At 72.8% G+C, this 51,496-nt stretch carries 56 protein-coding genes and 1 pseudogene (1 of these 57 only partly in view); 22 read left to right on the forward strand and 35 right to left on the reverse strand.

Features of this window, described 5'->3' with window-relative positions:
- The 5 genes from M3677_RS01595 to M3677_RS01615 form a co-directional block, all read left to right on the forward strand.
- On the forward strand, positions 1-699 hold the 3' portion of the coding sequence (locus M3677_RS01595) for a DUF2071 domain-containing protein (protein ID WP_251159614.1). The gene continues 90 nt to the left of window position 1, outside the view; the window shows 699 of its 789 coding nt (coding positions 91-789); its start codon lies beyond the left edge, outside the window; its stop codon occupies positions 697-699.
- Positions 696-1,127: a DUF1810 domain-containing protein gene (locus M3677_RS01600; RefSeq protein ID WP_066655400.1), complete on the forward strand. Its 432-nt coding sequence runs from the start codon at positions 696-698 to the stop codon at positions 1,125-1,127. The genes M3677_RS01595 and M3677_RS01600 overlap by 4 nt, the downstream gene beginning before the upstream one ends.
- Positions 1,128-1,234: 107 nt before the next feature.
- Positions 1,235-1,897, forward strand: a complete 663-nt coding sequence (locus M3677_RS01605) for a GntR family transcriptional regulator (RefSeq protein ID WP_081985319.1) — start codon at positions 1,235-1,237, stop codon at positions 1,895-1,897.
- A 166-nt stretch (positions 1,898-2,063) separates the two neighbouring features.
- Positions 2,064-2,525, forward strand: a complete 462-nt coding sequence (locus M3677_RS01610) for a MarR family winged helix-turn-helix transcriptional regulator (protein WP_251159615.1) — start codon at positions 2,064-2,066, stop codon at positions 2,523-2,525.
- Between the two features lie 295 nt (positions 2,526-2,820).
- Complete coding sequence (locus M3677_RS01615) at positions 2,821-3,702, forward strand: hypothetical protein (RefSeq protein WP_066655409.1); 882 nt, start codon at positions 2,821-2,823, stop codon at positions 3,700-3,702.
- Between the two features lie 127 nt (positions 3,703-3,829).
- On the opposite strand, the gene M3677_RS01620 is transcribed toward M3677_RS01615, so the two are convergent.
- From M3677_RS01620 to M3677_RS01630, 3 genes are read right to left on the reverse strand one after another with little or no spacing between them, the layout of a single operon-like run.
- Positions 3,830-4,138, reverse strand: a complete 309-nt coding sequence (locus M3677_RS01620; RefSeq protein WP_251159616.1) for a hypothetical protein — start codon at positions 4,136-4,138, stop codon at positions 3,830-3,832.
- A complete protein-coding gene (locus tag M3677_RS01625; RefSeq protein WP_251159617.1) occupies positions 4,135-4,809 on the reverse strand; it encodes an Asp23/Gls24 family envelope stress response protein in 675 nt (224 codons plus the stop codon). Before M3677_RS01625 ends, M3677_RS01620 begins: the two co-directional genes overlap by 4 nt.
- Entirely contained in the window at positions 4,800-5,354 is a 555-nt protein-coding gene (locus M3677_RS01630; protein ID WP_066655417.1) for an RNA polymerase sigma factor, read from the reverse strand. Before M3677_RS01630 ends, M3677_RS01625 begins: the two co-directional genes overlap by 10 nt.
- 98 nt (positions 5,355-5,452) lie before the next feature.
- Between M3677_RS01630 and M3677_RS01635 the strand changes: the two genes are divergently transcribed.
- A complete protein-coding gene (locus tag M3677_RS01635) occupies positions 5,453-6,088 on the forward strand; it encodes an MOSC domain-containing protein (RefSeq protein ID WP_251159618.1) in 636 nt (211 codons plus the stop codon).
- Here M3677_RS01635 and M3677_RS01640 read toward each other — a convergent pair.
- A complete protein-coding gene (locus M3677_RS01640) occupies positions 5,990-6,472 on the reverse strand; it encodes an MmcQ/YjbR family DNA-binding protein (RefSeq protein WP_251159619.1) in 483 nt (160 codons plus the stop codon). The two genes, M3677_RS01635 and M3677_RS01640, sit on opposite strands and share 99 nt — an antisense overlap.
- Positions 6,473-6,603: 131 nt before the next feature.
- Between M3677_RS01640 and M3677_RS01645 the strand changes: the two genes are divergently transcribed.
- Positions 6,604-6,903 (forward strand): excalibur calcium-binding domain-containing protein, encoded by a 300-nt coding sequence (locus tag M3677_RS01645; RefSeq protein WP_251159620.1) that lies wholly within the window; start codon positions 6,604-6,606, stop codon positions 6,901-6,903.
- A gap of 111 nt (positions 6,904-7,014) precedes the next feature.
- Here the strand turns inward: M3677_RS01645 and epsC are convergent, their stop codons facing one another.
- The 3 genes from epsC to M3677_RS01660 all read right to left on the reverse strand — a co-directional run bounded on the left by epsC (position 7,015) and on the right by M3677_RS01660 (position 9,741).
- Complete coding sequence (gene epsC / locus M3677_RS01650) at positions 7,015-7,599, reverse strand: serine O-acetyltransferase EpsC (protein ID WP_235426355.1); 585 nt, start codon at positions 7,597-7,599, stop codon at positions 7,015-7,017.
- Positions 7,596-8,534 (reverse strand): cysteine synthase A, encoded by a 939-nt coding sequence (gene cysK / locus M3677_RS01655; protein WP_209684990.1) that lies wholly within the window; start codon positions 8,532-8,534, stop codon positions 7,596-7,598. Before cysK ends, epsC begins: the two co-directional genes overlap by 4 nt.
- A gap of 172 nt (positions 8,535-8,706) precedes the next feature.
- The gene (locus M3677_RS01660; RefSeq protein WP_251159621.1) at positions 8,707-9,741 is read right to left on the reverse strand and encodes a dipeptidase; all 1,035 of its coding nucleotides are present in this window, start codon (positions 9,739-9,741) and stop codon (positions 8,707-8,709) included.
- A 45-nt stretch (positions 9,742-9,786) separates the two neighbouring features.
- On the opposite strand from M3677_RS01660, the gene M3677_RS01665 reads away from it, so the two are divergent.
- A complete protein-coding gene (locus tag M3677_RS01665) occupies positions 9,787-10,359 on the forward strand; it encodes a GNAT family N-acetyltransferase (protein ID WP_209684988.1) in 573 nt (190 codons plus the stop codon).
- Positions 10,356-10,850: an SRPBCC family protein gene (locus M3677_RS01670; protein ID WP_251159622.1), complete on the forward strand. Its 495-nt coding sequence runs from the start codon at positions 10,356-10,358 to the stop codon at positions 10,848-10,850. The genes M3677_RS01665 and M3677_RS01670 overlap by 4 nt, the downstream gene beginning before the upstream one ends.
- Here M3677_RS01670 and M3677_RS01675 read toward each other — a convergent pair.
- The 6 genes from M3677_RS01675 to M3677_RS01700 all read right to left on the reverse strand — a co-directional run bounded on the left by M3677_RS01675 (position 10,817) and on the right by M3677_RS01700 (position 18,042).
- On the reverse strand, positions 10,817-11,647 hold the full coding sequence (locus M3677_RS01675) for a MurR/RpiR family transcriptional regulator (protein WP_066655435.1): 831 nt from the start codon (positions 11,645-11,647) through the stop codon (positions 10,817-10,819). The two genes, M3677_RS01670 and M3677_RS01675, sit on opposite strands and share 34 nt — an antisense overlap.
- Positions 11,644-12,945, reverse strand: coding sequence for an allantoate amidohydrolase (locus M3677_RS01680; RefSeq protein WP_209684987.1), 1,302 nt, complete (start codon positions 12,943-12,945; stop codon positions 11,644-11,646). Before M3677_RS01680 ends, M3677_RS01675 begins: the two co-directional genes overlap by 4 nt.
- Positions 12,942-14,183: an alanine--glyoxylate aminotransferase family protein gene (locus M3677_RS01685; protein WP_245172185.1), complete on the reverse strand. Its 1,242-nt coding sequence runs from the start codon at positions 14,181-14,183 to the stop codon at positions 12,942-12,944. Before M3677_RS01685 ends, M3677_RS01680 begins: the two co-directional genes overlap by 4 nt.
- Entirely contained in the window at positions 14,180-15,586 is a 1,407-nt protein-coding gene (gene allB / locus M3677_RS01690) for an allantoinase AllB (protein WP_209684986.1), read from the reverse strand. Before allB ends, M3677_RS01685 begins: the two co-directional genes overlap by 4 nt.
- Positions 15,583-16,359 carry an aspartate/glutamate racemase family protein gene (locus M3677_RS01695; protein ID WP_209684985.1) on the reverse strand — a complete coding sequence of 259 codons (777 nt, stop codon included), beginning with the start codon at positions 16,357-16,359 and terminating at the stop codon, positions 15,583-15,585. The genes allB and M3677_RS01695 overlap by 4 nt, the downstream gene beginning before the upstream one ends.
- Positions 16,360-16,479: 120 nt before the next feature.
- Positions 16,480-18,042, reverse strand: coding sequence for an NCS1 family nucleobase:cation symporter-1 (locus M3677_RS01700; RefSeq protein ID WP_251159623.1), 1,563 nt, complete (start codon positions 18,040-18,042; stop codon positions 16,480-16,482).
- Positions 18,043-18,257: 215 nt separating this feature from the next.
- Between M3677_RS01700 and M3677_RS01705 the strand changes: the two genes are divergently transcribed.
- Entirely contained in the window at positions 18,258-18,812 is a 555-nt protein-coding gene (locus M3677_RS01705; RefSeq protein WP_209684983.1) for a VOC family protein, read from the forward strand.
- Positions 18,813-18,909: 97 nt separating this feature from the next.
- On the opposite strand, the gene M3677_RS01710 is transcribed toward M3677_RS01705, so the two are convergent.
- On the reverse strand, positions 18,910-19,485 hold the full coding sequence (locus M3677_RS01710) for a uridine kinase (protein ID WP_251159624.1): 576 nt from the start codon (positions 19,483-19,485) through the stop codon (positions 18,910-18,912).
- A 159-nt stretch (positions 19,486-19,644) separates the two neighbouring features.
- Positions 19,645-20,061, reverse strand: a complete 417-nt coding sequence (locus M3677_RS01715) for a hypothetical protein (RefSeq protein ID WP_251159625.1) — start codon at positions 20,059-20,061, stop codon at positions 19,645-19,647.
- Positions 20,062-20,275: 214 nt separating this feature from the next.
- On the opposite strand from M3677_RS01715, the gene M3677_RS01720 reads away from it, so the two are divergent.
- From M3677_RS01720 to M3677_RS01730, 3 genes are read left to right on the forward strand one after another with little or no spacing between them, the layout of a single operon-like run.
- The gene (locus M3677_RS01720; RefSeq protein ID WP_209684980.1) at positions 20,276-20,482 is read left to right on the forward strand and encodes a hypothetical protein; all 207 of its coding nucleotides are present in this window, start codon (positions 20,276-20,278) and stop codon (positions 20,480-20,482) included.
- A 10-nt stretch (positions 20,483-20,492) separates the two neighbouring features.
- The gene (locus tag M3677_RS01725) at positions 20,493-21,068 is read left to right on the forward strand and encodes a VanZ family protein (protein WP_251159626.1); all 576 of its coding nucleotides are present in this window, start codon (positions 20,493-20,495) and stop codon (positions 21,066-21,068) included.
- Between the two features lie 16 nt (positions 21,069-21,084).
- Positions 21,085-21,564 carry a hypothetical protein gene (locus M3677_RS01730; RefSeq protein ID WP_251159627.1) on the forward strand — a complete coding sequence of 160 codons (480 nt, stop codon included), beginning with the start codon at positions 21,085-21,087 and terminating at the stop codon, positions 21,562-21,564.
- A gap of 23 nt (positions 21,565-21,587) precedes the next feature.
- Here M3677_RS01730 and M3677_RS01735 read toward each other — a convergent pair whose 3' ends face one another.
- From M3677_RS01735 to M3677_RS01745, 3 genes are all read right to left on the reverse strand, one after another.
- On the reverse strand, positions 21,588-22,121 hold the full coding sequence (locus M3677_RS01735; protein WP_251159628.1) for a GNAT family N-acetyltransferase: 534 nt from the start codon (positions 22,119-22,121) through the stop codon (positions 21,588-21,590).
- Positions 22,122-22,141: 20 nt separating this feature from the next.
- Positions 22,142-22,732, reverse strand: a complete 591-nt coding sequence (locus M3677_RS01740) for a VOC family protein (protein ID WP_251159629.1) — start codon at positions 22,730-22,732, stop codon at positions 22,142-22,144.
- Positions 22,733-22,866: 134 nt separating this feature from the next.
- Positions 22,867-23,013: a hypothetical protein gene (locus M3677_RS01745; RefSeq protein WP_251159630.1), complete on the reverse strand. Its 147-nt coding sequence runs from the start codon at positions 23,011-23,013 to the stop codon at positions 22,867-22,869.
- Positions 23,014-23,153: 140 nt separating this feature from the next.
- Between M3677_RS01745 and M3677_RS01750 the strand changes: the two genes are divergently transcribed.
- Positions 23,154-23,609, forward strand: a complete 456-nt coding sequence (locus M3677_RS01750) for a VOC family protein (protein ID WP_251159631.1) — start codon at positions 23,154-23,156, stop codon at positions 23,607-23,609.
- Positions 23,610-23,708: 99 nt separating this feature from the next.
- Here the strand turns inward: M3677_RS01750 and M3677_RS01755 are convergent, their stop codons facing one another.
- The 3 genes from M3677_RS01755 to M3677_RS01765 form a co-directional block, all read right to left on the reverse strand.
- Positions 23,709-24,431: a VIT1/CCC1 transporter family protein gene (locus M3677_RS01755; RefSeq protein WP_209684975.1), complete on the reverse strand. Its 723-nt coding sequence runs from the start codon at positions 24,429-24,431 to the stop codon at positions 23,709-23,711.
- An 87-nt stretch (positions 24,432-24,518) separates the two neighbouring features.
- A complete protein-coding gene (locus M3677_RS01760) occupies positions 24,519-25,013 on the reverse strand; it encodes a GNAT family N-acetyltransferase (protein ID WP_251159632.1) in 495 nt (164 codons plus the stop codon).
- A 61-nt stretch (positions 25,014-25,074) separates the two neighbouring features.
- Positions 25,075-26,475 (reverse strand): LLM class flavin-dependent oxidoreductase, encoded by a 1,401-nt coding sequence (locus M3677_RS01765; protein ID WP_308201955.1) that lies wholly within the window; start codon positions 26,473-26,475, stop codon positions 25,075-25,077.
- A gap of 113 nt (positions 26,476-26,588) precedes the next feature.
- Here M3677_RS01765 and M3677_RS01770 point away from each other — a divergent pair, with 113 nt between their 5' ends.
- Positions 26,589-27,077 carry an SRPBCC family protein gene (locus tag M3677_RS01770; RefSeq protein WP_251159633.1) on the forward strand — a complete coding sequence of 163 codons (489 nt, stop codon included), beginning with the start codon at positions 26,589-26,591 and terminating at the stop codon, positions 27,075-27,077.
- A 10-nt stretch (positions 27,078-27,087) separates the two neighbouring features.
- Here the strand turns inward: M3677_RS01770 and sufU are convergent, their stop codons facing one another.
- The 9 genes from sufU to M3677_RS01820 all read right to left on the reverse strand — a co-directional run bounded on the left by sufU (position 27,088) and on the right by M3677_RS01820 (position 38,300).
- Positions 27,088-27,534, reverse strand: coding sequence for a Fe-S cluster assembly sulfur transfer protein SufU (gene sufU, locus M3677_RS01775; RefSeq protein ID WP_251159634.1), 447 nt, complete (start codon positions 27,532-27,534; stop codon positions 27,088-27,090).
- Positions 27,531-28,826, reverse strand: a complete 1,296-nt coding sequence (locus tag M3677_RS01780) for a SufS family cysteine desulfurase (protein ID WP_251159657.1) — start codon at positions 28,824-28,826, stop codon at positions 27,531-27,533. Before M3677_RS01780 ends, sufU begins: the two co-directional genes overlap by 4 nt.
- A 98-nt stretch (positions 28,827-28,924) precedes the next feature.
- Entirely contained in the window at positions 28,925-29,137 is a 213-nt protein-coding gene (locus M3677_RS01785) for an antitoxin (protein ID WP_066655469.1), read from the reverse strand.
- Positions 29,138-29,305: 168 nt separating this feature from the next.
- Positions 29,306-30,601 carry a chloride channel protein gene (locus M3677_RS01790; protein ID WP_251159635.1) on the reverse strand — a complete coding sequence of 432 codons (1,296 nt, stop codon included), beginning with the start codon at positions 30,599-30,601 and terminating at the stop codon, positions 29,306-29,308.
- A gap of 121 nt (positions 30,602-30,722) precedes the next feature.
- Positions 30,723-32,843 carry an alpha-galactosidase gene (locus M3677_RS01795; protein ID WP_251159636.1) on the reverse strand — a complete coding sequence of 707 codons (2,121 nt, stop codon included), beginning with the start codon at positions 32,841-32,843 and terminating at the stop codon, positions 30,723-30,725.
- A 136-nt stretch (positions 32,844-32,979) separates the two neighbouring features.
- Complete coding sequence (locus M3677_RS01800; RefSeq protein WP_066658536.1) at positions 32,980-33,963, reverse strand: magnesium and cobalt transport protein CorA; 984 nt, start codon at positions 33,961-33,963, stop codon at positions 32,980-32,982.
- A 1,087-nt stretch (positions 33,964-35,050) separates the two neighbouring features.
- Positions 35,051-36,151: an alanine dehydrogenase gene (gene ald / locus M3677_RS01810; RefSeq protein WP_251159637.1), complete on the reverse strand. Its 1,101-nt coding sequence runs from the start codon at positions 36,149-36,151 to the stop codon at positions 35,051-35,053.
- Between the two features lie 141 nt (positions 36,152-36,292).
- Complete coding sequence (locus M3677_RS01815) at positions 36,293-37,297, reverse strand: AraC family transcriptional regulator (RefSeq protein WP_209684969.1); 1,005 nt, start codon at positions 37,295-37,297, stop codon at positions 36,293-36,295.
- A 61-nt stretch (positions 37,298-37,358) separates the two neighbouring features.
- Positions 37,359-38,300 (reverse strand): sugar-binding transcriptional regulator, encoded by a 942-nt coding sequence (locus tag M3677_RS01820; protein ID WP_251154656.1) that lies wholly within the window; start codon positions 38,298-38,300, stop codon positions 37,359-37,361.
- Between the two features lie 229 nt (positions 38,301-38,529).
- On the opposite strand from M3677_RS01820, the gene M3677_RS01825 reads away from it, so the two are divergent.
- Positions 38,530-40,272: a glycerol-3-phosphate dehydrogenase/oxidase gene (locus M3677_RS01825; protein ID WP_251159638.1), complete on the forward strand. Its 1,743-nt coding sequence runs from the start codon at positions 38,530-38,532 to the stop codon at positions 40,270-40,272.
- A gap of 198 nt (positions 40,273-40,470) precedes the next feature.
- Here M3677_RS01825 and M3677_RS01830 read toward each other — a convergent pair whose 3' ends face one another.
- Together M3677_RS01830 and ykgO are read right to left on the reverse strand one after the other, a co-directional pair.
- Entirely contained in the window at positions 40,471-41,127 is a 657-nt protein-coding gene (locus M3677_RS01830; RefSeq protein ID WP_066655482.1) for a histidine phosphatase family protein, read from the reverse strand.
- 27 nt (positions 41,128-41,154) lie between these two features.
- Positions 41,155-41,277: a type B 50S ribosomal protein L36 gene (gene ykgO / locus M3677_RS01835; protein ID WP_058743312.1), complete on the reverse strand. Its 123-nt coding sequence runs from the start codon at positions 41,275-41,277 to the stop codon at positions 41,155-41,157.
- Positions 41,278-41,422: 145 nt separating this feature from the next.
- Here ykgO and M3677_RS01840 point away from each other — a divergent pair, with 145 nt between their 5' ends.
- Positions 41,423-42,373, forward strand: coding sequence for a GTP-binding protein (locus tag M3677_RS01840; RefSeq protein ID WP_251159639.1), 951 nt, complete (start codon positions 41,423-41,425; stop codon positions 42,371-42,373).
- 240 nt (positions 42,374-42,613) lie between these two features.
- On the opposite strand, the gene M3677_RS01845 is transcribed toward M3677_RS01840, so the two are convergent.
- Positions 42,614-44,116, reverse strand: a complete 1,503-nt coding sequence (locus M3677_RS01845; RefSeq protein ID WP_209684966.1) for an MFS transporter — start codon at positions 44,114-44,116, stop codon at positions 42,614-42,616.
- Between the two features lie 189 nt (positions 44,117-44,305).
- Here M3677_RS01845 and M3677_RS01850 point away from each other — a divergent pair, with 189 nt between their 5' ends.
- A complete protein-coding gene (locus M3677_RS01850) occupies positions 44,306-44,842 on the forward strand; it encodes a DinB family protein (protein ID WP_066655496.1) in 537 nt (178 codons plus the stop codon).
- A 135-nt stretch (positions 44,843-44,977) separates the two neighbouring features.
- Here M3677_RS01850 and M3677_RS01855 read toward each other — a convergent pair whose 3' ends face one another.
- Entirely contained in the window at positions 44,978-45,943 is a 966-nt protein-coding gene (locus M3677_RS01855) for a sugar-binding transcriptional regulator (RefSeq protein ID WP_066655499.1), read from the reverse strand.
- A gap of 52 nt (positions 45,944-45,995) precedes the next feature.
- On the reverse strand, positions 45,996-46,814 hold the full coding sequence (locus M3677_RS01860; RefSeq protein WP_251159640.1) for a GolD/DthD family dehydrogenase: 819 nt from the start codon (positions 46,812-46,814) through the stop codon (positions 45,996-45,998).
- Between the two features lie 142 nt (positions 46,815-46,956).
- On the opposite strand from M3677_RS01860, the gene M3677_RS01865 reads away from it, so the two are divergent.
- The 4 genes and pseudogenes from M3677_RS01865 to M3677_RS01880 all read left to right on the forward strand — a co-directional run.
- Positions 46,957-48,132, forward strand: coding sequence for a zinc-binding dehydrogenase (locus tag M3677_RS01865; RefSeq protein WP_251159641.1), 1,176 nt, complete (start codon positions 46,957-46,959; stop codon positions 48,130-48,132).
- A gap of 19 nt (positions 48,133-48,151) precedes the next feature.
- Positions 48,152-49,477 (forward strand): MFS transporter, encoded by a 1,326-nt coding sequence (locus M3677_RS01870; protein WP_251159642.1) that lies wholly within the window; start codon positions 48,152-48,154, stop codon positions 49,475-49,477.
- 158 nt (positions 49,478-49,635) lie between these two features.
- Complete coding sequence (locus M3677_RS01875; RefSeq protein ID WP_066655508.1) at positions 49,636-51,375, forward strand: dihydroxyacetone kinase family protein; 1,740 nt, start codon at positions 49,636-49,638, stop codon at positions 51,373-51,375.
- Positions 51,372-51,496 (forward strand): annotated as a pseudogene (locus tag M3677_RS01880) (RpiB/LacA/LacB family sugar-phosphate isomerase); the annotation flags it as partial. The gene M3677_RS01875 and the pseudogene M3677_RS01880, both read left to right, overlap by 4 nt.

Below are 51,496 nucleotides of genomic sequence, written 5' to 3' on the forward strand. Positions count from 1 at the left end.
GACCCGGCCTCGCTCGCCCGGCTCGTGCCACGCGGCACCCGGCCCGACGTGGTCGACGGCAGCGCGTGGGTGGGTCTGACCGCCTACGTGTTCCGCGAGACGGCCCTCCCGCCGTTCCCGCCCTCACGACGACTCGGTTCGATGACCGAGGTCACGATCGAGATCCCGACCGTCGACACCAGGGGTCGCCACGGCATCGTCTACCGCACGGTCGACACCGGCCACGTCCCCGCCATCGTCGCCGCGAACACGCTGCTCGGCGTGCCGTACACGTTCTCCCACGTCCGGGCGACGCGTCGCGGGGACACCCTCGACCACCGGTCGGTCCGGCGCCCGGCCCGGGCGACGCACCCGGTCCGCTGGGCGCGGGCGCTCGTGCACGCGGGGAACGCACGCCCGCCGCGACCCCGCCCGCGGCACGACGTCCTCGTCCGGGTCACCGCGGGCGACGTCGTGGACACGCCGCTCGCCGCCGCGCTCACCACGCGCGCCGGCATCCACGCGCGGCACCTGGCGCAGACGCTCTTCTGGCAGCGGCAGCACGCGCCGCTGACCGTCCGCAGCGCCCGACTCGAGCGGCTCGAGGGCGACCTGCCGGACGCCGTCGGGCTGCCCGGGCTCCTCGACCGCGACCCCGACTCACTGCTCGTCGTGGACGCGACGACCGTGCGCTACGCGTGGGGCGAGGTGGTCCGGTGAGCGACGACCCGTTCGACCTCGACCGGTTCGTGCGTGCGCAGGAGGGCGTCCACGAGCAGGCACTCGCTGAGCTGGCGGCCGGCCGGAAGCGGTCGCACTGGATGTGGTTCGTGTTCCCGCAGCTCGCCGGCCTCGGGCGCAGTGCGACGGCGCAGCGGTACGCGATCGAGGGGCTCGCCGAGGCGCGGGCGTTCCTGGCGCACCCCGTGCTCGGTCCGCGCCTGCTCGAGGCTGCCCGCACCGTCGTCGACGCACCGGCCCGGAGCGCGGACGACCTGTTCGGTGGGATCGACGCGCTGAAGGCGCGGTCGTCGGCGACCCTGTTCGCCAGGGCCGCCGAGGACCCGGCTCCGTTCCGTGCCCTGCTGGACCGGTGGTTCGACGGGACCGAGGACCCGGTGACGGTCCGGCTGCTCGACGCCACCTGAGGCACGGCGGCCGACGGACGACCGTTCACATATCAGGTACGGTGATCAGGCGTCGACACCGACCGGTCCGGCGCTCCCGACCGTCCACCGAGAACGAGGACACCCGCATGCCGGTCCCCAGCAGCGCCCCCACCGAGCACCAGCTGCTCCGCGACACCGTCCGCCACAAGATCCACGCCGCGATCATGGACGGCACGCTCGAGCCCGGTGAACGCCTCAACGACGACGAGCTCATCGCCTGGCTCGGCGTCTCCCGCACCCCGATCCGCGAGGCCCTCAGCCAGCTCGCCCGCGCCGGTCTCATCGAGATGGCACCGAACCGGTACACCCGGGTCACCACCCCGAAGGCCGAGGAGGTGGTCGAGGCGATGCAGACCCTCGGCGTGCTGTTCGGCGGGGTCGTCCGGCTGGCCGTCCCCCGGCTCACGGCACCGACGCGGAAGAAGATCCTGGCGCAGCTCGACCGCACGATCACCGAGCTCGACGCGCACGACGTCCCCGCCGTCAACCACGACGCGCTCTCGGTCTTCGGGCTGTACGTCGACGCCTGCGGCAACGAGAACCTGCAGCGGGTGTGCCGCGACACGACGGACGGTCTCGCGTTCCGCCTGCGCCTGCCGAACCTCGACGAGCTCATCGACTGGGACCAGCTGACCGCGGACTTCCGCCGGCTGCGCGACGCGACCGAGAGCGGTGACAACATCGCCGCCGAGCTCGCGACCGAGGCGATCCACCTGCTCCCGGGCGAGAAGCGGCACCGCTCCAGCTGAGCGCACCTGTCACGTCGTACAGGAACGCCCGTCCCGGACCTCGGGACGGGCGTTCACGCACGCGGCGTCAGCACCCCGCACGGCACTCGGTCACACGCCCGTGGGGACCGGTAGCATCGCTCCGACCCGCTCGAACAGCCTCGACCCGACGACCCGGGAGCACCGCATGAGCCACCGCCAGCCGGACCGCACCGAGATCGCCGCGCGCCTCGCCGCCGCCGTCGGACGCATCAACCGCCGCGCGCGCACCGACTCGGCCGCGCTGGGCTACGGGCTCGTCTCCGCACTCGCGACGATCCAGGCCGAGGGACCCCTGCGCCCCGGCGACCTGTCGCGGATCGAGGTCGTCACGAAGCCCACGATGACGCGCATCCTCACCGAGCTCGAGCAGCGCGGCTTCATCGAACGCGAGGCCGACCCGCGGGACGGCCGGGCGTTCATGGTGTCGGCCACCCCCGCTGGCGTCGCTGCCGTCGAACGGGCCCGCTCCGACCGCACCGGCATCGTCGCCGGGCTCATCGCGGACCTGCCCGACGACGACGTCGACTCCATCGCCGCCGCCCTCGCCGCCCTCGAACGGATCGGCCAGGGCGAGCGCTCCCAGGAAGCACACACCTCCGGGCGCTGATCCGGCGGCGTCAGCACCGTTACCGAACCGTTACCAAGGGGTGGACGGACGGTTCTGCCAGGACTTCCGGACGGGCTGTCCAGGCTGACACGTCATCGTGACGGCTTCGCCCGAGCAGGCGGCCACCCGGTCGCCCAGCGGCGGACGGACGGGCCCCACACCACCGTCCGGTCCTCCCCCGGCTCGCGGCTCCCCCACGACGGCCGTCCCGACGGTCGTGCACGCTCCCCCACACCCGCGTGCCCGATCCGGCGTGCCCGGGAGTCGCCCTCCAGCCGGCCGACCACCGGAACCGATGACGCGAACCACCCCCGAAGCCCCCTTCACCGCGACCACCCGACGCCAGGCGCTCGACTCCCCGAGCCGCCGTGTCCGCCGTGCGCTCCGCAGTCGCTCCGCCCTCGTCGTCGGGGGCGTTGCCGCCGTCGCCCTCGTCGGCGGACTCGCCACCGTCGGCACACAGCCGGCCATCGGCGAGGCCATCGGCGTCCCCTCCGCGAGCGCCTCGGCCACCCCCGCGCTGCACGGCGCGGACCTCGACCGCGCCCAGGCCGCCGCGACCATCGCGACCGCCCGAACGGTGCTCGCCGACGCGAACGACAAGACCGACACGCGCGCCCTCGAACGCCAGGTCGCAGCCCTGTCGGACTACCGCGGCATGTCCGGCTCCGCGATCACCACCCGCATCGCCTCGACCGTCGACGCCACGACGCAGGTCGCCGACGAGAGCGCGTCCCAGGACAAGGCGGACGCCGACGCGGCGGCAGCGGCAGCAGCGCAGGCGAAGGCCGACGCCGAGGCGAAGGCCGCAGCCGAGCGTGCGGCAGCGGAGGCCGCGGCAGCAGCCGAGCGCCTCGCCGCTGCGAACACCGTCGCCGGCGCCAAGGCCACGGCGTCCTCGATGGCGTCGTCGCAGTACGGCTGGGGCTCCGCGCAGTTCCAGTGCCTCGACAACCTGTGGACCAAGGAGTCCGGCTGGAACTACCGGGCCGTCAACCCGAACGGTGGCGCGACGGGCATCCCGCAGGCGCTCCCCGGCTCGAAGATGGCCACGGTCGCGGCCGACTGGCAGACCAACGCCACCACCCAGATCACCTGGGGGCTGCGGTACATCAGCGCCGCCTACGGCACGCCCTGTGCCGCGTGGGCCCACTCGCAGGCGAACAACTTCTACTGAGCCGCGAGCGGGTGACGGGCGTCACCGGATGACGGACGGGAGGCACGGTGCCGGCGGGCGCCGTGCCTCCCGTCCGTCCCGTGGTCCGTCGTCGTCACCCTGCCGCCGTGCGAGCGAGCCCGTCCGGTCAGCCGACGCGCGCGATGCGCACGTCCACGCGGCCGAGCGCGAGCCCGCGCTCGCCCGCGACGCGGAGCGCAGCGTCGTGCGCCGCACGCGCCGCAGCCCGCGCGGGAGCCGATCCGTCGGTGCCGATGACGACGCGGAGGACGTCGTCGTCGAGCACCACCCGGGACACCGGCGCACGCGAGGCGAGCCGCCGGGCGGACTCGACCGCGCTGCCGAGGGTCGGCCGCGCGCGGTACAGGTCGGCGACGCCGGGCGCCGCGAGGACCGCGGCCTCGATCGCCGCGGCCGTCTCGTCGTCGATGCTCATGCGAGGCCCTCCTCGTCGGTCGCTCCGGGCGCTGCCTGGTCCCCGTCGTGCGCGGGCGGGAGCGGGGGCAGGAGGTCACGGACGTGCACGTCGACCGCCTCGACACGGAGGTCGGTCTGCTCGGCGAGGATCTCGGCGACGGCCTGGCGGACGTGCTCGGCGGTGGCGTGGATCGGTGCCCCCGACCGGATCGCCAGCTCGACCAGGACCCGGACGGGTGCATCGAGCAGCGTGACGTCGCCCTGCAGCGCGCAGCGGGCGATCACGACACCGGGGACGACGTCCCCGGCGGTCCGGACCAGGGACCGGATGGCTCCCTCGGTCATCACGGGACGCTCGGTCGGGACGGACGGGCGCAGCGGGACGTCGCGACCGGCGCGGGCCTCGAGCGAGATGTTCGCCAGGACACCGCCGATCCACGACTCGTCCGCGGGTGCCTCCTGCTCAGCGGCGGTGTCGAGCGAGCCGAGGGACGACTGTCGGAGCCGGACGAGTGCGGCGAGCGCGTTCTGGCACGCCGCGGAGTCGTCGATGCTCGGGTCGGCCGGTTGCATCCCGGCGTCCAGGTAGTCCGCGAGCTCGTCGATGGTGTGGCCGTCGAGGTCCTCGGGTTCGAGCGCGTCGAGCGGTACGTCGTCGGGGCGCGTGCGGTCGGGTCCGGTCATCGCCATGCCTCCATGAGACGGATCATGTTCTTCCTCGCACGCGAGAGCAGGCCACGCACGGTCGACACCGGCAGGTCGAGCTCCTCGGCGATGTCCTCGTAGCGGTACTCGAGCATCTCCTTCATCACCCAGCACCGTCGCTGCGCCTCGGGGAGCTCGGCGAGGGCGGTCTCGACCGCCTCCTCGCGGGACCGGGCCTCGGCGACCCGCTCGGGAGCGTCGTCCCGCGGTGCCGCGACCTCGAGCTCGGTGACGTCGAGGTGCTCGCGCCGCGCCCGGATGCGGTCGATGCACTTGCGACTGAGGATCCGCATGAGCCACGACTTGACCTTGGCGCCGTCGTCGAGCGCGTCGAGCCGGTTCCACGCGGTGATGAAGGTCTCCTGCACGACGTCGTCGAGCTCGTCGGTCGATCCGAGGGTCCGCCGGGCGTAGGCCCGGAGCAGGGGTGTGTACCGCCGGATCAGGACCTCGAACGCCCGGACGTCGCCGTCGGACGAGCGGCCCGCGAGGACGGCGTCGTCGAGGTCGGCGAGGGGCTGGTAGGGCACACCACCCTTCTACCGGTCAGTGGTGGAGGAAGTCTGGGCGGGTGGCCGCGCACGACGGTGGGCTCGGCTCCGTGACCCCGGTGCGCCAGGATGTGGGCATGAGCCACGTCACCGCCGTCTGCCGCGTCGACCAGCTGCTCCGCGACTCCGGCACGATCGGCATCACCGCCATCGACAAGCGCCCGGTCGTGGGGCCCGTCCGTGTCCGCCCGCTCGGGCTCCACGCCGACGTGCAGGCGGACCGCAAGCACCACGGCGGCGAGGACCAGGCGGTGTACGCCTACGCCGACGAGGACGCCGCGTACTTCGCCGAGGCCCTGGGGCGCGACGTCCCACCCGGGCTGTTCGGCGAGAATCTCCGCACGAGCGGGGTCGACGTCACGGGTGCCGTCACGGGCGAGCGGTGGCGCATCGGCGAGACGCTCGAACTCGAGGTGACCATCCCACGGGTGCCGTGCGGGACCTTCGCCCGCCGGATGGGGATCCCCGGCTGGGTGAAGCGGTTCGCCGCGGAGAACCGGCCGGGTGCGTACCTCCGGGTCCTGCACAGCGGACCGGTGGCAGCCGGCGACCCGGTGGTCGTCACACACCGCCCGGAGCACGGCGTCACGATCGGCGAGATCTCGGCCGGCCCGTCAGCCGAGCGGGCCCGCGCGGTGCTGGACTCCGGCGACCGACTCGCTCCGACGGTCCTCCGTGACCTCGCGAAGGTCCTCGCGCGCGGCCGGGTCTGACCCTTCCGCCCGACGGCGCGCTGCCGGGTCGAGGGGGCGCCGGTTCCGCGGGAGACCGGCGACGACCAGGTCGTACGAGTTCGCCACGAGGTCCTCGACCATGGTCTCGTCGAGACCGTCTCCCGGTGACAGCGTGATCCAGTGACGCTTGTCCATGTGCCACCCCGGGCTGATCTCGGCGTGGTCGCGGACGAGTGCCGCCCCGTGCGGCGGCGCGCACTTCAGGTTGACGATGGGCACCCCGCGCAACGTCGTGGCGAGCACGAACATCCGGCCGACCACCTTGTGGACGACGGACTGCTCGCCGAAGGGCTGCGTCTCCTCGACCGCGGGCAGGGCCAGTGCCGTCCGGAAGGTCACCTCGTGCAGTACTGTGCCGTCCATCGCACCAGCATGCCGCACACGCCTCGTTCGGGGGGATCAAGGAACGAGTCATGCTCGGGTACGCTCGGTCCGCCGTGCACCCGACGCGGCGGCCGCGCGAGCGGTCACGACCCGTCCCAGGGGAAGAACCCGTGCGCATCATCCACAGCCTCGGCGTCGCCGCCGTCACCACCGCTTTCGCCGCGTCCGTCGTGCTCGGCGGCGCGACCACCGCCTCCGCCGCGCCGAAGACCTACGCGAACTGCACCGCCGTCCACAAGGTGTACTCCGGCGGCATCGCGAAGAAGTCCGTGACGAAGAACCGGGTGACCTCCGGTGGGAAGACCACCTACCGCGCACTCAAGGGCACCGTCAAGAAGGACGACGCGCTCTACGGGGCCAACAAGAAGATGGACCGCGACGGCGACGGGATCGCCTGCGAGAAGAGCTGACGTCCGACGGACCGAGCGTCCGGCCAGCCCGGCGACGGATCGCTCGGTCGACCGGGGCGCTCGATCGCCCGGCACTCGCCGCCGCCCGCGGCCGCCCGCGGCCGCCCGCGGTCAGAGCGTCGGGACGCCCTCGTGCCCCGACCTCGGCCGGGCCGTACCGGCGACGCCGGTGACGACGGAGCCCGCGGGGACGTCCTTCGTCACGACCGTGTTCGCACCGACCACGGAGTCCGCGCCGATCGTGATCGCGCCGATCAGCGACGACCCGGCACCGAGCACCACGCGGTCACCCACGGTCGGGTGCCGCCGCCGCCCCGGACCGTGCTCGCCCCCGCGCCCGCCGAGCGTGACGCCGTGGAACACCAGCACGTCGTCACCGATGACCGCCGTCTCCCCGATCACGACGCCGAGGCCGTGGTCGATGAAGAAGCGCCGGCCGATGCGGGCGCCGGGGTGGATCTCGATGCCCGTGATCGATCGAGCGACCTGCGCGACCACCCGGGCCGCGAACCGGGATCCAGGGAGACCACGCGCGAGCCACAGCCGGTGCGTGAACCGGTAGGTCCAGATCGCGTGCAGCCCCGAGTAGACCACCGCGTTCTCCAGGTCACCCCGGGCAGCGGGGTCACCGCGGCGTGCCGCAGCGAGGTCCTCGCGGACCCGCCACAGCACGCCGCGTCGGACGGCACGCGTCACGCAGTGAGCCCCTCGAACAGCGGCGTGGACAGGTAGCGTTCGCCGGTGTCGCACACGATCGCGACCACGCGCTTGCCGGCGTTCTCCGGACGGGCGGCGATCTCGACGGCGGCGTGGATGATCGCGCCCGACGAGATGCCGGCCAGGATGCCCTCCTCGGTCCCGAGCGCGCGGGCGAGCCGGAGTGCGTCGTCGAGCTCGACGTCGAACACCTCGTCGATGACCTCACGGTCGAGGACCTCGGGGACGAAGTTGGCGCCGATCCCCTGGATCTTGTGCGGCCCCGCCTTGCCCTCGGTCAGCAGCGGGGAGTCCTTCGGCTCGACGGCGACGATCTGCACGCCCGGCACGCGCTCCTTGAGCACCTGACCGACACCCGTGATCGTCCCGCCGGTCCCGACACCGGCGACGAAGACGTCGACGTGGCCCTCGGTGTCGCGGAGGATCTCCTCCGCCGTGGTCCTGCGGTGGATGGCGGCGTTCGCGGCCGTCTCGAACTGGTGGGCCAGGATCGCGCCGGGGGTCTCGTCGACGATCTGGCCCGCGCGCGCCACGGCGCCCTTCATGCCCTCGGAACCCGGGGTCAGGACGATCTCGGCGCCGAAGGCACGGATCAGGGCACGCCGCTCGACGCTCATCGTCTCGGGCATCGTGATGACGACGCGGTAGCCGCGGGCGGCGCCGACCAGCGCCAGGGCGATGCCGGTGTTGCCGGACGAGCCCTCGACGACGGTGCCGCCGGGGCGCAGCTCGCCGGACTCCTCGGCCGCGTCGATGATCGCGACACCGAGGCGGTCCTTGACGCTCGAGCCCGGGTTGTAGAACTCGAGCTTCGCGAGGACCTCGGCGCCGTCGGCCTTCGGCAGGCGGTTGAGCCGGACGAGCGGGGTGTTGCCGAACGCCTGCGAGATGTTGTCGTAGATGGTGCCGGTCATCCGTTGTCGTCCTCCGGGTCGAGTTCTCACGCCGTCGGTGGCGGCGCTGCGGTCCGCTCGCGATCCTAGCGACGGCGCCCGGTGTTCCCCTGTCGATGACGCCCCTTGACACGGCGGGCGCACACCGCGCCTCCCGGCCACCCCTGCCCCACCGCGCCCGCGCCCGCGCGGCTCAGCGCAGCGCGCTCCGCGCGAACCGCTCGTCCGTCGCTTCGAGGACCCGCAGCACGTTCCCCCCGGCGAGCGCCCGCAGGTCGTCGTCACCCCAGCCGCGTCGCCGCAGCTCCTCCGCGAGCACCGGGTACCGCGACACGTCCCGCAGGTCCGGCGGCAGCACGGGCGTGCCGTCGTAGTCGCCACCGAGGCCCAGGTGGGCCGCGCCCGCGACCTCACGGGCGTGGTCGACGTGGTCGGCGACGTCCGCCACCGTGACGAGCGGCGGTTCCCCCTCGGACCCCGCTTCCTCCCAGTCGGCCCACGCGCGGGACACGAACTTCGGCACGAAGGTGATCATCACGACGCCCCCGTTGTCGGCGAGCCGGGCGAGCACGTCGTCGGGCACGTTCCGCGGGTGGTCGTCGACGGCGACGGTGGACGAGTGGCTGAAGACGACCGGCTGCGTCGCGACGTCGAGGGTGTCCCGCATCGTCGCCGGCGCGGTGTGCGACAGGTCGACGAGCATGCCGATCCGCTCCATCTCGGCGACGACCTCGCGTCCGCGGTCGGTCAGGCCGCCGTGTGCCCGGGCGCCGGTGGCCGAGTCGGCCCAGGTCGTGTCGTCGTTGTGCGTCAGCGTCATGTAGCGGACGCCGAGCCGGGCGAAGGACCGGAGCACCGCGAGGTCGTCGCCGATGGAGTGCCCGCCCTCGGCGCCGAGCAGCGACGCGATCCGTCCGGCGTCGACGGCGGTGCGCAGTTCGGCAGCGGTGCGGACGCAGGTCAGGTCGTCGGGGTACCGCGCGATGATCCGGTGCGCGGTGTCGATCTGCTGCAGGGTGGTGCGCACCGGGTCCGGGTCGTCCGACGGCACGAACACCGACCAGAACTGGCCCACGACCCCGCCGGCCCGGAGCTTCGGCAGGTCGGTGTGCAGCGTGCCCTGTCCGCGGTCGATGCCCTCGACGCCGGAGTCGTGCGACTCGCGGCGCTCCCACGGGAGGTCGTTGTGTCCGTCGATGACCGGGAAGGCGAGGGTGTCGAACGTCATGTCGCCGACGCTACCGCGTGGTCGCGCCGTCGCTAGGCTCGCGGTGTGCTCCCCGTGACGCTCCGGACCGACCGGCTCGTGCTCTCCGCGCCGGGTCCCGCCGACGCGGAGGCCGTCATCGCGTACGCGAACGACCCGGACGTCATCGCGTTCACCCCGGTCCCCGTGCCGTACGGGCACGCCGAGGCCCGTCAGTGGCTCGACCTGGTCGAGGTCGGGTGGCGTGACGACACCCGGTACGACTTCGGGATCCGCCGTGCGGAGGACCCCCGGCTGCTCGGTACCGTCGGCGTCTTCGGCTTCGTGGACGGCGCCGGCGAGATCGGCTGGGCGCTGCACCCCGACGGCCGCGGGCAGGGCCTGATGGCCGAGGCCGCCGATCGTGTGCTGGCGTGGGCGTTCGCCGCACCGCCGGACGGGCTCGGCCTGGTGCGGGTGCAGTGGCGCGCACTCGGGACGAACGCCGCGTCGTCCGCGACGGCCCGGCGGATCGGCATGCGCTTCGAGGGTCGGTCCCGATCGGCCGTCGTGCACCGGGGCGCCCGCAACGACCAGCTGCTCGCCGCGGTGCTGCGCGACGACGACCGCACGGTGCCGCAGGTCTGGCCGGACGCGTGACCGTCGCCTTCCGGGTGGTCACCGAGATCGCCGCTCCGGTGGAGCGCGTCTTCGCGCTGTCGCTCGACATCGGCGCGCACGAACGCTCGATGGCCGACACCGACGAACGCGCCGTGGCCGGGACGACGTCCGGCACGATCGGGCTCGGCGAGAGCGTCACGTGGCGCGCGCGGCACTTCGGGATCGTCTGGTCGATGACGAGCAGGGTCACCGCCCTGGAGGCTCCGGGTCGCTTCGTCGACGAGCAGGTGCGTGGTCCGTTCGCCCGGTTCCGGCACGAGCACCGGTTCGAGCCGTCGGCCGACGGGACGCGGATGGTCGACGAGGTCGTCTTCCGGGCGCCCCTCGGCCCGCTCGGCTGGCTGGCCGAGCGGGTAGCGCTCGCCCGCTACCTGCCGCGGTTGATCGCCGCGCGCGGCGCATCGCTGCGCGACGAGCTCGAGCGGGACGGGGACGGTCAGCGGGGGGCGAGCTCCCCGAGCGCGTCGTAGGCCGCCGCCACGGCGTCGACCCGGGCACGCCCTGCCGGCCCGGAGGCTTCGTACACGTCGTTCGCGATCGCCGCGACGACCGCGAAGAGCGCCGCCATCGAGTCGAACGCCGACGGCGAGTCCACCGGGCAGAGCACTGCGGTCGCCGCGGGCGCCGCGATCACGGCTGCGGTCGGGTCGCCGAGCACGACCACGTCGGCGCCGGTCGCGACGCAGTGCCGCACGAGCCGTTCGGCACCCGCCGCGTGCCGCCTGACCGTGACGAGCACGACGAGGTCGCGGCGGTCGAGGTCGGCGACCTCCTCGCCCAGGCGCTGCCCCGGTGCCGGACCGATCCGGACGTCCGGTCGCACCTGGGCCAGCTGCGACCGGAGCTGCATGGCGACGGGGTGCGCGCCGCGTTCCCCGAAGACGAGCACCCGCCGGGCACGGACGATCCGGCGGGCGAGCCGGACGCGGTCGGCCCGGGCGAGCGAGGCGAACGCGGCGTCGAGGTTGCGTGCCTCGACGGCCCGCTGGTCGACGTGCGCGGCGTCCTCGGCGGCCCACGGCAGGCCGCTCCCCCGCGCGGACATGAGCTCCTGGCGGACCTCGGCGGCGTCCTGGAACCCCAGGGACCGGACGAGCCGCGAGACGGTGGCCTTCGACGTGCCCGACTCGGCCGCGAGCTCGGCGGAGGTGCCGACGAGCAGCAGCTCCGGATCGTGCCGGACCATCGCGGCGACCCGGCGTTCCGCGGGCGACAGGCGGTCCCAGACGGCGTCCACCCGGGCACGGACGTCGGGCGCGGCGCTCACCGGGTCTCCGCACGGTCGTCGGCGATGCGCTCGACGGCGACGGCCAGCGCGTCGAGGCCGAGCGCGACGTCGTCCTCGGAGACGAACTCGTCCGGGTGGTGGCTGATGCCGTCGGGGTTGCGCAGGAACAGCATCGCGACGTCGGTGACCAGCCCGAGGGACATCGCGTCGTGCCCGGCGCGCGAGAAGAGCTCCGCTGGTGTGGCCTCCCCGGTCGCGGCGATCCCCGCACGGACGGCGTCCATCAACACCGGGGCACAGAACACCGCCGGGGCACGGTGCACCTCGGTCGGCGACACGGTCACGCCACGACGGGCTCCGATCTCGTCGAAGACCGCCGTGATCGACTCCCAGACGCGGTCACGTCCCTCGTCGAACTCCCCCCGCAGGTCGACGCTGAACCGGGCCAGGCCGGGGACGACGTTGACCGCCCCGGGCTCGACGGACATCGTGCCGACGGTGCCGACGTGCTGCTCGGCGCGACAGATCCGCTCGACGGCGAGCGCCGCCTCGGCCGCGGCGAGCAGCGCGTCGTGACGCCGCTCGTACGGGGTGCCGCCGGCGTGCCGTGCCTCGCCGACGGCCTCGACGGTGAACCGCCGGGCGCTCGCGATGCTCGTGACGACACCGAGCGCCTGCCCCGCCTGCTCGAGGTGGGGGCCCTGCTCGATGTGCGCCTCGAGGTAGCCGACGAGCCGCTCCGGGGGCAGTGCCGCCTCGCCGACGCGTTCCGGATCGAGCCCGAAGTCGGTGAAGGCCCGGCGGAGCGTGACACCGTCGCCGTCCTCGAGGTCCCACCACGCGTCGTCCCAGACCCCCGCCACGGCCGACGAGCCCAACAGTGCCTTGCCGAAGCGCGTCCCTTCCTCGTCGGAGAACGCGATCACCTGCAGCGCGAAGGGCAGCGGGCCGGAGGCCGTGAGCCGCGCCACCGTGCGGATCGCCATGAGCACGCCGACCACTCCGTCGTACCGGCCGGCGTCCACCACGGTGTCGAGGTGTGAGCCGAGCAGCAGCACGGGTGCGTCCGGCGTCGCACCGTCGACGATGCCGTGCAGGTTGCCCGCGGCGTCCTGCCAGGTGCGGAGTCCGGCGTCGCGCATCCACTCCGCGACCACGGCGTTCACCCGGGCGTGCTCTGGCGACAGGTAGACGCGGGTGGTGCGTCCGTCGTCCTGCGAGATCCCGGCGAGCGCGTCGCACCACCGGACGATCGTCGCGGCGTCGGCGATCGCCCGGGCGCTCGCGGTCGGCGCCGCGGGGACCTCGGCCGTCGCGGGTCCGGTCGTCGTCGTCACAGGGCTGCCCCGACCGGCGCGACGCGGCCGGCGTGGACGTCGAGCGCGGCGTCGACCCCGGCGCCATGCGGGACGGCGTGCCCGGCCCGGCGCAGGCAGTGTTCGAGGGCGGCCAGCGTGCGCACGACGGTGTCCTTGCGGGCGTTGTAGCCCATCGTGCCGATGCGCCAGACCCGTCCGTGCAGCGGCCCGAACGAGGTCCCGATCTCGATGCCGTGGTCCTCGAGCATCGCGCCCCGTACCTCGTCGCCGACGACGCCGTCCGGGATCTCCACGGCGACCACGTTGTGCATCTTGTGCGCGACGTCACCGAACACCTGCAGTCCGAGCGCCTCGACCCCGGCGAGCATCGCGCGACCGGCGATCGCGTGGCGCTCGACCACGGCGTCCCGCCCCTCCTCGAGCAGGATGCGGGCGCACTCGTTCGCGGCGTAGAGCATCGACGCGGCCTCGGTGTGGTGGTTGAGGCGCCGCGGGCCCCAGTAGTCGAGGATCATCGCGAGGTCGAGGTAGTTCGAGCGGATCGGGTCGTCGGACACGACGTCGTCGGCCTCGCGGATGCCGGCCTCGATGCTGCGGCGGCCGTCGAGCACCGCCACGGCACGCGGCGACAGGGTGATCGGTGCACTGCCGGAGGGGCCGCCCAGGCACTTCTGCAGGCCGGCGCTCACGACGTCGATGCCCCAAGCGTCGGTCTCGAGCGGGTTGCCGCCGATGCTCGCCGTCGCGTCGGTGTAGAGGAGGGCGCCGTGCCGGTCACAGATCGCCCCGAGCTCGTCGAGCGGCTGGTTCATCGTCGTCGAGGTGTCGCCCTGCACGATCGCCAGGACCTTCGGTCGGACCCGGCGCACCGCGTCCTCGATCACGGACGGCGGGAAGACCTGCCCCCACTCGGTCTCGATGGTGTGCACCTCGGCGCCGGCACGGGTCGCGATCTCGGCGAGCAGGTGCCCGAAGCGTCCGAAGACCGGCACGAGCACCCGGTCCCCCGGGGCGAGCAGTGACACCAGGGCCGCTTCGATGCCCGCGCGGGACGTGCCGTCGACGAGCACGGTGGCGTCGTTCCGTGTCCCGAAGACCTCGCGGTAGAGCTCCTGCGTCGCGGTCATCGTCGTCGTCATCCACGGGTCGTACTGCCCGACGAGCGGGGTCGACAGCGCGCGGAGCACGCGGGGGTCGGCGTCGATCGGCCCCGGTCCCATCAGGAGTCGGGCGGGTGGGTTGACTGGCTGCGTCATGATGCCTCCGTTCCGGGAACGAGCGTAGCGAAACGTCCGTTTCGTGCGTGTTGCGGCGCCGCGGGGCGGTCGAGCAGGACCCCCTCGACGGCGGTGACCCCGAGGCCGGCCGTCGCCACGAGCCGCCCGCGGAGCCAGGTCTCGGTGACGACCCCGAGCGTGTGCAGGCCGGCGTACGCGGACACCGGGTTGCGGTGGGCCAGGGCCGACACCTCGACGACGCCCTCGACCGCCGGGTCGAGGACGGCGAGGTGCGCGACCGCACCCGGCGCGATCCGACCGCGGTCGTGGAAGCCGACGATCGCCGCGGGGCCGGTCGTGAACCAGGGCAGGACGGCCTCGAGCGGGAGCCCCCGGCGCACGGCCTCGGTCCAGACCGCCCGGAAGCCCACCTGGAGTCCGGCGATGCCGCCCCACGCCGACCCCCAGTCGTCGGTCTTCAGGTCGGCTGTGGACGGCGAGTGGTCCGACACGACGCAGTCGATCGTGCCGTCGAGCAGCCCCGCCCAGAGCGCGTCGCGGTTCGCGTCGTCGCGGATCGGCGGGCAGCACTTGAACTCGGTCGCGCCGTCCGGGATCGACCCGGCCTCGAACGCCAGGTAGTGCGGACACGTCTCGACGGTCACCCGGACCCCGTCGGCCTTCGCGGCGCGGATCATCGGGAGGACCCCGGCGTCGGACAGGTGCAGCACGTGCACGCGGGCACCCGTCGACCGCGCGCCGTCGAGGACCCGCGCGACCGCGGACTGCTCGGCGCGGCCCGGACGGGTGGCGAGGAAGTCGGCGTACCGTCCGCCGAGCGTCTCGTGCGGCACGAGGTGGTCCGGGTCCTCGGCGTGCACGATGAGCAGGGCGTCGAGCTCGGCGACCTCCTCGATCGCTGCTCGGAGCTGTACCGGGTCGAGGTGCGGGAACTCGTCCACACCGCTCGGCGCGGTGAAGCACTTGAAGCCGAAGACCCCGGCGTCGTGCAGCGGACCGCGTGCTCCGGCGTTCGCGGGGACCGCGCCGCCCCAGAACCCGACGTCCACCGCGACCCGGCCCGCGGCGCTCGCCCGCTTCACCGCGAGGGCGTCGACGTCCACGGTTGCCGGGATCGAGTTGAGCGGCATGTCGATGATCGTGGTCACGCCGCCGAGGGCCGCCGCCCGCGTGGCCGAGGCGAAGCCCTCCCATTCGGTGCGACCGGGTTCGTTGACGTGCACGTGCGTGTCGACGAGCCCGGGCAGGAGCACGTGCTCGTCGGGCACGGTGCGGTCGAGCGAGGCCGCGACCGCGGCACCGAACGGCAGGACCGCGTCGACCACGCCGTCGCGGACCACCACCGCGGCCGGGCGGAGGACGCCGTCGACCCACGCCCGCCGAGCGCGGAGCACCAGGTCGGCGCCCACCGCGGCGCTCATGCCGAGGCCCCCGCGAGCACGATCGGCGCGGAGACGTCGGACCTCTGCAGCGTGAACCCGGACAGGAGCCCGGTCACCGGCTTCGGTGGCGGAGGCGCGTACTCGCCGGTCTTGCCCGTGCGCAGCCCGAGCCGGACGAGCGACTCCGCGAGCACCGTCGCCGCAGCCACCCCGTCGACCACCGGCGCACCGATCTCGTGCGAGACCTCGGCACAGAACGCCGCCATGCCCGCGCAGCCGAGCACCACCGCATCGGCGCCGCCGGCGAGCACGGCGCGGCACTCCTCGACGACGAGCTCCCGGGCGCCCGACGTCGGATCGTCGAGCTGCAGCACCGGCACCTCGCACGCACGGACCTCGGTCACCCGGGACGCGAACCCGTAGCGCTCCGCGAGCTCCCACGCCCGTCCGGTCGTGCGCGCCAGCGTCGTGACGACCCCGAACCGGCGCCCCAGCATCGCAGCGGCGTGGAAGCCGGCCTCGGCGATCCCGAGCACCGGCCCGGCGGCCAGCTCGCGCGCGGCGTCGAGACCCGGGTCGCCGAAGCACGCGACGACGTACGCGTCGACACCCTCCTGCTCGCCGAGCGCGATCTGCTCCAGGAGCCCGGGGACCGCCAGGGCCTCCTCGTAGTGACTCTCGATCGAGGCGGGTCCGGTGGTGGGCGTCACCGCCTCGACGACGGTGCCGGGTCCGGCGACCGCGGCCGCGGCGCGGCCGATCGAGGCCGTCATCGACGGGGTGGTGTTGGGGTTGACGACGCGGATGCGCAAGCGGAGCCTCTCAGGCGGGGGTGGGGACGAGGAGGAGGTGGTGGACCCGGGCGGCGACGGTCCGGCCGGGAGGCGTGTCGCGCCTCCCGGCCGGGGTCGGTGCAGGGGTGTGGCGGACGGTCAGTCGCGTCCTGCCGCCGCGCCGTCGTCGACCGTCGGGTCCTCCGATGCCAGCACCGGCATCCGCGGCGACCGACGCTCGAGCGCCCGGAAGACGACCAGCCCGAGCCCGCAGCCGATGAACCAGCTGTAGTTGCTCAACCACGGCAGGACACCCGTCGCGGGCGGCAGCACCGCGCTGGCGACCGACACCGCGCCGGCGAGCAGCAGGGTCCACATCGCGTTCGGGTTCCAGCCCGCGCGGTACCAGTACCGGGCGGTGGGCTCCTTCGTGTACATGTCGTCGACCGCCACCCGCTGCTTCGCGACCAGGTAGTAGCCGGCGATCAGGATCCCGAACAGCGGGCCGATCAGTGCGCCGAGGATGCCGAGCGTGTAGAGGATCGCCTGGTCGTTGCCGTACCAGTTCCACGGCGTCAGCAGCACGGAGCCGACCGCGGCGATCATGCCGCCCGTCCGCCAGCTGATCCTCCGCGGGGCGACGTTCGAGAAGTCGAACGCGGGGCTGATGAAGTTCGCGACGATGTTGATGCCGACCGTCGCGGTGACGAAGGTGAGGCCGCCGAGCAGGATCGCGAACGGTGCGTCGATCGCCTGGACGGTCTCGATCGGGTCGGTGATGAGCTTGCCGAACACCGGGACCGTCGCGCTCGCGCAGAGCACGGTGAGGACCGAGAAGAACAGGAAGTTGACCGGCAGGCCCCAGAGGTTGCCACGCTTGACGGCTCGGAACGAGCGACCGTAGCGCGAGAAGTCACCGAAGTTCAGCATCGGACCGGAGAAGTAGCTGACGACGATCGCCACGGCCGAGAGCATGACCGGGATCGAGGCACCGAACGACATCGGCGCGCCCGTGTGCAGCGTCAGCGAGATGTTGCCGATGCCGGCCCGGGCGACGAGGTAGACGGCGAGCGCGATCATCACGACGTAGACGGCCGGACCGGCGAAGTCGATGAAGCGGCGGATCGCCTCCATGCCCATCGAGAAGAGCGCGGCCTGCGCGACCCAGAGGATGCCGTACGAGATCCAGCCCAGCGCGGAGAGCCCGAGGAACGAGTGGTCGAGCAGCGCCGCTGAGCCCGGGAGGAACTTCAGGAACACGATGTTGAGCGACTGCGCGGCGAGGAAGGTCTGCACGCCGTACCAGGCCGTCGCGATCAGGCCGCGGATGACGGCGGGGACGTTCGCCCCGATGACGCCGAACACCGCGCGGTTGATGACCGGGTACGGCACCCCGGTGCGCTGGGACGGCTTCGCGACGAGGTTCGCGAACACCTGCACGATGAGGATGCCGACGACCAGGGCGACGAGCACCTGCCAGCTCGCGATGCCGAGCGCGAAGAGCGACCCGGCGGTGACGTACCCGCCGACCGAGTGCACGTCGGACATCCAGAAGGCGAAGATGTTGTAGCTCGTCCATCGCTGCTCGCGCAGCGGGGCGAGGTCCTCGTTGGTGAGCGCCGGGTCGTACCCGGGCTTGACGATGCCGGCGCCGGCGGCTGCCGACGACGTCGTCCGGGGGGCGTGGGGCGCGGCGACCGGGGTCGCGATCTCTGTGACCAAGGCGTCCTCCGTGGGAGTGTGCGGCGGGGGTCCCCGCTCGAGGACGACGCTACGAAGGCACTTCGCATCGCCCGTTTCCCTCGTGTAACGGTCGTGTGACACGGACGGCCCGCTGGAACGCTCGTTCCGGGCGGCGGCTGCGGGATGCCGCAGGGAACGCCGCAGGTCCTGCCCCAAGCCCGTCCAGGCCGCCCGACCGGCTCCATCATCGAGGGATGACCACGGGCATCCGGATCGACCACGTCGGCGTCACCGTGCCGGACGTGGAGGCCGCCACGGCGTTCTTCGCGAACGCCTTCGACGCCGTCGTGCTGTACGACGTGCGCCGGACCACCGACGAGCCGAACGGCACACCGGAGGCCCACCGCTACCTCGGCATCCCGTCGTCGATGGCGCAGGGCGCGATCCGCATGCTCGCGCTGCCCGAGGGACCCGGACTCGAGCTCTTCGAGTACCGCGGACCCGACCAGCGCGCCGCCGCGCACCCGTCGGACCTCGGGTGGCAGCACCTGGCGCTGTACGTCGACGACCTCGACGCAGCCCTCGCCCGCGCGGAGTCCGCCGGTGCCGTCCGCAACTCGGACCCGCGGCCGCTGCGTGGCGAGGAGGCCGGGGAGGGCAACCGGTTCGTCTACACGCGCACCCCGTGGGGGTCGACGCTCGAGCTGGTCACCTACCCGACGCCGCAGCCGTACCTGCTGCACGCGCCGCGGGCGAAGTGGGCGCCGTGGCCGGACGTCGCCCAGCTCCGGCAGCTGGACCGGGCCTGACCGCATCAGGCTCGCGAACGGCCTGGAGGCACGGCTCGCGGCCGCCGCGCCGGTCACTGCGGGCGCCGGGTCGCGTCCACGTCGAGAGGCGGACGGGTCAGCGGGACGGCTCGACGAGCAGGTCGGCAGCGTCGCGCGGCGCGAAGCGCTGCGCGAAGTCCCGGTCGTTCGGGATCCAGACGTCGCGCCAGAGCGCGTCGTGACTGCGGCCGAGTGCCCGGTCACGGGCCGTACCGCGGCGAGCTGCGGTGTCGAGGTCGACGTCGCACCAGACGGTCGCGTCGAGCGCGGGCAACGTCTCGGGGTGGAAGAGTCCGATGAGGTCCAGGACGAGGATCCTCGCCTGCGGGAGCGGTTCCTCGGGACCGAGGGCCCGCCGTGCCCAGTCGTACCGCTGGAAGTGCCCGGGTCGTCCTCCTCGGAACGGTTCCAGCACCGTCGAGACCAGGCGGTGGCGCTCCACCCCGTCCCAGTCCGAGGAACGGCGGTGTGATCGAGCGGGGTCCAGGAAGTCGTCGCCGCGGAGGCGCACGGCATCGGGCAGTGTTGCGACGAGGCTGCGTGCGAGCGTCGACTTGCCGGAGCCGCAGAAGCCGGAGATGCCGACGACCAGCGGGTGCCCCACGACCCGCGCTCGCTCGGCGATGTGCTCGAGGACGGTGTCCTGGTCCATCCGGCGAGTGTACGAGGAGCGGTCACTCCCGACGTCGATCCGGTGCGCCTCCGCTCACCGACCGGGACGGAACTGCACCTGGTCGGAGGTCGATGACGAGCAGCGCAGTGACGGTGGGCATGCCCGACCCTCTCACCGGGCGGTTCCGGGAGGGACCGGCTACCGGGAGTCCCCGGACGTCGTCGCGCGGAGGCGGTCGTCGACCTCGCGAGCTTCGGCGGAGGACCCGAACGCGAGGGTGACCTCACCGCCGGTGAGGGGTTCCATGACCTGGGGTGCCGAGAGCACCCTGCCGTCGAGGAGGATCGCCATGCGCTCGTCGATCGTCTCGCGGGTGGCCGAGGCCAGGACATCGCTGTCGGTCCTGTCGAACTGCAACACGATCGAGCCGCCCGCACCCTCACCGTCGGAGCGGTGCGCGGAGGTCGGCGTGATCGACCCGAGCGACTTCGCCAACCGGTAGGTGGTCGCGCCGTCCTGGTCACACGCCGACGCTGCGACCTCAGTGGTGACCGGAGGCGCAGTGCACGCCTCCTCGACCTCCGACACGACGGCTCGGAGCTGCAGCGACTTCATCGTCGGACCGTCAGCAGGCGGCGCCTGGGTCGCGCAACCGGTGAGGACCGCGACCAGGCCAGCGGCGGCCGCGAGGCGAGTGACCCGTGAACCCTGCATCGCACCAGGGTAGGACTCGACGGGAACGCACGACAGTCCCCCGCCCGCCGGTTGACACGACGAACGGCTGCACGAGCGCGCGGTCGCGGACGCGGCGACGGGTAGCGTCAGGCCCATGGGTGACCGCCAGCGGCTGAGCAGACGTCTCCCGCTGTGGACGATGGTCCTCGGCGGTGTCGTCCTTCTCGGCGTCGCCGCGCTGCTGTTGTTCCTCGTCGACTCGATGCTGGTCTTCCTGGCCATCTCACCGCTCACCATGTTCGGGCTGTTCACGCTTGCCTACGCCGGCGGAGAGTGGCGACGACGGAGCGACGACACGTAGTGTCGTGCTGATGTCCGACAACCCGTACGGCGAAGTCCCCGCCCTGCCCGTTGCATTCGTCTTCGGCATCATCGTCTTCGTCGTGCACCTGGTGTTCCTGCTCCGGTCCGGACGGTTCACCTGGCAGCGCGCGACCGTCGCTGGGGTGATCGCTGTCTACGCCGCGGGCATCCTCGCGAACACCGTCTTCCCCGTGTTCCTCGATCCGCTCCCCGACGCTGAGCCGTGGACGCCAGCGCTGGCGCTGATCCCGTTCTCCGACTACGAAGCTGCGGACGCGGTGACCAACGTGGTCGTGTTCGCCCCGCTGGGCGTCCTGATCCCGCTCCTGATGCGCCGCCCGTCCTGGTGGAAGGTCCTCCTCGCCGCCGCGGCGGTGAGCCTGGCGATCGAACTGCTGCAGCTTGCTGCGCAGCGGCTCTTCTCCGGTGGCCACGTCGCCGACGTCAACGACTTCATCTGGAACACCGTCGGTGGGGTCCTCGGCTACGCGGTCTTCGTCCTGGCGTCACGGACGCCGGGCCTGTCCCGTCTCCTCGACGTCTTCCGCTGGCACCCGGCACCGAGGGAAGAACACGTCGCCTGAGACCGTACGATGCGGCATGGTTGCTGCTGTGGAACCGTGGACCTGGGCGACGACCTACAAGCTCGTCCTGACGAGCTACATCTGGCTCGCTGGAGCTGTCGCTCCGACCGGTGCGGTCATCACCTGCATCGTCATCGCCATCCGGGGCGGTGTCTCGCTCGACGGAGCCGCCAGCGCCCTCCTGTTCGTCGTCGTCTTCGTCGTCGTCTTCGCCGTGATCGCCGCCGTCGGCGCTGCCGTGGCGCTGCCGTTCACCCAGCTCCTCGGCCGCGCGCTCCGATGCACTCTGAGCCGTGCCGTCCATGTGAGCGCACATGCCGTCCTCGGCGGAACACTCGCCGCGATCGGCATGCAGGTGCTCCTGCTGGCCTTCGAGGACGACCACCTCACTTGGCAGTACCCACTGGCCGTCTCGGTCCCCGCAGGGATCGCGGCTGCCATCGGCCGCCGGCGACTCGACGAAGCGGAACGCCGCCGGTCGTTGCTGTCCGAGTAGCCGATCGGGTACCGAGTCCCGCGTCAGCACTCATCGCTTGCTGGTGGTCGCTCCCGCCAGAGGACCTCGCCGTCGCAACGGGTGATCGTCGGGTGCATCACGATCCGCAGGGCGACACGTGCTGAGGCTCCGTGCTCCGGGTGGATCCGCGCCCTGAGCTCCCGCACGTCGACCGAGCGCAGCCACGTCGCTGCGCGCTCCGCGGATTCGGTCGCGAACCCGTGCCCTTGCGCGCTCGGCGTGACGAGCCAGGCGAGGTCCGCCGTCGTGACTTGGGCGGTCCGGTGCAGGGTCGCCTGCACGAACCCGATCGGCGCGCGGCCCTGGCGGGGGCGGATGATCCAGTTCAGCCACCCTGCGGTGCCGTCCTGGGACCGACCCCGGACCTGACGGGTGTAGCGCGCACGGAGTTCCTCCAGGCTCGGCGGTCCGCCGCCGGTGAAGTGGTACAGCTCCACCGGCGCGAGCACGTCCACCATCACGTCGGCGTGTTCGACCGTCAGGGGTTCGAGGCAGAGACGGTCTGCGCTGAGCGGGACGGCGCGCGGCCACGGCATGCTCGCATCCTTCCAGCTGTTCAGTCGGTCACCGGACGTCCGCCGAGACCAGCAGTCACGGGCCGGAGGCGTTTCCCAGCACCGAGCGTCACCTCCTGCTGCACGGAGGTGCGCACCGTGACGGCGGTGTCCGCGACGTGACGCGTGCTGGTCGGGAACCACGCGCGGCCGGGGGTGACCAGGATGAGGAGACCGTCGACGTCTCCGACGGCAGCGAACTCGCTGGTGGGCTCGTTCCCGTAGGGCTGGAGGTCTGCTGCTCGCAGGGTCGCGACCGCGGCGAGGACGTCCGGGACTGCCACGCCGATCTCGCTCACGCACACGAGATCGGCAGCGGCGAAGGACTCCACCTCTCGGGGAGGCAGGGCTCGACGTTCGATGAGTTCCAGCACCTGGTCATCAGGGCCGTCGAAGTACATCGACCGCGAGTCCCACGACGGGGGTCCTCCGAACTCCGTCCGATCGTCGACCGACAGGAGCAGCACGCGCTGTCCAAGCCACCGGCGGGCCAGGTCGAACGACCCGGTCGGGATGGTGAACGCGAGGTGGTGAGCGCCCTCGAAGTCGCTCTCCACGAAGCGCAGCCGGCTCAGGCCGATGGCCACGGTCACGCTCGGACCGTCCCGCTCGACCTCACACCCGAGTCGGTCGAAGAACCCGGCAACGACCGACGCGGACCGTGTGGGCAACAGGGCTTCTCCGATCTGCATGCGTCCACCTCACACCCGTGGCCCTGGACCATCGATCACCAGACGCGCACCATGAGCTCGGACGGGTCAGCCGACGGTGCGAAGCCGAACTGCGCGGAGAGACCGTGCGCGTCTCGGGTCGACGGGAGCGTGCGCTCCAGGCCGGGCGGTCCGAGGTCCTCGACCACGGCAGCGAGGAGCATCCCGCCCTCTCCTCGACCACGTACTCCCGGTGCGACGAACGTCGTCGTTCCGCGCCCCTCGGCTCCGGTAGCTCGCTCGGCGTGATCGCGACGACAGTGCCCGTGGGCCGAGCTGTCCGGTGGAGCGCGATACTGATCGGATGACAGCACCACTCGTCTCGGACGTCGCGCACGCCGGGCTCACCGTGGACGACCTCGACGACGCGCTGGTGCTGTGGTGCTCCGGTCTCGGCTTCGCGCTCGAACGGACCTTCACGCTCGACACGCGGACCACGACTGCGACCACCGGTGTCCAGGGATCCACCATCCGTGCAGCCACGGTCACGCTCGGGGACCAACGGATCGAACTGCTGCAGTACGACGCTCCCCGCTCGGGTCGAGCATCCGACTCCCCCGCGCGCACCGGCACGGTCCACATCGCGCTGACCGTGTCGGACCTCGACCGCGTGCTCGACCTCTGCGCAGCACACGGCTGGCGGCCCGTCGGGGAACCGCACGAGATGACCAGTGGCGTCCGGACCGGCACACGGATCATCTACCTCGAGGGGGCGCTCGGCGGCTTCCTCGAACTGATCGCCCCACCGCAGCTTCCCTGACGCCACGAGCGGGGACGGCCTCGGATCGCTCCCCGGAGCGCATCGCCCTGACGCGAGTGGTCGATGATCGCGATCGCAGACTCGACCGTCCCCGTCCGGTCAGAGCGCGTGCGTCCCGAGCAGCGCCCCGGCCACGTAGGTCGCCGCGAGCGCGAGCGCCCCGCCGACGACCACCCGCAGCGCCGCGCGACCCCGACGGGCACCGCCGAGCACCGCACCGGTCGTGCCGGTCAGGGCGAGCGCGACGAGCGAGGCGGTCACGGTGACCGGCACGCGGAGGGCTTCCGGCGCGAGCAGCATCGCGAGGAACGGCAGCAGTGCGCCGACCGTGAAGGTCGCCGCCGACACCCAGGCGGCACGCCAGGGGCTGACGATCTCGTCCTCGGCGTCGTGCAGGGCGGCTTCGGCGCGGCGACGACGGACCTCGGGCCGCGTCAGCTCCCGCGCGACGGCATCCGCGACGTCCCCCTCGACCCCGAGCGACCGGTAGTGCGCCGCGAGCGCCGGGGCGTCCTCGGCATCGGCCTCGAGCTTCGCCTGCTCGGCCGCCTGCCCGGTGCGCTGTGCGTCGCGGGCGCCGCTCACCGAGATGTACTCGCCGAGGGCCATCGAGATCGCCCCGCCGACGAGCGCCGCGGTGCCGGCGGCGACGATCGGCCCCGTGCCCGCGCCTGCTCCGGCGACCCCGACGAGCACGGCCGCGACGGACACGATGCCGTCATTCGCGCCGAGCAGCCCGGCCCGGAGCCAGTTGAGCCGCGCGGCGCTGGTGGCGTCGTCGTGCTCGGAGGTGGGGAGCGAGAGGTCCGATGCGGTCGACATGACGGCCATCGAACCACTCCGGAGCGGTTCGCGCCAGCAAGGTGAGGCAAGCCTGATCAGGGCTTTCGTGGTGAGGTGAGCCTCACCTCACCGAACGGAGGCCGCCTGCCAGACCCGGGTCGGACGGCCGTTCAGCGCGTGCGGGAACGGGTCACCGACCGGTCGGAAGCCCGCGCTCGTGTAGAGCGCGAGGGCGGGTGCGTTGTCGTCCAGCGCGTGGAGCTCGCACCGGTCGTGCCCGGCGGCGGCTGCGGCGTCCACCGCGGCGGTGAGCAGTCGACGGCCGAGTCCGTGACCCTGCGCGGTCGGCGCGACCGCGAGGAGGCTGAGGTACGCGCCGTCGCTCGGCGCGCCGCCGGTGCCGGGTGCGGTGACGAGGGCGAACCCGAGCGGGGCGCCGCCGTCGTCGGCGACCACCAGGGCCACCCGCTCCGCGGCGAACTTCTCGTGCGCACGTGCGCGCACGGCGTCGGAGGCCGGCACCCCGTCCCGGTCCGCGACGGCGGCGACCCAGAGCGCGATGCACGCGGCCGCGGTCGCTTCGTCGTCCGCGGTGCGCACGACGAAGGACGACCCGATCACCCGACCACCATACGTCGCACGCCCCGACCGGCGGTCAGGTCGGAGCCCGCCGCGCGATCGGTCAGACGGTCGCCCGCGAGCCGACCCGGTACCGGGCTCCGCGGTGCTCCTCCGGCAGCCGGTCGCCGCGGCCGTGCAGCTTGTGACGGAGCGACCCCTCGACGTACTCGTCCGGGTAGGCACCGCGCGCGCGGAGCTCGGGCACGACGAACTCGATGACGTCCTCCCACGTGCCGGGGGTCACCGCGTACGCCAGGTTGAACCCGTCCACGTCGGTCTGCTCCTGGATGTCGATCAGCTGCTGGGCGATCGTCGCCCCGGAGCCGACGGCGACCGGACCGAGGCCGCCGATCGCCGTGTGCTCCGCGATGTCCCGGACCGTCCAGTTCGACCCGTCCTCCCCCGTCGCCGCGGACAGGTTCGCCGCCGCCGACTGGATCGCGTTCGACTCGATGTTGCCGAGCGGCTCGTCCAGGTCGTACTGCGACAGGTCGACGCCCATCCAGCCGGAGTTGAGCACGAGCGCGCCCTCGGCCGACGCGTACGACCGGTAGTCGCGGTACTTGGCCTGGGCTGCCTCGTCGGTCTCGTCGGTGATGACGGTGAGCAGCGTGTAGACGCGGGCGGCGTAGCGGTCGCGACCAGCGGCCTCCAGGGCGTCACGGATCCTGCCGACGGTCGCGGCGAGCTGCGGGATGGTCGGCGCGCCGACGAAGACCGCCTCGGCGTTCTCGGCGGCGAAGCGGATGCCGCGGGGCGAGGCGCCCGCCTGGTAGACCACGGGGCTGCGTTGGACCGAGGGCTCGGTCAGGTGGATGCCGGGCACGTCGAAGTGCGTGCCGTGGTGCTCGATCGGGTGCACCTTCGACGGGTCGGTGAAGACACCGGTCTCGCGGTCCTCGACGACGGCGTCGTCCTCCCACGAGCCCTCCCACAGCTTGTAGAGCACCTCGAGGTACTCGTCGGCGACGTCGTAGCGGTCGTCGTGGGAGAGCTGGTCGGTCTGCCCCATGTTGCGCGCGGCGCTCGGCAGGTACCCGGTGACGACGTTCCAGCCGATGCGGCCCCCCGTCAGGTGGTCGAGCGTCGAGATGCGCCGGGCGAACGGGTACGGGTGCTCGTAGGCGGTGCCCGCGGTGATGCCGAAGCCCAGGTGCTCCGTGACGGCGGCCATCGCGGAGACGAGCAGGATCGGGTCGTTCACCGGCACCTGCGAACCGGTGCGGAGCGCGGCCTCGTTCGTCCCGCCGTACACGTCGTAGGTGCCGAGGACGTCGGCGATGAAGATGCCGTCGAAGCGCCCGCGCTCGAGCAGCTGCGCCAGGTCCGTCCAGTACGACAGGTCGTTGTAGTGCCGCGAACGGTCGCGGGGGTGGCGCCACAGCCCCGAGGACTGGTGCGCGACGCAGTTCATGTCGAACGCGTTGAAGCGGATCTGCCGGGTCTCGTTCGTCGAGGTCACGCGGCGAAGCTACGTCCAGCAGCCCGACGCGTCACGTGAGGTGACGCCGTGTGACGCCCGCCCGACGCACGGCGCCGCAGACCTGAGTCGATCTCGCGTGGCAGCATGGCGGCGTGCCCGTCGTCGAGTCCCGCTGCGTCGTCCCCGTCCCCGTCGCGGTCGCCTTCGCCGTGTCGCAGGTGCAGGGACCGGTCCGGAAGCGCTGGGACCCCTTCATCCGTCGACAGCACCTCATCGGCGCCGACGCGCCGGCGAAGGGCGTCCGGACCTTCACGGTGCAGCGCTCGGGCCTGCGGATGGAGAGCGAGTACGTCTCGTACAACCCGCCCTCGAACGTCGGCATGAAGATGACGAAGGGCTCGTGGTTCTTCGAGAAGATGGGCGGTGGGTGGCGCTTCACGCCGGTGGAGGGCGAGCCGAGCCGCACGCTGGCGGTGTGGCGCTACAACTTCACGTGCCGACCCGCCTGGCTCGCACCGCTGGCCGAGCGCATCGGCGCGTTCGTCCTGCAACGCGACATCGACCGACGGATCGCCGGGTTCGCCCGGGGGTGCAGCGACCCGGTCGTGCTCGCACACGTCGGTGCCGCTCCTGGGAGCTGACCGGACCGGTTCAGACCGCGGTGGCCTCGCGGACGGCAGCCTCGGCAGCCACCCAGGCGAGCATCCCGCACTTCACCCGCATGACGAACTTCGAGACGCCGTGGAAGGCGACGAGGTCCTCGAGGACGTCCTCGTCGGGCTCCCCGGCCCCGCGCGACCGCATCATCGTGCGGAAGGAATCGGTGAGCTCGAGCAGCTCCGGGACGGTCCGGCCGACGGCCATGTCGGACAGCACCGACGCCGAGGCCATCGAGATCGAGCACCCGTCGCCCTGCCAGCCGATGGCCGCGATGCGGTCCGACCCGGGCTCGAGCCGCACGCTGACGGTGATCTCGTCGCCGCAGGTGGGGTTCCGTTCGAAGTGCGACGCGTCGGCGCCGTCGAGCACGCCGTCGCCGTGCCGCGCTTTCGCGTGGTCGAGGATGACCTGCTGGTAGAGGGAGTCGAGGCCGTTCACGAGGCCGCTCCGAAGTACCCGCGGACCTCGCCGACGGCGGTCAGGAAGCGATCGACGTCCTGCTCGGTCGTGTACACGTAGGTGCTCGCCCGGCTGGTCGCGACGAGTCCGAGCCGACGGTGCAGCGGCTGGGCACAGTGGTGCCCGGACCGGACCGCGATGCCCTGCGCGTCGAGGTACTGCGAGACGTCGTGGGCGTGCACCCCGTCGACGTCGAAGGACACGAGTCCGGAGCGCGGCACCCCGGCGGGCGGGCCGACGACCCGGATGCCCGGCACCGCCGCCAGACCGTCGAGCATCCGGCGGGCGAGGTGCTCCTCGTGGGCGCGGACGCGTTCCATGCCGATGCCCTGCAGGTAGCGGACCGCCTCGGCGAGTGCGACGGCCTGGGACACCGGCTGCGTCCCGGCCTCGAAGCGCTCGGGCGCCGGCATGTACTCCGACGACTCCATCGTCACGGTCGTGATCATCGACCCACCGGTGCGGAACGGCGGCAGGGCGTCGAGGAGTTCCCCGCGACCCCACAGGACGCCGATGCCGTTCGGCCCGAGCATCTTGTGCCCGGAGAACGCGGCGAAGTCGACGCCGAGCTGCTGCACGTCGAGGGGCCGGTGCGGCGCGGACTGGCACGCGTCGAGGACGACGAGGGCGCCCTGCGCGCGGGCCGCTGCCACCACCGCGGCGACGGGCGCGACCATGCCGGTGACGTTCGAGACGTGCGCGAACGCCACGATCCTCGTGTGCTCGGTGATCCGGGAGACCGCGTCCTCGGCGGTCCAGGTGCCGTCGTCGGCCACCGGGACCCAGCGCAGGGTCGCACCGGTGAGCGCGACGAGCTCCTGCCACGGCACGAGGTTCGCGTGGTGCTCGGCCTCGGTGACCAGGACCTCGTCGCCGGGGCCGATGCGGAAGCGCTCCGCCGCCGCTCCCCCGCGTCCACGGCTGGCGTTGGCGATGCCGTACGCCACGAGGTTCAGCGCGTCGGTGGCGTTCGCCGTCCAGACGACCTCGGACGGCGACGACGCCCCGACGAAGCCGGCAACCGTGGCCCGTGCGTCCTCGTAGGCGTCGGTGCTCAGGGCCGCGAGCGTGTGCGCACCGCGGTGGACGGCCGCGTTGTCGTGCTCCAGGAACCGTCGCTCGGCGTCGAGCACCTGCCGCGGCCGCTCCGCCGTCGCGCCGGAGTCGAGGTACGCGAGCGGCTGCCCGTTCACCTCCTGCTGGAGGATCGGGAAGTCCCGCTTGATCGCGGCGACCTCGGACTCGGTCAGCGGCTGGTTCGGGGCGAGCACGGTCACGCGGTCAATCGTGGTCGGTCCCGCCCCGTGCGTCCAATCGCCTGCAGCGGACAAGGAGCAGGAACGGCGGCGGGACGCAGGCAGGCCGGCCGCTACTCGTTGCCGATGCGCTTGTCGGCCTGCTCGCGTGCGGCGTCGATCTTGTCGTCGTACTTGCCGCCCGTGGCCTTCTTCACCGCGTCGGCCACACCGCCCAGGACCTTGTCGCTGACGTCCTCGGCCTTCTCGCTCTTCAGGGCGTCCTGGACCTTGCCGTCCTTCAGGAGCTCCTGTGCCTTCTTCGTGATGTCGTCGAACCCCGCCATGGACGGCTCCTCACCTCGTGCGGGGCCCGTCGCCCCGACCTGCCGCCGATGGTAGGCGCGGCCCCGGCGCCTGTCCGGGTGACCGGCCCGGTGTCGCGGCTCCGGCGCCTGTCCGGGTCGCGGCCGGCCCGGAGTCGCGGCCGGCCCGACCCGGTCCGGACGGACGACTCAGACCATCTGCGCGCTGCGTCGCCGCGCGAGCAGGTAGGAGACCGCGACCGAGCCCGTGATCGCCAGGAGCGACGGGATGAGGATGTCCGTGCCCTCCTGCGTGAACTCGACGACGAGCACGAGCGCGGTGAACGGCGCCCGCATCGTGGTCGCCAGCAAGGCCGCCGCGCCGACGAACGCGAACGCCGCCAGGCTCGAGCCGTCAGCGGGCCAGAGCAGCACCCACAGGCCGCCGAGTGCGGCGCCCACCGCGGAGCCGACGGCGATCGAGGGCGTCAGCGTGCCACCGACCGCACCGGCACCGATGGTCGCCGAGGTCGTGATCGTTCGGATGATGCCGAGGAGGAGCAGGAACACGATCGGCGACAGCCCGGCGAACGTCGGCGCCTCGGTCGTGGCGTTCATCGCGACGAGGCCGAGCGCGCGCCCGTTGCCGAGGATCTCCGGGAACGGCACGGCGATGAGCCCGACCATCGCGAAGACGACGGGCAGCACGACGAGCAGGTGCCACCCCTTCGGCGCCGTGGCCTGCAGCCGGTTCGTGAGCTTCACGAAGCCGACTCCCGCGAACCCGAGCAGCGGCCCGACGACGACCGCCCAGACCAGCAGCGACGGCGACAGGTGCATCGCGGGCACGTCGTAGAGCACCTCGTCCGGGATCACGAGCCGTGCGGTGAACGCGGCGATCGCGCTCGTCGCGAAGGCCGGCAGTGCGGTCGCGAACGTGAGTTCACCGAGCAGCACCTCGACCGCGAAGAGCGCGCCTCCGAGCGGCACGTCGTACACCGCCGCCAGGCCGGCAGCAGCACCGCAGGCGACGAGGATGCGCGTCTCGCGCCCCGTCAGGCCGGCACGAGCGGTGACGAGCTGGGACAGCCAGGCACCGATCTCGCGGGGCGCGACCTCCTTGCCGATGGAGGCGCCGAGCCCGACGGCCAGGATCTGCACCGCGGCGTTCGCGACCGTGGCGAGCGCCGGCATCCGGTTGCCGTCGACCGCGCCGGTCACCGACACCACGGGCTTCGCCCACCGCCGGAGCGCCCACCACGCGACGCCCGTGAGCACGCCGGCCGCGGCGAGCGCGAGGAAGCGGTTGAGCCCGGAGGGCGCATCGGCCGCTTCGCGGTGCCCGCCGAACGGGTACCCGAAGGCGACGAACTGGATGGCCTGCAGGGCGAGCCACACCGAGATGCCCGCGACGCCGCCGGCGATGCCGACGAGCCCGGTGATCACGGCGAGCTTGAGGGCCCAGACCGGCGTGGTCGTGCGTGTCGCGTTCCCGGTCTGCGGCATGACCGGAAGCCTAGCGGCGATCGGGACCGGCCCACGGACGGCCGACGGCACCCGTGGACGGACGGGAGGCCCGTGGCGGGGCCGCCACGGGCCTCCCGTCCGGCTGCTGGTCGCGTCGCGGTCAGACGGCCGTCACGCGGAAGGGGACCACCCGGTCGGCCGGCAGGAGCGGCGGCTGCAGGCCGACCTGCTCGAGCACGCGGCCGCTGAAGACGCGGTCGCCGGCCCACCAGTCGGGCGCCCGGACCTCGTGGTCCTCGCCGACCAGGACCGGGTCGACGCGGTACCGCGTGTCCGGGTCGAGGTCACGGAGGACCACGCGCCCGATGCCCGACACCTCGGACCGGCCCGTGCTCGCGACGAAGAACACGGCCTGGCGGCGGTCCTCGGCGACCACGCCGTAGACCAGGCGCGTGGGGTCGACCTCGTCGACGCGGACGAGCAGGCCGCCGTGCAGGAGTGCGCGCCACTCCTTGTGCAGCGCGATCCACGACGCGAGGGTGCGCTCCTCGTCCGCGGTGGCCTGCGCGAGGTCCCACTCGATGCCGAAGTGCCCGATCAGCGCGGTGCCCGCACGGAAGGACACGTCGTGGAAGCGGCCCGTCGTGTGGTTCACCCCGCTGGCGACGTGCGCGCCGAGGAGCTCCGGCGGCAGCAGCTGCTGCGTCCAGCGGTGCATCTGCTGGCGCTCGAAGGGGTCGATGTCGTCGGACACCCACACGCGGTCGGTGTGCTCGATCACCGCGAGGTCGACGCGCGCACCACCGGACGAGCACGACTCGATCTCGAGCCCCGGGAAGCGTTCCTTGAGCGTCGCCATCAGCCGGTAGGTGGCGAGGGTCTGCTCGTGCACGGCTGCCCCGCCGCCCGGGTGCCCGGCCTCGACCAGGTCGCGGTTGTGGTCCCACTTGACGTAGTCGACGCCGTACTCGCCGATGATCGCGGTCATCCGCTCGAGCACGTACGCGTACGCCTCCGGGATCGCGAGGTTGAGCACCTGCTGGTCGCGCGAGCGGACGGGCAACCGGCCGTCCGCCTGCATGATCCACTCCGGGTGCGCTCGGGCGAGGTCGCTGTCCTCGTTCACCATCTCGGGCTCGAACCACAGCCCGAACTCCATGCCGAGGGCACGGACACGGTCGACGATCGGACCGAGGCCGTCCGGCCAGACGTCCTCGTCGACGTACCAGTCACCGAGACCGGCGTGGTCGTCACGGCGACCGCGGAACCAGCCGTCGTCGAGCACGTACCGCTCGACGCCGAGCCGGGCGGCCCGCTCGGCGAGGTCGGTGAGGCGGGCGAGGTCGTGGTCGAAGTAGACCGCCTCCCAGACGTTGATCGTCACCGGCCGCGGGGTCGACGGGTGCTGCGGGCGGCTGCGGAGCCAGTGGTGGAACCGGCGGGCCTGGTCGTCGAGGCCGTCACCCCACGCGCCGTACACCCAGGGGCCCTCGTAGGTCTCGCCGGTGTCCAAGCGGACCTCGCCGGGGAGCACGAGCTCGCCACCACCGGCCACCTGGCGCCCGGTCGCGAGCCGCTCGGCGAAGTGACGGTGGTTCCCGCTCCACGCGGTGTGCACGCCCCAGACCTCACCGCGGGCGAACCCGAACCCGGGCTCCCCCACGCTGAGCACGGTCGCGGCGTCCGCTCCGGTGCGACCCTTGCGGCTGTCGCGCTCGTGCGTGCCGACGACGAGCTCGCGACGCTGCGGGGTGCGCTCCTTGCCCCAGCGGCCGGCGAAGTCGAGGACCTCGCGGGCGCGGGAGGGCACGGGCAGCGCCACGGTCAGGTCGTCCACCGTGTAGGTGCCGACGGCGGTGTTCGTGACGGCGGCGCGGGCGCGCACCAGGCCGGACACGAGCAGCTCGAGCGTCACGCGGACGGCGAGGCCCGCGGTGGTGTCCTCGGCCTCGGCGGTCACGTGGGTGTCGTCGACGTCGATCGCCGTGACGGTGAAGGCCGGTGACCAGTCGCGACCACCACGGTGGCCGGAGAGCCCGGGGCGACCGGTCCACCCGCGGTGGGGCTCCGGCAGCAGTGCGAGGCGGACGGGCACGTCGGCCTCGTTGTTCGCGACCGGGGCCACGTCGGCGTCCGCGAGGGCGACGAGCTCGTCGTGGGCGAGCGGCCCGAGGGCAGCGCCCCAGTGCACGACGGCGGGCAGCGCGCCGTCGCGGCAGTCGAGCACGACGGACACCCCACCGGCGGTCAGGTGGACGAGGTCGTTCGTGGTGGTGGGCATCGTTGCTCCGGTCGGCGTCGTCGACGCCTGTGCGTCGTGGGCACGACGAGCCTGGCTGGCGCGGCGTGTGCTGCGCAACACGACGCGCGAGGGTCCGCGGAACCGGCGGGGCCGGGCCGTCCGGGACGGTGGGTCGTCAGAACCAGCGCTTCACCTTGAAGACGACGAACAGGATCGCGGCGAAGGCGATCATCGCGACGATGGACAGCGGGTACCCCCACGTCCACGACAGTTCGGGCATGTGCGTGAAGTTCATCCCGTAGATCGCCGCGATGAGCGTCGGCGCGAACAGGATCGCCGCCCAGCCCGAGATGCGCTTCGTGTCGTCGTTCTGCTTCTGCGCTGCGAGGGTCGAGTCGACCGTCAGCGCGTTCTGCAGCAGCTGTCGGAAGGTGTCGAGTCGCTCGACCGTGCGGATGACGTGGTCCAGCACGTCGCGGAAGCGGCGCTGCAGCTCCACCGGCAGGTGGTACTTCTCCGCGCCGCGGTGCAGGTTCTCGATGATGCCGATGAGCGGACGGGCCGCGCGTTGGAAGTCGACGACCTCGCCGAACAGCTCGTAGATGCGCCTCGACACCCCCGCCACCCCGGAGAACAGCTGGTCCTCGATCTGGTTGATGTCCTCCTCCAGGCCGTCGATCACCGGCGCGTAGCCGTCGACGATCGAGTCCATGAGCGCCCAGAGCTGCGCCTGCGGTCCCGCCGTCACGAGGGCCGGTTTGCCGCTGAGCCGTCGGAGCGCGTGCGGGACGGCCTGCGCGCCACGTGGGTCCGCCGGGACGACCGCCAGGAAGAAGTCCTGCCCGACGAAGGCGTGCACCTCGCCGAACTCCACCTCCTCCGGGCCGTCGTGGTACACCGCCGGCTTCAGCACCGTGAAGAGCGTCGAGCCGTAGCGTTCGAGCTTCGGGCGCTGGTGCCCCTCGGCGGCGTCCTCGACCGCGAGCTCGTGCAGCCCGAGGGCGACCGCGACGTCCCCGAGCTCCTCGGCGTCGGGGCGGTGCAGCACGATGCACGCGCTGGCGCCCTGCTCGCCGATCATCCGGAAGGTGTCGTCGAGCGACGGGCAGGCGATGGGGGCGATGCGGTCGACGTAGACGGTGTTGAGCTCGACGGTCACGATGCCACCGTACGCACCGCCCGTCGGCCCGTCCCCCGGCCACCTGGACGTCGGCTGCGTCCGACGCGACGGCACGGGCCTACCGTACGGGTCATCAGCATGCTGACGAACGGAGCGGACATGAAGAAGATCTGGAAGCGCATCGCGGTCGCCGTGAGCGCTGTGGTGGCAGTGGTCGGCGCCTTCGTCGGCTCGGGCGCAGCGGGCGGGACCCCCATCGCCGAAGCGGCCGGCGGTGCACTCTCGGCGTCGTCGACCGCGATCGCACCGGCCGGCCCCGCGTTCTCGATCTGGAGCGTCGTCTACGTCGGGTTGATCGCCTACACGGTGCGGCAGTTCTTCCGCACCGCCGACGACGAGCGCCACGAGCGCCTGTTCGTCCCCGCGGTGCTGTCGCTGCTGCTCAACGCGGCGTGGATCCTGTCCGTGCAGTTCGGGTTCCTGTGGGCGAGCGAGCCGATCATCGTCACGCTGCTCGGCGTCCTGGTCTGGGCGTTCGCGGTGCTGCGGCGGACGCGTCCCTCGGGTGCCGTCGAGGCGATCGTGACCGACGGGACGTTCGGGCTCTACCTCGGGTGGGTCTGCGTCGCGACCGCGGCCAACACCGCTGCGGTGCTGACGGCCGCGGGCTTCCGGGGCTTCGGACTCGGGCAGGACGCCTGGGGCGTGCTCGTCGCCGCGGTCGCCGGGCTCGTCGGGGTGCTCCTGGCGATCTGGGGCGGCGGACGACTCGCACCGACCGCGGCGCTGTCCTGGGGTCTCGCGTGGGTCGCGGTCGGACGGCTCGACGGGCCGCTCGTGTCCGTGCCGACGGCGGTCACGGCCGTCGTGGGGATCGCCGTTGCGGTCGTCGTCACCCTCGTGGTGCGCGCCCGGGTCGGCTGGGCCGCGCGCTCGCGCGCGGCGCGCGGCGCGGCCGGCGCGCCGGCCGCGCGGCGTAGCCGCGGCGCCGGCGCGCCCGCGCGGCGCAGCCGCGAGACTCGGCTGGGCGGACACTTTCGTAGCGTTCCAGCCGCGAAAGTGTCCGCCAGGCCGAGTCTCGCTGCCTCGACCGCGGCGGCGCGCGCCGCGCGGCGCGCGGCGCGCGTCAGCGCGCGGCGGCCGCCAGGCCGTGCGCGGCCGCGACGGCCTCGTTCACGACCTGGCCGGCGTGCACGTTCACGCCCTTCGCGAGGGCCGGGTCGACCTCGGTGGCCCGCTCCCACCCCTGGTCGGCGATCGCGAGGGCGTAGGGCAGCGTCGCGTTCGTCAACGAGATCGTGCTGGTGCGCGGGACGGCACCCGGCATGTTCGCGACGCAGTAGTAGACGGCATCGTGAACACGGAAGGTCGGGTCGTCGTGCGTGGTCGGCCGCGAGCCCTCGAAGCAGCCGCCCTGGTCGATCGCGATGTCGACGAGCACCGACCCCTGCCGCATGTCCGCGACCATGGCGTCGGTCACGAGCTTGGGCGCCGAGGCACCGGGGATGAGCACCGACCCCACGACGAGGTCCGCCTCGCGCAGCGCATCGGCGATCGCGTGCGACGACGACCGCAGCGTCGTGATCCGACCGTCGAACCGGGCGTCGAGCGCACGCAGCCGCGGCAGGCTGATGTCGAACACCGTGACCTCGGCGCCGAGCCCGAGGGCCATGGTCGCGGCGTGCTCCCCCGCGACCCCGCCGCCGATGACGACGACCCGGCCGCGCGGCGTCCCGGGGACCCCGCCGAGGAGCAGCCCGCGGCCGCCCTTCGTGCGCATGAGCTGGTCGGCGCCGACCTGCACGGAGAGTCGCCCGGCGATCTCCGACATCGGCGAGAGCAGCGGCAGCGACCGGTCCGGCAGCTGCACGGTCTCGTAGGCGATCGCGGTCGCACCGGAGGCGACGAGCGCGTCGGTGAGCGGCCGGTCGGCAGCCAGGTGCAGGTAGGTGAAGAGCACCTGTCCCGGACGGATCGACGCGTACTCGGAGGCGACGGGCTCCTTGACCTTGAGGACGAGCTCCGCCTGCTCCCAGACCTCGGCGGCCGTGTCGACGACGGTGGCCCCCGCAGCCCGGTACTCGTCGTCCGAGAAGGATGATCCGGCTCCGGCGCCGGCCTGCACGAGCACGCGGTGACCGTGCAGCGCGAGCTCATCCACACCCGCCGGCGTGGCCGCGACGCGGTACTCGTTGTTCTTGACTTCGGTGGGGACGCCGATCAGCATCACGGACTCCTTCGTGGGCGGTGCAGGACACTTCCACGATGCGCCGGAGTTCGTTTCGGATGGGATTCCGCCGAACATCTGCACGGTCTCCGCCGATACGGTCGCACGAGATTCGGCTCGGCCCGCGCACGCCCCGGGTGGTCAGTGCGCGCGGAGCGACTCGCTCGGCAGCTCGCCGAAGCGGGCGCGGTAGGTCGCCGAGAACCGGCCGAGGTGCCCGAACCCCCAGGCGCGAGCGATGTCCGCCACGCTGGTGTCGTCGCGGTCACCGCGGAGCAGGTCCCCCCGGGCGCCGTCGAGCCGCACGCTGCGCAGCAGGTCACCCGGCGTCTGGTCGAGGTGCCGCCGGAGCGACTGCTGGAGCCCACGCGGACTGAGCCCGGCCGCCGCAGCGATCTCGGCGGTCCCGATGGCGTCCCGCGCGTGGGCGTGCACGTACTCGAGCGCCAGCCGCAGTCGGGCGTGCTCCGGACCGTTGCCGGTGACCGTCGACTGCCAGCGCTCGCGGTGCGGGAAGGCGTCGACCGCCGCGGTCACGAAGGCGTCGACGATGCTGCGCCGTGCCGCCGGGCTGAGGTCGTTGTCGCTGTGCAACCAGGTCGACGAGTGCGCGCGCACGACCGACTGCCAGGTGCGCACGCCGTCGGCGGTCGGACGGTGCATCGCGTCGAACGTGAAGTCGGCATCGCCCAGGAGCGACCTGACGTGCGCCTTGTCGAGCTGCACCAGGTTCAGCCCGATGTCGCGGTGGTGCAGTTCGTACGCATCAGGCAGGACCACGGGCACGCCGGGCTCGAGGTCGATGCTCCGGCCGCCGAAGGTGAGGGTACTGGACCCGGACCGCAACCACGCGACGAGGACCTGGTCGTCCACGACGCTCTCGGTCCGGAGGTCGACGAGGAACCGGGCCGTCCGCAGGGACAGCAGCCCGTCGCTCACCCCCGCGAAGTCCCACTGTGGGCGCTGTCGGGTCCGTCGGACCCGGGGCGCCCGGAAGTCGTAGTCGCCGGTGAAGAACGACAGGGCTTCATCCACGTCGGTGCCGGCGATGCGGCGGAAGGAGCGGCCGTCCGTCGCGGTCGCAGGTGCCGCCGGGACGGCGCCGTCGGACTCCACCCGATCGGGGTTCTCGTGAGAAGGCACCATGGACCAGAACCTACGGGGCACCACCGACAAAGTAGGTCGGCACCTGACCCAAGCGGAGCGGTCAGGGCTGCAGGATCGCCTGCCCGACGCTCTCGTCCAGGATGAGGTCGGTGACCAGCCCGGCCGCGAGCGCACCCTTGAGCGACGCCGCCTTCGAGCGCCCGGCGACCACGCAGACCCGACGCGGCGCCCGCTTGATCGTGTCGAGGTCCGGCGCACCGGCCCGGGCGTTCACGCCGATGTCCTTCCACGAGCCGTCGGCGCGGTAGAACACGGTCGAGACGTCCCCGACGACGCCGGCCTCGGTGAGCTCGTCGCGGTCGGACGGGTCGAGGTACCCGCCCGAGTACACGTGCGACGGCACCGGCGCCTGCGGGGCACCGACGCCGAACACGACGAGGTCCATCCGCTCGTGCAGGTCGAGGACGCGGCGGATCGAGCGCTCGCGGAACAGCGCCTCCTTCGTCGCCGGGTCGTCGAAGAACGCCGGCACCGGGAACTGCTGCACGAACGCGCCGTACGCCTCGCCGAACCGGCGCAGGATCTCCGACGCGTAGACGATGCCCGTGGTGCGGGTGTTCGCGGCGCCGTTGATCTGCACCACGGTGGACCCGTGCGTCGTCTTCGGTACGAGGTAGCGGCTCACCGCACTGACGGTCGATCCCCACGAGATGCCGATCACCATGTTCGACTCGACGTACTGCGTCAGGATGCGCGCCGCGGACAGCGCCACCCGCTCCAGCCGGTCCACGTCGCTCGTGTGGTCCGGCACCGGCACGACGTGCGCGTGGACGCCGAACCGCGCGCGGATGTTGCGACTGAGCGCGGCGGCCTGGTCGAGGGGCGAGCGGATCTGGATGTCCACCAGCCCGGTGTCCCTGGCGTACTTCAGGAGGCGCGACACGGACGAGCGCGAGGTCCCCAGCTCGTCGGCGATGGCGTCCATCGTCAGGTCCTGCAGGTAGTACAGGTGCGCGGCGCGCAGCGCCTGCTGCGTTCGCATCGGCTGCGCTGCGTCACTCACGGAACCGAGCATGCACGGACGTGCAGGGCCTCTGCAACCCCTGTCGCGCCTCCCGGCCGTCGCCCCCGCACCCGCAGCGGCGTCGGCAGCCGGCCTTCCGACCCGATCGACACGTGTGCTGCACGTTCGTGCACGCAAGTTGCCCGCCCTCCCACACAGGCGCACCATCGGAGGAGTCCCACGGAACCGACCAAGGAAGCGACGCACCATGTCGAAGAAGACGCAGCCCCGGAAGACGGTCAGCGCGCTCACCGAGCGCCCGAACGCACAGGTCCTCATCGTCGGTGGCGGCATCAACGGCATCGCCACCTTCCGCGACCTCGCCCTGCAGGGGGTCGACGTCGTGCTCGTCGAGCGCGGCGACTACGCCGGCGGGGCCTCGGCCGCGTCGAGCCACATGATCCACGGTGGCATCCGGTACCTCGAGAACGGCGAGTTCCGTCTCGTGCGCGAGAGCGTGCAGGAGCGCAACGGCCTGATCCGCATCGCGCCGCACTACGTGAAGCCGCTGCAGACCACGATGCCGATCTTCTCGACGTTCTCCGGCATCATGAACGCTCCGCTGCGCATGCTCACCCACAAGCAGCGCTCGACCAAGGAGCGCGGTGCCGCGCTCATCAAGATCGGCATGACGATCTACGACTCCTTCTCGCGCGACGGCGGCTCGGTGCCGAAGCACCGCTTCCTCACCAAGAAGGCCGCGCTGGCCGACATGCCGGCACTCAACAAGGACCTCAAGTACACGGGCACCTACTACGACGCCTCGGTGCACGAGCCGGAGCGCCTGGCGCTCGACGTGCTCAAGGACGGCCTCGCCGCCGCGCAGGGCACCGGCAGCGCCGCGACCGCCCGCGCCGTCAACTACGTCGAGGCAGCCGGCACCCGTGACGGCGGCGTCGTCCTCCGCGACCGGGAGACCGGCGAGGACTTCGTGTTCACCGCCGACGTGGTCGTGAACGCGTCCGGCCCCTGGACCGACCTGACGAACCAGGCCTTCGGCGGCGAGACGAAGTTCATGGGCGGGACGAAGGGTTCCCACATCGTCGTCAAGAACGACGAGCTGCTCGAGGCGACCAAGGGCCGCGAGCTGTTCTTCGAGAACAACGACGGCCGCATCGTCCTCATCTACCCGCTCAAGGGCCGGGTGCTCATCGGGACGACGGACATCGACGCGGACCCGTCGAAGCCGGTGACCACGACGGAGGAGGAGATCGACTACTTCTTCGGCCTGGTGAAGCACGTCTTCCCGCAGATCGAGGTCACCCGCGACCACATCGTCTACAGCTACTCGGGCATCCGCCCGCTCCCCCGCCACGAGGACACCGCCCCCGGCTTCGTGTCCCGCGACTACCGGATCGTCGACACCCCGATCGCCGGCCTCCCCGACACCACGGTGCTGAGCCTGGTCGGTGGCAAGTGGACCACGTTCCGCGCCCTGGCCGCGCACCTGTCGAGCGACGTCACCACGAAGCTCGGCACCGCCCGGAAGGTCGACACGACCGGCATGGCGATCGGCGGTGGCAAGGACTTCCCGACGACCGACGCGCAGCGGGCGCTGTGGATCAAGTCGCACCGTGACGGCCTCGACGAGTCCGTCGTCGAGGGGCTGCTCGAGCGCTACGGCACCCGTGCGGCCGAGGTCGTGGACGTCCTCACCGACGGCCCGGTCGAGCCCCTCGAGTCCGACCCGTCGCTCACGCGGGCCGAGGTCGCGTACTTCGCGCAGCACGAGCAGGCGGTCCACCTGGTCGACGTGGTGCTCCGGCGCACGAACCTCGCCTTCGTCGGCGGCGTCACCATCGACCTGCTCGACGAGCTGGCGGACGTGCTCGCCGACACCCTGGGCTGGGACACCGAGGAGCGCGCGGACGAGGTCCAGCGCACGCTCGACGTCCTGCGCGAGTCGCACGGCGTGATCGTGCCGCTGCACACGACGGCGCAGCCCGCGTAGTCCACGCGAGCACGGAACGGACGGGAGGCGCGGTGCCGGCTGGCACCGCGCCTCCCGTCCGTCGCGTGGTCACGCAACCGCGCACCGCTCGGATCACGAGACGCCGCCGTCCCGACGAGACGCCGCCGGTTCCGGCGGCGTCTCGCTCGACTGCGGGTGTCTCGAGTCGACGCCGGCGTCTCGGGCGCGGCTCGGCCGTCAGAACGCGTCGCCGGTGGGGTCCTGCGCCGTCCGGTCGATGAGGTCCTCGCCGCCGACGGGTTCGCCCTCCCAGTCGACCAGGCGCCAGCCGTCCTCGAAGGACCCCTCGACCTCGACGATCCCGGTGTTCTCGAGGTGCCGCTTCGTGCCGAACTCGTCCGGGGTGTTCTGCGCGACCGCGCTGGCCCAGGTGCGGATCGCCGCGCCGTGGCTGAACGCAGCCGCGACCTCGACCCCGGTCGCGAGGATCTGCCGCACGGCGTCGTCGTAGCGCGCGAAGAAGTCATCGCCGCTCTCGGCACCGGGCATCCGGCCCGCGCGGTCCCCCGCCGACCAGCCGTGCACGGTCGAGATGTAGAGCTGCACCGAGGTCCGGTCGTGCTTGCCCTGCAGGTCGCCCGCCTCGATCTCACGGAGCCCCGGCAGCACGACGGGTTCGAGCCCGAGCGCCGCAGCGAGGGGCGCGGCGGTGTGCTGCGTCCGGACCATGGACGAGACGAAGAGCCGCTCGATCCCGCGGTCGGCCAGGGCCGCGGGCAGCGCGTCCGCCTGCTGCTGCCCGAGCTCGGTGAGCCCGGGCCCGGGCACCTCGGCGTCGAGGACACCGTTCACGTTCGCGGGGGTCTGGCCGTGCCGGATGAGCAGGAGTCGCATGACCCCACCCTACGGACGGCCGGTGACCTACCCCTGGCGGGCCTTCCAGCGCGGGTCGCGCTTGTTGATGACGTACACGCGACCGCGGCGACGCACGATCTGCGAGCCGGGGATCTTCTTGAGCGCCTTGAGCGAGTTGCGGACCTTCACGGGGTCTCCTTCCTGCACCGGCTCCTTGTTGAGAACGGTTGTCATGTAGGGTACTCGACATGCGCCCGCAGCAACCACCCTCGTCACCGCCCTGCACGATGCCGACGCCGTCCGTGTCGCCGGCAGGATCAGCAGCGGCCACCGCATGCACGTCGCCGGCAACGCCCTCGCCGCGGCCCGGGGCATCGCCGCGCGGCGCGACCAGCTCGACCGCGTGTGCGGACCCGACGCCGACCACGACCTCGTCGTGACGCTGGCGCCCGAGGTCGACGTCCGCGCGGTCGGCATGATGCTCGCGAACGCCGCGCGCTCGGAGACCGGGGACGACCGGATCCTGCGCCACGTGGTCGCCGTGCTCCGCGCGGACGACGTGGCCCACCTGCTCTGGTCCGACGTGGACGACGCCTTCGTCGCGGCCGAGCGGGTGGTCTCCGTCGTCGAGTACGCCACGGTGATCGCGCTCGACCGGGTCGAGCCGCTGTCCGGGCGACGACGTCGCGCCCTCGTGTCCCTCCTCCACCGCATGGCACCGCACGCGGTGATCGTCGCCGCGCCCGCCGTGCGCAGCGCCCTCGACCTGCCGGCGTCCAACGGCGGCGCAGCACGGCTGCTGGCCTCGGGGGCCGGGTGGATGCGCGCCCTGTCGTCCGACTCCGGCCGGACCGACACCGGGCGCGGTCCGCGGGACGACCTGGTGACCGTGCGGTACCGCGAGCCCCTGCCGTTCCACCCGGGGCGGCTCGCCGACGTCATCGCCGACGACCTCGCGGCGGGGGCGAACGGCCGGGTGCTGCGCTCGAAGGGCTTCTTCCGACTGGCGTCCCGGCCGGACCACGTCGGCTCGTGGTCGAGCTTCGGCGCGATGCTGGCGCTCGACCCGACCGCGAACCCGTCGTGGGACGAGGACGCACCGGTCGGTCAGGCGATCTGGTTCGTCGGCGAGCGCCTCGACGTGCACGCCGTCGAACGCGCGCTGGACGGTGCGCTCCTCACCCCGGCGGAACTGCTCGCCGGGCCCGACGTGTGGCGTCGGTGGCCGGACCCGTTCCCGGTGTGGCCTGCGCTCGACCCGTCGCACGAGCACCGGCACGACTGAGCACCCCGGACGGCCGACCGGCCCGGGCGTCGGCGGCGGCACCGACGGCGGAGCACTGCTCGCCAGGGACGTGGGAACCCCCGGAGACGCGGGTGACGCGCGAACCGCGACGTTGCACGCGTCGATCGACACGTGCAACGTCGCGAACCTGGCACCTGGCACCTGGCACCTGGCACCGCGCGTCGGGCGCCGCGCGCCGCCCCGGGCCCCGGTCACCCGGCGCCGGTCAGCCGCACACCGTCAGCGCTCGGCGGCTGCTTCCGCCCGGTCCTGCGCCGCGAACGGCAGGTCCCCCAGGTCGAGGTTCGGGTTCGTGTCCTGCGTGAGCACGAGCTCGCGGGCCTCGTCCTCGGACTCCACCGCGGGCATCGACCCCGGCAACGGGCGCTGCGACGACTCCCGCATGCAGAACACACCGACCGCTCCGACGACGCTCATCGCGACGAGGAAGTACGCGGGCGCCAGCTGGTCCCCCGTGGCCGTCAGGAGCGCCTGCACGATGAGCGGCGTCGTCCCGCCGAACACCGCGATGGCGATGTTGTAGGCGAAGCCCATGCCGCCGTACCGCGTCGACGTCGGGAAGAGCGCCGGCAGCGACGCCGCCTGGTTCGACACCCACAGCGCGGTCATCAGCGCCAGCAGCCCGAGCCCGGCGAGGGTCGACCACTGCGCGCCGTGCCCGATGAGCAGGAAGGCGGGGACGGCGAGCACGACGGTCGTCCCGGCGCCGATCCACATCACGGTGCGGCGACCGATCCGGTCGGACAGCCGTCCGGCGACCGGCAGCATCACGGCGAGCAGCACGAGCACGGGGATGGTGAGCAGCGTGCCGTCGATCGCGGAGTAGCCGAGCGAGTCGGTGAGGTACGTCGGCATGTACGAGGTCAGCGCGTAGCCGACCGTGTTCGATGCGCCGACGAGCATGATCGCGATGACGATGGGGCGCCAGTGGTCGCGCACCATGACGAGCACGTTCGCCGGTCGGCCGCCCGCTGCGGCCTCGCGGTCCGACGCGGCGGCCTCCTGCGCGGCCTGCGTCGCCTGGAACACCGGCGACTCCTCGATGCGCAGGCGGAACCAGATCGCGACGACGCCGATCACGCCGGCGAGCAGGAACGGCAGGCGCCAGCCCCAGGCGGTCATCGTCTCCTCGCCCAGCGTCACCTGCAGCACGGTCACCACGGTCGCACCGAGCGCGAAGCCCATGTAGCTGCCGAAGTCGAGGATGCTCGCGAAGAAGCCGCGCCGACGGTCCGGGGCGTACTCGGTCACGAACGTGGTGGCCCCGGCGTACTCACCACCGGTCGAGAACCCCTGCGCGAGCTTCAGCACGACGAGCACCACCGGAGCGACCGCACCGATGGTCGACCACGCCGGCAGGACCCCGATGAGGAAGGTCGACGACGCCATCAGGATCAGCGTCGTGGCGAGCACCTTCTGACGTCCGAGCCGGTCCCCCAGCCGCCCGAACACGATCCCGCCGAGGGGCCGCGCGACGTAGGTCGCCGCGAACACCCCGAGACTGAACAGGATCTGCACCGACGGTTCGGCCGTGGGCAGGAACACCCGGCCCATCGTGACCGCCAGGTAGCCGTAGACCCCGACGTCGTACCACTCCATCGTGTTGCCGACGACCATGCCGCTGACGGCCCGGCGCATCATGCTCCGGTCGACCACCGTGACGTCGCTGACGCGCAGACGTCGGGGTGGTCGGGTGCTGGTACTGCTGGGGTCGGAACCCATTCGCGATCTCCTCGTGGTGGGGCGGGCCGGTCGGTACCGGCCCGGGACAGCCAGCAACGCTAGGGAGCACGGGGCCGGGCACTGCCACGGGATTCACAGGGAACGGCGTGTCACCCGGACGGGGGTCCCGCCCGATCCGCATGCCCGTGCCGATGGGGCGCGAGGTCACGAGCCGGTAACGTCTGCCCCATGGCGATCCGACCGGACACGAAGAACTGGACCTGGGTGATCGGCGCGGCGTGCCCCGAGTGCGGCTTCGACGGCGCAGCCCTCGCCTTCCGCGACGTCCCTGCCGTGATCACGGAGAACACGGCGGCCTGGCCGGAGCAGCTCGCCCGTCCGGACGTCCGGCAGCGCCCGGACGACCACACGTGGTCGCCGCTCGAGTACGGCGCACACGTCCGCGACGTCCACCGGAAGATGACCGAACGCCTCCGCCTCGTGCTGTCCGAGGACGGCCCGGCCTTCGCGAACTGGGACCAGGACGCCACCGCCGTCGAGGAGCGGTACGGCGAGCAGGACCCGGCGGTCGTCTCCCGCGACCTGACCGAGGCGGCTCGCGACGCCGCGGCCGCGTTCGCCGCGGTACCGGACGACGCCCTCGGGCGGACGGGCCGGCGGTCGGACGGCAGCGTCTTCACGGTCGCGACCCTCGCGACCTACTACGCGCACGACCCGGTGCACCACCTGTGGGACGTCCGCAGGACCGCCCGCACGACCGACTGACGGTCGGGACACGGGACGGACGGGAGGCGCGGCACCGGCCCGCACCGCGCCTCCCGTCCGTCGACGGTGCCGTCCCGACGGCGGGCGGCACGCGCACGGGCGACGCGGCCGAGAGCGACGCTGTGCGCGGCCGGGTCAGGCGAGCGCGTCGAGCAGGGCGCGCGCGGTCGCGGCGTCGGTCACCAGCTCGTTGACCATGCCGGCGCGGACCGCGCCGACGATGCTCGGCACCTTCGCCGCCCCCACGGCCACACCGACCGCGTGCGGGACGCCGGCCAGGACGTCGCGCGAGGTCCGGACCATGCGCTCGCTGCCGGGGAACTCGATCGGCGAGCCGTCCGCGGCGAAGAAGTTGAGGCAGACGTCACCGGCGGCCTGGTCGAACACGGCGTCCTCGACCGGGATCCCCCGTGCCAGCGCGTCGCGGGTCGGGGTCGGTGCGCCGACGCCGAGGATCGCACCCTTGGCCCGCCCCCACAGCCCGACCACGTGCTGGAAGGCGGGGTCCTCGTCGAGGGTGGCGCGCATCGCGGCGGACGGCAGGGCCTGCGCGAAGAGGAACGCCGGGATCGCACCGGAGTGCTCGGCAGCGGTCCGCGTGATCTCGTTCGTCTGGAACCAGGGCATCGGGTCCGCCTGGCCGCCCACCGTCGGGACGATCTGGACCCCGGCCAGCGGCGGCATCCCGGCGTGTGCGACGTCGTACACGGTGCGACCGGAGGACATCAGCACGGCGTCGCCGGGCGTGAGCCCCATGCCCTCGACCGCGGTCGCGATGGGGGCGGCCAGGTCGGCACCGAGCGTCGCCTGGTGCGTCACGGCGGCCAGGTGCACGGCTCGGAGTCCGAGCACGACCTGCAGGCGCTCGGCCAGTGCGACGGTCTCGTCCTGGAAGGGGTCCACGACGTCGATCCGGACGAGTCCGGCGCGGCGGGCCTCGGCGACGAGACGGCTGACCGTGGGACGGGAGACCCCCAGGCGCGACGCGATCTCGACCTGGGTGGCGTCCTCGAGGTAGTACATCCGCGCCGCCTGGTACACGGTGTCGAGCGGGAAGCGGGCCCGGGCCCCCTCGGCGCCGGTGGTGCTCTCGGAGGACATGCTGCGGACCCTTCGGATCGGTCGGACACTCGGATCGTAGTCCGACCGGGGGTCACCGGATCGTGAACCCGCCGTCCACGCGCAGGTCGGCGCCGTTCACCATCGCGGCACCGTCGCTCGCCAGGAACAGCACCGCGGCGGCGATCTCGGCGGGGGTGGCGAAGCGACCGGTCGGGATCTCGTCCTGGTGGCGGAGCCCCGCCTCGTTCGCCCAGGCCGCCCGGCCGAGGTCGGTGAGCACGACGGTCGGCGAGACGGTGTTGACCGTGACCCCGCGTCCGCCCCACTCGAGTGCGAGCACCCGGGTCAGCCCGAGGACGCCGGCCTTCGACGCGCAGTACGCCGCGTGCCGGTCGAGGCCGACGTGTGCCGCCTGCGACGCGATGTTCACGATCCGACCGCTGCCCGCCGCGAGCATGTGCCGCCCGACCGCCTGCGCCAGCCGGAAGGTCCCGGTCAGGTTGACGTCGAGCGTGCGCGCCCACGCGCCGCCGTCCAGGTCCTCCGCTGCGTCGAGCGCGACGATGCCGGCGCAGTTCACGAGCACCTCGATCGACCCGGCGGCGTCGACGACCTGCTGGACCGCCGCCGAGACGGAGGCGTCGTCCGTGACGTCGCAGGCGAGCCCGAGGTGCGCCCCGGTGGTGACGTCGGGCAGCTCGGCGGCGGCAGCGGCCGAGGCGTCCGTCCGGACGTCGACGATCGCGACCCGGGCCCCGCGCGACGCGAAGGCGTGGGCGATCGCGTTGCCGATGCCGGACGCCCCACCCGTGACGACCGCCGTGCGGCCCGTCAGGTCGTTCGTCAGGTCGACGGCGTCGGGGCCCGGTCGGAGTGCGGCGGCGAGGTCGGTCTCGGTGGCGGTGGTCATGGTCGCTCCCTTGCGATGCGCGGTCGTGGTGTCGGAACGATAGCAGAAATTGTGTTCTGGACATCTGTTCCCGACCGTGTACAGTCGTCGCCGAACCATCGGAACGGGCACACCGCCCGGCTGACCAACGGAGGACCAGCTCATGTCGACGACGACGACCGAGACCCCGGCGCAGGGCGACGCGCACCGCGAGATCCCGACCACGATGCGTGCCGTGGTGGTCCACGGTCCGGGCGACTACCGACTCGAGGACCGCCCGGTCCCGCAGCCCGGACCGGGTGAGCTCCTGCTCCGCACCGACGCCGTCGGCATCTGCGCGAGCGACCTGAAGTGCTACCACGGCGCGGCGAAGTTCTGGGGCGACGAGAACCGCCCGGCATGGGCGGAAGCCGACCGGATCCCCGGCCACGAGTTCGTCGGGACGATCGTCGCCGGCGCCGACGACGCGCTCGCGAAGCGCGGTGTGGCACTCGGCGACCGCATCGCCTGCGAGCAGATCGTGCCGTGCTGGGAGTGCCGCTACTGCCTCGAGGGCGCCTACTGGATGTGCAACGTCCACGACATGTTCGGCTTCAAGGGCTTCGACGGCGCGATGGCCGAGTACGTGCTCGTGCCGAGCGGGGCCCTGACGCACCCGGTGGACCGCGCGCTGCCGGGCCAGGTCGCCGCCTTCGCTGAGCCCCTCTCCTGTGCCTTCCACGCCGTCGAGCGCGGCGACATCCGGTTCGGCGACACGGTCGTCATCGCCGGCGCCGGTCCGATCGGTCTCTCCGCGATCGCCGGCGCCCGCCAGAAGAACCCGCTGCGGATCATCGCGCTCGACGTCGTCGACGAGAAGCTCGCGCTCGCCCGCAAGGTCGGTGCCGACCTGACGATCAACATCGCACACGAGGACGCCGTCGCCCGGGTGAAGGAGCTCACCGACGGCTACGGTGCCGACGTCTACATCGAGGCCACCGGCCACCCGTCCGCGGTACCGCAGGGCCTGAACCTGCTCCGCAAGCTCGGCACGTTCGTCGAGTACTCGGTCTTCAAGGACGCCGTATCCGTCGACTGGTCGATCATCTCCGACGACAAGGAGCTCGACGTCCGCGGGGCACACCTCGGTCCGCACACCTGGCCGGCGGCGATCAAGCTGCTCGAGTCCGGCACGCTGCCGATGGACGAGATCTGCACGCACCAGTTCCCGCTCGAGGACTTCCAGCAGGCACTGGACCTGGTCGGCGACTCCGCCGGTGCGTCCGTCAAGGTGTCCATCATCCCGTCGCTGTCCGCACCGACCACGTCCGCGCCGACCACGTCCGCTGCGCGGGCCTGACACCCGAGGAGTCCCCGCGATGTCGACGACGACCGCGCGCACCACCGCCTCCACGCCCACCGCCGGCCGGTCCGAGGGCCGGCTGGACCGGATGGGGATCCCCCGTCCGCTCGCCCTCGGCTTCGTCGCCGTGCTGGTCTTCATGACCGGCAACGGCGTCGAGTCGAACTTCATCACCCCGCACATGGTCGCGGTGCTCGGCAGCCCCGAGGCCACCGTGGCGACGATCGTGACGTTCTACAGCCTCGCCGCCCTGATCGGCAGCTACGTCTCCGGCGCCCTGTCCGACCTGGTCGGTCCGCGCCGGGTGATGATCCTCGGCTTCGCCGTCTGGGTCGTCTTCGAGGTGCTGTTCCTGCTGGCCCTGGACGTGCAGAGCGTGCCGTTCGCCGCCGTCGCGTACGCCCTGCGCGGCTTCGGCTACCCGCTGTTCGCGTTCGCCTTCCTGGTGTGGGTGAACATCACGACGCCGGTGGAGCGCAACGGCTCGGCGGTCGGCTGGTTCTACGTCGCCTTCACCGGTGGGCTGCCGACCCTCGGCTCGCTGTTCGCCATCGGGGCGATCCCGGTGTTCGGCGGCGGCACGGTCGGCGAGGCGGGCGCCATGGTCGCGTCGATCGGCCTCGTGGTCGTGGGCTTCCTGATCATGCTGTTCGGCGTCCGCCTGCCCAACGGCTTCACGCGGATCGCACCCGCCGGTGAGAGCGCCTGGCGCGTGATGACGAGCGGGATCCGCCTCACCGCCACCCGGCCGAAGATCCTGATGGGCTTCCTCGTCCGCCTCATCAACACCGCGCCCGAGTTCGGCATGTTCGTCGTGCTGCCCGCGATCATCGCGAACGACCGCGGGTGGGGCCAGAGCCGCTGGCTGCTCATGACCGTCTGCGTCTACGCGACGAACATCCTGGTCAACGCCCTGTTCGGATGGGTCGGCGACCGGATCGGTTGGCAGCGCACGGTGAAGTGGTTCGGCATCGTGGGCTCGGCGACCGGGCTCGTCGCCTGGTGGTACGTGCCGCAGCTCGTGCCCGCGGGCTCCGACTGGGGCTACGTGCTCTCGGTCGTCGCCGGCTGCGTGTTCGGCTGCCTGCTCGCCGGCTTCGTCCCGATGGGCGCGATCATGCCCGCGCTCGCCCCGGAGCACAAGGGTGCCGCGATGGCGATGTACACCACCGCTGCCGGTGGCGCGGCGTTCCTCGGCACCGGCGTCGTCGCCGCGGTCTTCGCGCTCGGCGGCGGCGGCCAGGCGGTGACCTGGACCTTCGTCGGCCTCTACGCCTGCGCCTTCGTGATGATCCACTTCCTCGACGTGCCCCAGGGACGCCCGCACCGCGGCACCCGCTGAGGCCCGCCGAGCCGACCCCGGGCGGCGGTGGCCGTCCCACCGCCGCCCGGCCCCCCCCCGACCCGTCCCCTCCGTCCCGACCGACGCACCCGGTCGTCCGACCCGATCCTGACCCCATCCACCGGACCCCGGTCCACCGCACGACAGGAACGCACGCCATGACCACGATCCACGACGACCCCGAGGACTTCGCCGACGACCAGCTGGCCGGCTGGCTCGCCCTGTACGCCGACCGGGTACGCGGCGTGCACGGCGGGGTGGTCGCCCTCCCGACCGAGGGCGCCGACCGGCAGGTCGCCGTCGTGGTCGGCGGCGGATCCGGGCACTACCCCGCGTTCTGCGGCGTCGTCGGCCCCGGCTTCGCCACCGGCGCCGTCGTCGGCAACGTCTTCACCTCGCCGTCCGCGGCCCAGGTGTACTCGGTGGCCAAGGCCGCCGACCAGGGCCGCGGCGTCGTGCTGTCGTTCGGCAACTACGCCGGTGACACGATGAACTTCGGCCTCGCCGCCGAGCGCCTGCGCGCCGAGGGCATCGACACGCGCATCGTCGTGGTCACCGACGACGTCGCGAGCGCCGACGAGGTCGCGCAGCGGCGGGGCATCGCCGGCGACTTCTCGGTGTTCAAGGCGATGGGTGCCGCCGCGGCGGCGGGACTCGACCTGGACGAGGTGGAGCGCGTCGGCACCGCGGCGAACGCCGCCACCAGGACGATCGGCGTCGCGTTCTCGGGCTGCACCATGCCCGGCGCCACCGAACCGCTCTTCTCCGTCCCGGACGGACACCTCGGCCTCGGCCTCGGCATCCATGGTGAGCCGGGCATCCAGGACGTCCCGGTGCTGCCCGCGCGGGAGCTCGCCGCACTGCTCGTCGAGCGGCTGGTCGCAGAACGCCCCGAGGGCGCCGGGCCGCGGGTCGCACCGATCCTCAACGGCCTGGGCGACACCAAGTACGAGGAGCTCTTCCTGCTCTGGGGCCGCGTGCTGCCGCTCCTCGAGGACGCCGGGCTCGAGGTCGTCGAGCCCGAGGTCGGCGAGCTCGTCACCAGCCTCGACATGGGCGGCTGCTCGCTCACGCTGCAGTTCCTCGACGACGAGCTCGAACAGTACTGGCGCGCGGACGCCTACACGCCGGCGTACCGCAAGGTCGCCGCTCCGGTCGCGGCGCTCGTGCCGGCTGACGCGGTGGCCGAGGCCGAGGCGGAGGCGACCGTCGTGCCGGACGCGACCGAGGCCTCCCGGCGGGCAGCCGAGACCGCCCGCGCAGCCGTGGTGGCGATGGACGCGCTGCTCCGCGAGCACGAGGAGACCCTCGGGCGCATCGACGCGGTCGCCGGCGACGGCGACCACGGGCGCGGCATGGTCAAGGGTGTCTCGGCGGCTCGCCGGTCCGTCGAGCAGACCGACCCGGCCGCGGGTGTCGCCTTCGTGCTCGGTCGGGCGGGTGACGCCTGGGCGGCGTCCGCCGGCGGGACGTCCGGTGTGCTCTGGGGCGCGGCCCTCGAGGCCTTCGGTCGTGCCCTCGGCGACGACCGGGAGACGTACGGTCCGGCCGACGTCGTGGCTGCCGCGCAGGCGTTCGCGGACTCGATCGTCCACCTGGGCGGCGCGGCCCGCGGCGACAAGACGCTGCTCGATGCACTGCTGCCCTTCGTCGACCAGCTGCGGTCCTCGGTCGACGACGGCGCCGACCTGCCGGCGGCCTGGCGGACGGCAGCGCGGGTCGCCGTCGAGCAGGCGGAGGCCACGGCGGACCTGCGGCCGAAGGTCGGGCGGGCCCGACCCCTGGCCGAGAAGAGCGTGGGGACGCCCGATGCGGGCGCCACCTCGATGGGGATGGTCCTCACACGGATCGGCGAGGTGCTCGCCGACCGCGCACGACGCGAAGGAGTGGACGCATGACGCTACGACTGGTGGTGGGCTCGGACGACGCGGGCTTCGACTACAAGGAGGTCATCAAGCGGGACCTCGAGGCCGACGACCGCGTGGCCAGCGTGGTCGACGTGGGCGTCGACGCGGACGG

Source organism: Curtobacterium sp. P97 (genome assembly GCF_023712445.1).
GTDB lineage: Bacteria > Actinomycetota > Actinomycetes > Actinomycetales > Microbacteriaceae > Curtobacterium.

What these genes read in the sequence shown, in the direction of transcription:
- M3677_RS01605 (WP_081985319.1), top strand. Translation starts at nt 1,235, where the DNA reads ATGCCGGTCCCCAGCAGCGCCCCCACCGAGCACCAGCTGCTCCGCGAC.
- M3677_RS01610 (WP_251159615.1), top strand. Translation starts at nt 2,064, where the DNA reads ATGAGCCACCGCCAGCCGGACCGCACCGAGATCGCCGCGCGCCTCGCC.
- M3677_RS01615 (WP_066655409.1), top strand. Translation starts at nt 2,821, where the DNA reads ATGACGCGAACCACCCCCGAAGCCCCCTTCACCGCGACCACCCGACGC.
- M3677_RS01620 (WP_251159616.1), bottom strand. Translation starts at nt 4,138, where the DNA reads ATGAGCATCGACGACGAGACGGCCGCGGCGATCGAGGCCGCGGTCCTC.
- M3677_RS01625 (WP_251159617.1), bottom strand. Translation starts at nt 4,809, where the DNA reads ATGGCGATGACCGGACCCGACCGCACGCGCCCCGACGACGTACCGCTC.
- M3677_RS01635 (WP_251159618.1), top strand. Translation starts at nt 5,453, where the DNA reads ATGAGCCACGTCACCGCCGTCTGCCGCGTCGACCAGCTGCTCCGCGAC.
- M3677_RS01640 (WP_251159619.1), bottom strand. Translation starts at nt 6,472, where the DNA reads ATGGACGGCACAGTACTGCACGAGGTGACCTTCCGGACGGCACTGGCC.
- cysK (WP_209684990.1), bottom strand. Translation starts at nt 8,534, where the DNA reads ATGACCGGCACCATCTACGACAACATCTCGCAGGCGTTCGGCAACACC.
- M3677_RS01660 (WP_251159621.1), bottom strand. Translation starts at nt 9,741, where the DNA reads ATGACGTTCGACACCCTCGCCTTCCCGGTCATCGACGGACACAACGAC.
- M3677_RS01685 (WP_245172185.1), bottom strand. Translation starts at nt 14,183, where the DNA reads ATGACGCAGCCAGTCAACCCACCCGCCCGACTCCTGATGGGACCGGGG.
- allB (WP_209684986.1), bottom strand. Translation starts at nt 15,586, where the DNA reads ATGAGCGCCGCGGTGGGCGCCGACCTGGTGCTCCGCGCTCGGCGGGCG.
- M3677_RS01705 (WP_209684983.1), top strand. Translation starts at nt 18,258, where the DNA reads ATGACCACGGGCATCCGGATCGACCACGTCGGCGTCACCGTGCCGGAC.
- M3677_RS01710 (WP_251159624.1), bottom strand. Translation starts at nt 19,485, where the DNA reads ATGGACCAGGACACCGTCCTCGAGCACATCGCCGAGCGAGCGCGGGTC.
- M3677_RS01715 (WP_251159625.1), bottom strand. Translation starts at nt 20,061, where the DNA reads ATGAAGTCGCTGCAGCTCCGAGCCGTCGTGTCGGAGGTCGAGGAGGCG.
- M3677_RS01720 (WP_209684980.1), top strand. Translation starts at nt 20,276, where the DNA reads ATGGGTGACCGCCAGCGGCTGAGCAGACGTCTCCCGCTGTGGACGATG.
- M3677_RS01725 (WP_251159626.1), top strand. Translation starts at nt 20,493, where the DNA reads ATGTCCGACAACCCGTACGGCGAAGTCCCCGCCCTGCCCGTTGCATTC.
- M3677_RS01730 (WP_251159627.1), top strand. Translation starts at nt 21,085, where the DNA reads ATGGTTGCTGCTGTGGAACCGTGGACCTGGGCGACGACCTACAAGCTC.
- M3677_RS01735 (WP_251159628.1), bottom strand. Translation starts at nt 22,121, where the DNA reads ATGCCGTGGCCGCGCGCCGTCCCGCTCAGCGCAGACCGTCTCTGCCTC.
- M3677_RS01745 (WP_251159630.1), bottom strand. Translation starts at nt 23,013, where the DNA reads ATGCTCCTCGCTGCCGTGGTCGAGGACCTCGGACCGCCCGGCCTGGAG.
- M3677_RS01750 (WP_251159631.1), top strand. Translation starts at nt 23,154, where the DNA reads ATGACAGCACCACTCGTCTCGGACGTCGCGCACGCCGGGCTCACCGTG.
- M3677_RS01755 (WP_209684975.1), bottom strand. Translation starts at nt 24,431, where the DNA reads ATGTCGACCGCATCGGACCTCTCGCTCCCCACCTCCGAGCACGACGAC.
- M3677_RS01785 (WP_066655469.1), bottom strand. Translation starts at nt 29,137, where the DNA reads ATGGCGGGGTTCGACGACATCACGAAGAAGGCACAGGAGCTCCTGAAG.
- M3677_RS01790 (WP_251159635.1), bottom strand. Translation starts at nt 30,601, where the DNA reads ATGCCGCAGACCGGGAACGCGACACGCACGACCACGCCGGTCTGGGCC.
- M3677_RS01795 (WP_251159636.1), bottom strand. Translation starts at nt 32,843, where the DNA reads ATGCCCACCACCACGAACGACCTCGTCCACCTGACCGCCGGTGGGGTG.
- ald (WP_251159637.1), bottom strand. Translation starts at nt 36,151, where the DNA reads ATGCTGATCGGCGTCCCCACCGAAGTCAAGAACAACGAGTACCGCGTC.
- M3677_RS01815 (WP_209684969.1), bottom strand. Translation starts at nt 37,297, where the DNA reads ATGGTGCCTTCTCACGAGAACCCCGATCGGGTGGAGTCCGACGGCGCC.
- M3677_RS01820 (WP_251154656.1), bottom strand. Translation starts at nt 38,300, where the DNA reads ATGCGAACGCAGCAGGCGCTGCGCGCCGCGCACCTGTACTACCTGCAG.
- M3677_RS01825 (WP_251159638.1), top strand. Translation starts at nt 38,530, where the DNA reads ATGTCGAAGAAGACGCAGCCCCGGAAGACGGTCAGCGCGCTCACCGAG.
- M3677_RS01830 (WP_066655482.1), bottom strand. Translation starts at nt 41,127, where the DNA reads ATGCGACTCCTGCTCATCCGGCACGGCCAGACCCCCGCGAACGTGAAC.
- M3677_RS01840 (WP_251159639.1), top strand. Translation starts at nt 41,423, where the DNA reads ATGCACGTCGCCGGCAACGCCCTCGCCGCGGCCCGGGGCATCGCCGCG.
- M3677_RS01845 (WP_209684966.1), bottom strand. Translation starts at nt 44,116, where the DNA reads ATGGGTTCCGACCCCAGCAGTACCAGCACCCGACCACCCCGACGTCTG.
- M3677_RS01850 (WP_066655496.1), top strand. Translation starts at nt 44,306, where the DNA reads ATGGCGATCCGACCGGACACGAAGAACTGGACCTGGGTGATCGGCGCG.
- M3677_RS01855 (WP_066655499.1), bottom strand. Translation starts at nt 45,943, where the DNA reads ATGTCCTCCGAGAGCACCACCGGCGCCGAGGGGGCCCGGGCCCGCTTC.
- M3677_RS01860 (WP_251159640.1), bottom strand. Translation starts at nt 46,814, where the DNA reads ATGACCACCGCCACCGAGACCGACCTCGCCGCCGCACTCCGACCGGGC.
- M3677_RS01865 (WP_251159641.1), top strand. Translation starts at nt 46,957, where the DNA reads ATGTCGACGACGACGACCGAGACCCCGGCGCAGGGCGACGCGCACCGC.
- M3677_RS01870 (WP_251159642.1), top strand. Translation starts at nt 48,152, where the DNA reads ATGTCGACGACGACCGCGCGCACCACCGCCTCCACGCCCACCGCCGGC.
- M3677_RS01875 (WP_066655508.1), top strand. Translation starts at nt 49,636, where the DNA reads ATGACCACGATCCACGACGACCCCGAGGACTTCGCCGACGACCAGCTG.